55 protein-coding genes and 2 pseudogenes (1 of these 57 only partly in view) are annotated in these 57,671 nt (G+C 37.7%); 25 read left to right on the plus strand and 32 right to left on the minus strand.

Annotated features, from left to right (window positions below):
* Positions 1 to 28 precede the first annotated feature (28 nt).
* The 3 genes from CWS20_RS13690 to CWS20_RS13700 all read left to right on the plus strand — a co-directional run bounded on the left by CWS20_RS13690 (position 29) and on the right by CWS20_RS13700 (position 2,963).
* On the plus strand, positions 29 to 277 hold the full coding sequence (locus CWS20_RS13690; protein ID WP_066189599.1) for a YkuS family protein: 249 nt from the start codon (positions 29 to 31) through the stop codon (positions 275 to 277).
* A gap of 191 nt (positions 278 to 468) precedes the next feature.
* The gene (locus CWS20_RS13695; protein ID WP_066189597.1) at positions 469 to 1,716 is read left to right on the plus strand and encodes a cysteine desulfurase-like protein; all 1,248 of its coding nucleotides are present in this window, start codon (positions 469 to 471) and stop codon (positions 1,714 to 1,716) included.
* Between the two features lie 32 nt (positions 1,717 to 1,748).
* Positions 1,749 to 2,963: a M20 metallopeptidase family protein gene (locus CWS20_RS13700; RefSeq protein WP_066189594.1), complete on the plus strand. Its 1,215-nt coding sequence runs from the start codon at positions 1,749 to 1,751 to the stop codon at positions 2,961 to 2,963.
* A 44-nt stretch (positions 2,964 to 3,007) separates the two neighbouring features.
* On the opposite strand, the gene CWS20_RS13705 is transcribed toward CWS20_RS13700, so the two are convergent.
* The 5 genes from CWS20_RS13705 to CWS20_RS13725 form a co-directional block, all read right to left on the minus strand.
* Entirely contained in the window at positions 3,008 to 3,802 is a 795-nt protein-coding gene (locus CWS20_RS13705) for a DUF4097 family beta strand repeat-containing protein (RefSeq protein ID WP_066189592.1), read from the minus strand.
* A complete protein-coding gene (locus tag CWS20_RS13710) occupies positions 3,795 to 4,352 on the minus strand; it encodes a DUF1700 domain-containing protein (protein ID WP_066189591.1) in 558 nt (185 codons plus the stop codon). Before CWS20_RS13710 ends, CWS20_RS13705 begins: the two co-directional genes overlap by 8 nt.
* Complete coding sequence (locus tag CWS20_RS13715) at positions 4,345 to 4,668, minus strand: PadR family transcriptional regulator (protein WP_066189588.1); 324 nt, start codon at positions 4,666 to 4,668, stop codon at positions 4,345 to 4,347. Before CWS20_RS13715 ends, CWS20_RS13710 begins: the two co-directional genes overlap by 8 nt.
* Before the next feature lie 188 nt (positions 4,669 to 4,856).
* Complete coding sequence (locus CWS20_RS13720; protein WP_101226326.1) at positions 4,857 to 5,273, minus strand: hypothetical protein; 417 nt, start codon at positions 5,271 to 5,273, stop codon at positions 4,857 to 4,859.
* Positions 5,274 to 5,382: 109 nt separating this feature from the next.
* Positions 5,383 to 6,219: an SGNH/GDSL hydrolase family protein gene (locus CWS20_RS13725; protein WP_066189583.1), complete on the minus strand. Its 837-nt coding sequence runs from the start codon at positions 6,217 to 6,219 to the stop codon at positions 5,383 to 5,385.
* 269 nt (positions 6,220 to 6,488) lie between these two features.
* Between CWS20_RS13725 and CWS20_RS13730 the strand changes: the two genes are divergently transcribed.
* The 8 genes from CWS20_RS13730 (at position 6,489) to CWS20_RS13765 (ending at position 14,615) form a co-directional block, all read left to right on the plus strand.
* Positions 6,489 to 6,926 (plus strand): MarR family winged helix-turn-helix transcriptional regulator, encoded by a 438-nt coding sequence (locus tag CWS20_RS13730; protein WP_066189581.1) that lies wholly within the window; start codon positions 6,489 to 6,491, stop codon positions 6,924 to 6,926.
* Between the two features lie 156 nt (positions 6,927 to 7,082).
* On the plus strand, positions 7,083 to 8,639 hold the full coding sequence (locus CWS20_RS13735) for an ABC transporter substrate-binding protein (RefSeq protein WP_066189575.1): 1,557 nt from the start codon (positions 7,083 to 7,085) through the stop codon (positions 8,637 to 8,639).
* A gap of 69 nt (positions 8,640 to 8,708) precedes the next feature.
* Complete coding sequence (locus CWS20_RS13740; RefSeq protein WP_066189573.1) at positions 8,709 to 9,626, plus strand: ABC transporter permease; 918 nt, start codon at positions 8,709 to 8,711, stop codon at positions 9,624 to 9,626.
* A gap of 10 nt (positions 9,627 to 9,636) precedes the next feature.
* A complete protein-coding gene (locus CWS20_RS13745) occupies positions 9,637 to 10,545 on the plus strand; it encodes an ABC transporter permease (RefSeq protein WP_066189571.1) in 909 nt (302 codons plus the stop codon).
* Positions 10,546 to 10,548: 3 nt separating this feature from the next.
* On the plus strand, positions 10,549 to 11,565 hold the full coding sequence (locus CWS20_RS13750; protein ID WP_083957127.1) for an ABC transporter ATP-binding protein: 1,017 nt from the start codon (positions 10,549 to 10,551) through the stop codon (positions 11,563 to 11,565).
* A complete protein-coding gene (locus tag CWS20_RS13755; RefSeq protein WP_066189566.1) occupies positions 11,534 to 12,544 on the plus strand; it encodes an ABC transporter ATP-binding protein in 1,011 nt (336 codons plus the stop codon). The genes CWS20_RS13750 and CWS20_RS13755 overlap by 32 nt, the downstream gene beginning before the upstream one ends.
* Entirely contained in the window at positions 12,525 to 13,703 is a 1,179-nt protein-coding gene (locus CWS20_RS13760) for a M24 family metallopeptidase (RefSeq protein WP_066189563.1), read from the plus strand. The genes CWS20_RS13755 and CWS20_RS13760 overlap by 20 nt, the downstream gene beginning before the upstream one ends.
* A gap of 66 nt (positions 13,704 to 13,769) precedes the next feature.
* A complete protein-coding gene (locus tag CWS20_RS13765) occupies positions 13,770 to 14,615 on the plus strand; it encodes a M55 family metallopeptidase (protein ID WP_066189560.1) in 846 nt (281 codons plus the stop codon).
* Positions 14,616 to 15,131: 516 nt separating this feature from the next.
* Here CWS20_RS13765 and menC read toward each other — a convergent pair.
* The 6 genes from menC to CWS20_RS13795 all read right to left on the minus strand — a co-directional run bounded on the left by menC (position 15,132) and on the right by CWS20_RS13795 (position 21,865).
* Positions 15,132 to 16,256, minus strand: a complete 1,125-nt coding sequence (gene menC / locus CWS20_RS13770; protein ID WP_066189558.1) for an o-succinylbenzoate synthase — start codon at positions 16,254 to 16,256, stop codon at positions 15,132 to 15,134.
* Positions 16,257 to 16,286: 30 nt separating this feature from the next.
* Positions 16,287 to 17,288, minus strand: coding sequence for an ABC transporter ATP-binding protein (locus CWS20_RS13775; RefSeq protein WP_066189555.1), 1,002 nt, complete (start codon positions 17,286 to 17,288; stop codon positions 16,287 to 16,289).
* On the minus strand, positions 17,269 to 18,285 hold the full coding sequence (locus CWS20_RS13780; RefSeq protein WP_066189551.1) for an ABC transporter ATP-binding protein: 1,017 nt from the start codon (positions 18,283 to 18,285) through the stop codon (positions 17,269 to 17,271). The genes CWS20_RS13775 and CWS20_RS13780 overlap by 20 nt, the downstream gene beginning before the upstream one ends.
* Before the next feature lie 86 nt (positions 18,286 to 18,371).
* Positions 18,372 to 19,280, minus strand: coding sequence for an ABC transporter permease (locus CWS20_RS13785; RefSeq protein WP_066189548.1), 909 nt, complete (start codon positions 19,278 to 19,280; stop codon positions 18,372 to 18,374).
* Between the two features lie 11 nt (positions 19,281 to 19,291).
* The gene (locus CWS20_RS13790; protein ID WP_066189545.1) at positions 19,292 to 20,242 is read right to left on the minus strand and encodes an ABC transporter permease; all 951 of its coding nucleotides are present in this window, start codon (positions 20,240 to 20,242) and stop codon (positions 19,292 to 19,294) included.
* 60 nt (positions 20,243 to 20,302) lie between these two features.
* Positions 20,303 to 21,865 (minus strand): ABC transporter substrate-binding protein, encoded by a 1,563-nt coding sequence (locus CWS20_RS13795; protein ID WP_066189543.1) that lies wholly within the window; start codon positions 21,863 to 21,865, stop codon positions 20,303 to 20,305.
* A 147-nt stretch (positions 21,866 to 22,012) separates the two neighbouring features.
* Between CWS20_RS13795 and CWS20_RS28690 the strand changes: the two are divergent.
* From CWS20_RS28690 to CWS20_RS13805, 3 genes and pseudogenes are all read left to right on the plus strand, one after another.
* A pseudogene (locus CWS20_RS28690) lies at positions 22,013 to 22,207 on the plus strand (MurR/RpiR family transcriptional regulator); the annotation flags it as partial.
* 18 nt (positions 22,208 to 22,225) lie between these two features.
* Positions 22,226 to 22,843: a MurR/RpiR family transcriptional regulator gene (locus CWS20_RS13800; protein WP_241504184.1), complete on the plus strand. Its 618-nt coding sequence runs from the start codon at positions 22,226 to 22,228 to the stop codon at positions 22,841 to 22,843.
* On the plus strand, positions 22,821 to 23,969 hold the full coding sequence (locus tag CWS20_RS13805; protein WP_066189538.1) for a M20 peptidase aminoacylase family protein: 1,149 nt from the start codon (positions 22,821 to 22,823) through the stop codon (positions 23,967 to 23,969). The genes CWS20_RS13800 and CWS20_RS13805 overlap by 23 nt, the downstream gene beginning before the upstream one ends.
* 317 nt (positions 23,970 to 24,286) lie before the next feature.
* Here the strand turns inward: CWS20_RS13805 and CWS20_RS13810 are convergent, their stop codons facing one another.
* The 18 genes from CWS20_RS13810 to CWS20_RS13895 all read right to left on the minus strand — a co-directional run bounded on the left by CWS20_RS13810 (position 24,287) and on the right by CWS20_RS13895 (position 40,744).
* The gene (locus tag CWS20_RS13810) at positions 24,287 to 25,321 is read right to left on the minus strand and encodes a PAS domain-containing sensor histidine kinase (protein ID WP_101226327.1); all 1,035 of its coding nucleotides are present in this window, start codon (positions 25,319 to 25,321) and stop codon (positions 24,287 to 24,289) included.
* Positions 25,322 to 25,334: 13 nt separating this feature from the next.
* Positions 25,335 to 25,799, minus strand: a complete 465-nt coding sequence (locus tag CWS20_RS13815; protein ID WP_066189536.1) for a GAF domain-containing protein — start codon at positions 25,797 to 25,799, stop codon at positions 25,335 to 25,337.
* The gene (locus tag CWS20_RS13820; RefSeq protein ID WP_066189530.1) at positions 25,789 to 26,442 is read right to left on the minus strand and encodes a response regulator transcription factor; all 654 of its coding nucleotides are present in this window, start codon (positions 26,440 to 26,442) and stop codon (positions 25,789 to 25,791) included. Before CWS20_RS13820 ends, CWS20_RS13815 begins: the two co-directional genes overlap by 11 nt.
* Before the next feature lie 79 nt (positions 26,443 to 26,521).
* On the minus strand, positions 26,522 to 27,169 hold the full coding sequence (locus CWS20_RS13825; RefSeq protein ID WP_066189528.1) for a sensor histidine kinase: 648 nt from the start codon (positions 27,167 to 27,169) through the stop codon (positions 26,522 to 26,524).
* Between the two features lie 18 nt (positions 27,170 to 27,187).
* Positions 27,188 to 28,693, minus strand: coding sequence for an MFS transporter (locus CWS20_RS13830; protein WP_066189526.1), 1,506 nt, complete (start codon positions 28,691 to 28,693; stop codon positions 27,188 to 27,190).
* The gene (locus CWS20_RS13835; RefSeq protein WP_066189523.1) at positions 28,686 to 28,973 is read right to left on the minus strand and encodes a hypothetical protein; all 288 of its coding nucleotides are present in this window, start codon (positions 28,971 to 28,973) and stop codon (positions 28,686 to 28,688) included. Before CWS20_RS13835 ends, CWS20_RS13830 begins: the two co-directional genes overlap by 8 nt.
* Positions 28,960 to 29,271, minus strand: coding sequence for a hypothetical protein (locus CWS20_RS13840; RefSeq protein WP_066189520.1), 312 nt, complete (start codon positions 29,269 to 29,271; stop codon positions 28,960 to 28,962). Before CWS20_RS13840 ends, CWS20_RS13835 begins: the two co-directional genes overlap by 14 nt.
* A gap of 5 nt (positions 29,272 to 29,276) precedes the next feature.
* Positions 29,277 to 29,468: a hypothetical protein gene (locus CWS20_RS13845; RefSeq protein WP_066189513.1), complete on the minus strand. Its 192-nt coding sequence runs from the start codon at positions 29,466 to 29,468 to the stop codon at positions 29,277 to 29,279.
* The gene (locus CWS20_RS13850) at positions 29,458 to 29,982 is read right to left on the minus strand and encodes a Rieske 2Fe-2S domain-containing protein (RefSeq protein WP_066189510.1); all 525 of its coding nucleotides are present in this window, start codon (positions 29,980 to 29,982) and stop codon (positions 29,458 to 29,460) included. Before CWS20_RS13850 ends, CWS20_RS13845 begins: the two co-directional genes overlap by 11 nt.
* 12 nt (positions 29,983 to 29,994) lie before the next feature.
* Positions 29,995 to 30,555 (minus strand): 4Fe-4S dicluster domain-containing protein, encoded by a 561-nt coding sequence (locus tag CWS20_RS13855; protein WP_066191984.1) that lies wholly within the window; start codon positions 30,553 to 30,555, stop codon positions 29,995 to 29,997.
* Positions 30,556 to 30,575: 20 nt separating this feature from the next.
* Entirely contained in the window at positions 30,576 to 32,726 is a 2,151-nt protein-coding gene (locus CWS20_RS13860; RefSeq protein WP_066189509.1) for a molybdopterin oxidoreductase family protein, read from the minus strand.
* Positions 32,713 to 33,753 carry a hypothetical protein gene (locus CWS20_RS13865; protein ID WP_066191985.1) on the minus strand — a complete coding sequence of 347 codons (1,041 nt, stop codon included), beginning with the start codon at positions 33,751 to 33,753 and terminating at the stop codon, positions 32,713 to 32,715. The genes CWS20_RS13860 and CWS20_RS13865 overlap by 14 nt, the downstream gene beginning before the upstream one ends.
* Before the next feature lie 246 nt (positions 33,754 to 33,999).
* The gene (locus tag CWS20_RS13870) at positions 34,000 to 35,319 is read right to left on the minus strand and encodes a short-chain fatty acid transporter (RefSeq protein ID WP_066189506.1); all 1,320 of its coding nucleotides are present in this window, start codon (positions 35,317 to 35,319) and stop codon (positions 34,000 to 34,002) included.
* Between the two features lie 464 nt (positions 35,320 to 35,783).
* On the minus strand, positions 35,784 to 37,529 hold the full coding sequence (locus CWS20_RS13875; RefSeq protein ID WP_066189503.1) for an ABC transporter ATP-binding protein: 1,746 nt from the start codon (positions 37,527 to 37,529) through the stop codon (positions 35,784 to 35,786).
* Between the two features lie 15 nt (positions 37,530 to 37,544).
* Positions 37,545 to 38,354, minus strand: a complete 810-nt coding sequence (locus tag CWS20_RS13880; RefSeq protein WP_066189500.1) for an energy-coupling factor transporter transmembrane component T family protein — start codon at positions 38,352 to 38,354, stop codon at positions 37,545 to 37,547.
* 35 nt (positions 38,355 to 38,389) lie between these two features.
* Positions 38,390 to 38,968 (minus strand): hypothetical protein, encoded by a 579-nt coding sequence (locus CWS20_RS13885; RefSeq protein ID WP_066189497.1) that lies wholly within the window; start codon positions 38,966 to 38,968, stop codon positions 38,390 to 38,392.
* A gap of 39 nt (positions 38,969 to 39,007) precedes the next feature.
* Entirely contained in the window at positions 39,008 to 40,060 is a 1,053-nt protein-coding gene (locus CWS20_RS13890; RefSeq protein ID WP_066189494.1) for an NAD/NADP-dependent octopine/nopaline dehydrogenase family protein, read from the minus strand.
* A gap of 15 nt (positions 40,061 to 40,075) precedes the next feature.
* Positions 40,076 to 40,744, minus strand: coding sequence for a GntR family transcriptional regulator (locus tag CWS20_RS13895; RefSeq protein WP_066189492.1), 669 nt, complete (start codon positions 40,742 to 40,744; stop codon positions 40,076 to 40,078).
* A 518-nt stretch (positions 40,745 to 41,262) separates the two neighbouring features.
* Between CWS20_RS13895 and CWS20_RS13905 the strand changes: the two genes are divergently transcribed.
* The 4 genes from CWS20_RS13905 (at position 41,263) to CWS20_RS13920 (ending at position 46,471) form a co-directional block, all read left to right on the plus strand.
* Positions 41,263 to 42,258: a LacI family DNA-binding transcriptional regulator gene (locus CWS20_RS13905; protein ID WP_066189490.1), complete on the plus strand. Its 996-nt coding sequence runs from the start codon at positions 41,263 to 41,265 to the stop codon at positions 42,256 to 42,258.
* Between the two features lie 186 nt (positions 42,259 to 42,444).
* Complete coding sequence (locus tag CWS20_RS13910; protein WP_066189486.1) at positions 42,445 to 43,845, plus strand: hypothetical protein; 1,401 nt, start codon at positions 42,445 to 42,447, stop codon at positions 43,843 to 43,845.
* The gene (locus tag CWS20_RS13915; RefSeq protein ID WP_066189483.1) at positions 43,845 to 45,266 is read left to right on the plus strand and encodes an aldehyde dehydrogenase family protein; all 1,422 of its coding nucleotides are present in this window, start codon (positions 43,845 to 43,847) and stop codon (positions 45,264 to 45,266) included. Before CWS20_RS13910 ends, CWS20_RS13915 begins: the two co-directional genes overlap by 1 nt.
* Before the next feature lie 11 nt (positions 45,267 to 45,277).
* Positions 45,278 to 46,471 (plus strand): iron-containing alcohol dehydrogenase, encoded by a 1,194-nt coding sequence (locus tag CWS20_RS13920; protein ID WP_066189480.1) that lies wholly within the window; start codon positions 45,278 to 45,280, stop codon positions 46,469 to 46,471.
* Between the two features lie 73 nt (positions 46,472 to 46,544).
* Here CWS20_RS13920 and pcaC read toward each other — a convergent pair whose 3' ends face one another.
* From pcaC to CWS20_RS13935, 3 genes are all read right to left on the minus strand, one after another.
* Positions 46,545 to 46,928 (minus strand): 4-carboxymuconolactone decarboxylase, encoded by a 384-nt coding sequence (gene pcaC, locus CWS20_RS13925; RefSeq protein WP_241504185.1) that lies wholly within the window; start codon positions 46,926 to 46,928, stop codon positions 46,545 to 46,547.
* Between the two features lie 237 nt (positions 46,929 to 47,165).
* Entirely contained in the window at positions 47,166 to 48,074 is a 909-nt protein-coding gene (locus CWS20_RS13930; RefSeq protein ID WP_066189474.1) for an NAD(P)-dependent oxidoreductase, read from the minus strand.
* 38 nt (positions 48,075 to 48,112) lie between these two features.
* Entirely contained in the window at positions 48,113 to 48,688 is a 576-nt protein-coding gene (locus tag CWS20_RS13935; protein WP_083957124.1) for a GntR family transcriptional regulator, read from the minus strand.
* Here CWS20_RS13935 and CWS20_RS28335 point away from each other — a divergent pair.
* The 7 genes and pseudogenes from CWS20_RS28335 to CWS20_RS13970 form a co-directional block, all read left to right on the plus strand.
* Positions 48,636 to 48,791, plus strand: coding sequence for a hypothetical protein (locus CWS20_RS28335; protein WP_157090476.1), 156 nt, complete (start codon positions 48,636 to 48,638; stop codon positions 48,789 to 48,791). The genes CWS20_RS13935 and CWS20_RS28335 overlap by 53 nt on opposite strands.
* A 230-nt stretch (positions 48,792 to 49,021) precedes the next feature.
* A complete protein-coding gene (galE, locus tag CWS20_RS13940; RefSeq protein WP_066189471.1) occupies positions 49,022 to 50,023 on the plus strand; it encodes a UDP-glucose 4-epimerase GalE in 1,002 nt (333 codons plus the stop codon).
* Between the two features lie 441 nt (positions 50,024 to 50,464).
* Positions 50,465 to 52,144 (plus strand): DUF6044 family protein, encoded by a 1,680-nt coding sequence (locus CWS20_RS13950; RefSeq protein WP_066189464.1) that lies wholly within the window; start codon positions 50,465 to 50,467, stop codon positions 52,142 to 52,144.
* Between the two features lie 20 nt (positions 52,145 to 52,164).
* Positions 52,165 to 53,073 (plus strand): annotated as a pseudogene (locus CWS20_RS13955) (glycosyltransferase family 2 protein); the annotation flags it as partial.
* 79 nt (positions 53,074 to 53,152) lie between these two features.
* Positions 53,153 to 53,587, plus strand: a complete 435-nt coding sequence (locus CWS20_RS13960; RefSeq protein ID WP_241504186.1) for a GtrA family protein — start codon at positions 53,153 to 53,155, stop codon at positions 53,585 to 53,587.
* Between the two features lie 1,160 nt (positions 53,588 to 54,747).
* On the plus strand, positions 54,748 to 56,313 hold the full coding sequence (locus tag CWS20_RS13965) for a helix-turn-helix domain-containing protein (RefSeq protein WP_066189457.1): 1,566 nt from the start codon (positions 54,748 to 54,750) through the stop codon (positions 56,311 to 56,313).
* A 335-nt stretch (positions 56,314 to 56,648) separates the two neighbouring features.
* Positions 56,649 to 57,671: the 5' portion of a M24 family metallopeptidase gene (locus tag CWS20_RS13970; protein ID WP_066189451.1), read on the plus strand. It continues 111 nt past the right edge of the window; the window shows 1,023 of its 1,134 coding nt (coding positions 1-1,023); the start codon lies at positions 56,649 to 56,651; its stop codon lies beyond the right edge, outside the window.

The following is a 57,671-nucleotide window of genomic DNA, read 5'->3' on the forward strand; positions in this document are numbered from 1 at the left end:
TATTATCCATTTAGAGGAGGTGTGAATAATGACAAAAAGAATCGCAGTTGAAAAGTCTCTTTCTAATGTTTCAGATGCACTTAGAGAAAAAGGTTATGATGTTGTTGAACTTAACAGTGAAGCTGGTCAAAATGAGAACTATTCAGCGGTCGTTGTGACAGGATTGGACTCAAACGTAATGGGGATGCAGGATGCTCAGACTTCCTCTCCAGTTATTGAAGCAAGCGGTTTGTCTGCAGATGAAGTTTGCAAAGAAATCGAGGAAAGATTGCAATAAGAAATACTTATAGTAGCAAACTAACAATAAGAAAAGGGTCATTGAATGGGATTCACTCCATACAATGACCCTTTTTATTTAACTGAGTTTTTAAAAAGTTTAGTGTATAAAACAGGAATATAGTAATTGAGCATAGAATGAGTCTACATATAAGCTTGATGCAACAAATCCATTGCTAAGGAGCTGATCATTTGAATCACCATTTTCCTATAGAAGAAGTGAGACATCACTTCCCTGCTCTTAATAGAAAAGATGACGGAAAGCCAATCATTTATTTTGACGCACCAGGCGGAACCCAAATGGCCGATTATGCGATTGAAAACATGTATCACTATCTTAGAAATGGAGTAGCCAACCTTCATGGAACATTTCAGTCAAGTATTGATACTGATAATTTACTGGCAGAAGCGCGACAAGCAGCGGCTGATTTATTAGGGTGCAACGATAATGAAGTTGCTTTTGGAGCCAATATGACAACCATGGCTTTTTCTATTTCCAGAGCCCTTGTGAACTACATAAATGAAGGTGATGAAATTGTCGTTACAGAGCTCGATCATCATGCGAATGTAGATCCTTGGCTTTCAATTGCAAAGCAACAAGGAGCGGTCATTAAATTTATTCGCTTAAATCAGGAAACTCTTACATTAGATTTAGCAAGCTTAGATGAACTGATAACTTCAAAAACCAGGCTTGTTGCTGTTGGCATGTCCTCTAATGTAACCGGTACTGTAACAGATGTGAAAGCTGTGATTGAAAAGGCGAAAGAACATGGAGCACTCGTTGTGATTGATGCCGTCCATGCTGTGCCACACTTAAAAATGGATATGCATCAACTAGGCTGTGATATTCTTCTTTGCTCTGCCTATAAATTCTTTGGACCTCATGTCGGCATTGCCGCAATAAAAGCAGCTTTATTTGAAAAGCTTACGTTTCATAAGCTTCAGCCTGCACCCGGTTCAATCCCTTACAAGCTGGAAACCGGAACACAAAATCATGAAGGCATTGCTGGAATTTTAGGAGCCATTCAATTTATTCGAGAGCTCGGACAAGGCAAAAACAGCAGAGAGCAAATCCTTTCCGGGATGGAGCGGATCGATGAATATGAAAAGCTGCTTTCTGCCGACCTTGAGTCTTTCCTGCTGTCCCAGCCCGATTTCCGCCTATATCGGCCGACATCAGGACAAAAAACTTCTACATTTTCCTTCACTATAAAGAATCACGACTCAAGAGAAGTGACAAAATGGCTCGCACAATATTATAACCTTTGTGTAGCAGATGGAGATTTCTACGCTGCCAATCTAGCTGATATTCTTAGCGTCAGGCCATATGGCGGCTGGATTAGAGTTGGTCTGACGCCATACAATACATTGGAAGAAATAGAGACGTTAAAAGAAGCATTGCAAGCTTATATTAAGCAAACATCAAAGATTCCACTTTAATAAATTCTTTATAAACTGAGGAGAGATACATGATGCTAGAAAAACTTTATTCTTTACTAAAAGACAATTACCCTGAAATGGTAGAAATCCGCAGACATTTGCACCAATACCCGGAGCTATCCTTCCAAGAAGTGACAACACCTAAATTTATAGCAGAATATCACGAAAAACTTGGACATGAGGTGCGGACAGGTGTCGGCGGCAGAGGTGTAGTCGCTACTCTCCGTGGCGGCAAGCCAGGGAAAACGGTAGCTTTAAGAGCTGACTTTGACGCCCTTCCAATCCAAGAGCAAAATGATGTCCCTTACAAATCTAAAAATCCTGGCGTTATGCACGCTTGTGGCCATGATGCCCATACAGCTACACTGCTCGTACTAGCAAAAGCTTTAAACCAGCTGCAAGATGAAATCGCAGGAACGATTGTCTTTATTCATCAGCATGCGGAGGAATATATGCCAGGCGGCGCCATCGCAATGGTTGAGGACGGCTGCCTTGATGGCGTCGATGTTATTTTCGGCACGCATATTTGGGCAACAAGCCCTGTTGGCGAAATCGGCTACCGCTCCGGTCCATTGCTTGCTGCTGCCGACAGATTTCATATTAAAGTCCAAGGAACAGGCGGACATGGCGCACAGCCTCATTTGAGCAATGACAGCATTGTCATCGCCTCCCAGCTAATCGTTAACCTCCAGCAAATTGTCAGCCGAAGAGTTGATCCGCTTGAAACAGCCGTTTGCTCAATCGGTGAATTTGATGCCAAAAATGCCTTTAATGTCATTGCTGATTCAGTCCAATTATCTGGTACAGTTAGAACATTCAAGGAAGAAATCAGAAACAAAATGGATCGTGAAATTAGAAGAATTGTCGAAGGAACATGCCTTGCTGCGGATGCAGAATTCACTTATGAATATGTGAGAGGCTATCCGGCAACAGTCAATCATCCGGCTGAAACAGAATTCATTGCTAGTCTCTCTCCGCAAGTTCCCGGAGTGAAAAATACAGTTGAACTGCCACCGCAAATGGGTGGCGAGGATTTTGCATATTATCTCGAAAAAGTACCAGGCACCTTCTTTATGACCGGTGCAGAAATCGCTGATCGCGAAAAAACTTATCCTCATCATCACCCAAAATTTGATATTGATGAGAAAGGATTATTGGTCGCTGCAAATGTTTTAGGAACAGCTACAGTTAAATATTTAGAGGAACAAGGGGTTAAATCTAAAGAAATGGTAGGAAGCCAGGAATAACAATCACAAAAAAAAGGATGACCATTTACACGGTCATCCTTTTTTCAATTGCCTACTTCAATGCTTCCGTTGCTTGTTTTCAGGCGAATCATCGTTTCTCCATCTCCAATTACCTGATTGCCCTCGTTTTTACCGAAAATATTTATTGACCCATTATCTGTATTGGCTATAAAGGTTGCATTTTTGACCTGATTTCTTGTCTCAATACGTATTTTCCCATTTAAAGTTTTTAAATCGTTTGGGAAAACGATTGTCGGTACCTTGACATCGATTGCACCGTTGGCGGTTTGCGCTTTCAGCTCACCCTGTACATTCTCCAAAAGCAGTTTGCCGTTGCTTGTTTTGGCCGTAATCAGATCTCCCTTCGTTTCATTTAAGTGGATGTATCCGTTATCCGTCTCGACATTGATTCCCTTTATCTCCATATCTTGAATTTCTATTTTCCCATTGTTATTGTCAATATTTATTTGTTCATATTGCCTTTCTGGCATAGAAATAGTTAAGTTTATCTCTCTCGTTAAAAAATCAAAAGTAAACAGCTTAAATCTATCTTCTTTCAATTCTATTTCAAGCGTGTCATTCCTTACATCGGATGTAAAAGAAAACATCTCTTCGTTTTCTACAACGCCATCAACATTAATTTTAGCTGTCTTTTCTTTTGTTGGCAGCACTTTTATTTGAGCATTATCAGAAATGACATTGATATTATTAAACTCATCCGTCACTTCTGCATTTTTGCTTACGGTATCTGCACTCATTTTTTTATTAAACGTAAACAGAACCCCTGCTAATCCCACGACAATCAACAAAGAAGCAATGATAACAAAACGTTTATTCATTTTTTAAACCTCCCTTCACTAAGGAAACATTAAATGATAAATAGCGAATAAAACCTTGCAAAACCACCTTCGTTACCCATTTCATAAAAGCGAAAATAAAGAGCCCGATGCCGCATAGTAATAAGGATGCAAAAAACTCAAAAGCACGAAAACCAGAAAATACGGCAGCATCGATTGCAAATAATAAAGGTGAACCTATAAAGGCAATACTAGTAATCCATCCGGAAAAAACTAGCGCTACTAAAGCAATAAATGGAGCAAGAACAATGACCAAGTTAAAAAATCCAAGACCTATAACCGCCCAAGTTGCCCGAAAAACATTACCTGCATTCGCTTTGTCCTCCACGATTCCAATATGATAATTCGCGTTGATTTCCTTTGCAATGACTTGGGGAGAGCCTAACGAAGCAATGATTTCTTCATCTGTTTTTCCCTCTTCATTGCCAAACAAAAAATGGTCTCGATAATCCTGCAAAAGCTCGGTTTTCTCTGCCTTGCTCAGCCCTTTTAATTCAGCTTCAAGCGCAGATAGAAATGCCTCCTTACTCACGATGAACACCTTCTTTAATTAAATTATTTACACCTGCAGAAAACTGGTTCCACTCCTCCAGCAGCTCCTGCAAATAGCTTTTGCCTTTAGCCGTCAATTGGTAATACTTCCTTGGCGGCCCTTCCGTGGACTCCTGTAAATACGTTGTGAAATACTCTTCTTTCGTAAGCCTTCTTAACAGCGGATAAACAGACCCTTCTGAGATTTGAATCTGGTCAGAAATCTTTTGAACCAATTCATATCCATATCGGTCCTGTTTATCCAAAAGCACAAGAACACAAAGCTCCAGCACACCTTTTTTAAACTGTACGTTCATGTTTGAACGCCTCCCGCCCACTACTATATAATGTATAGTACTAATCAATAAACCTTAGATATCCATAATATAACATCTACTACTGTTCATTGCAAGGTACTAAACAATATTTTTTTCAAATGATTGTTTTACGCAAAAAAGAAAAAGCAATCAAACGTTTGATTGCCTTTTTCTTTAGAGCAAGATTTCTATACAATCTCAATCTTTGTCCCATCACTATCCTTCTGCACCTTCCAGTTAGGCGACAATATTTTTTCAACCTCATGCAATTGTGCATTATTCAGCTTCAGCCCCGATAATCCATTGCCAGTTAATGTATAGTCGCGCTCTTTCTCTAATTTAAATTTCATGCTCAAAATTCTTTGCAGACCAGGGTATGTAAGAAATTTAATTTGATAGCCCTTTTGAAGAATCGATTGAAACCTCTGCTCGTCTTCATTAGCAAGTACAGCAAGCTGTTGAAAATCGAAGTGTTCATTTATTTTTGACCAGGATTCCGTTTCGCCAGCTTTTGCTTTAGTTAGAATTTCTTGATTGGACAGGCCATTATTTCTTAAAGTTTCAATCATGTAGGCTTCCATTAACGTTAGTTGATTGCTTATCAAATGAATCGCTCCGTTCTTTTTTGTTTGTTTATATTATCTTAGATTGATTAAGGATAAGCTAGAGTAAAAAAACCTTGTATGCGTTCATACAAGGTTTTTCAGATGGATTCTATTGTTTATTAGACGATAGATCTTGTTTTTTATTAAAATATTCATTCATAACTTCAAACCATAGTCGATAGCCCAAATCATTCGGATGAACGCCATCATACAAGGTCTCGTTTAGTTCGAGGCCGCGACCTTGTATTTTCTCTTCCATTCCTTTGTAAACATCCACAAACTCCCAATCTTTAGATTCAATATATGATTTAGTTTCCTCCCGATAATCTTCATAAGTTAGACCTAAAGCATTCTCAACTTCACCTTGTTGCATTACAGAACATGGATTAGGGGAGATAAATATGACCATCGAATCTGGTGATTCCTTATTTATTTTCGAAACGACCGTATTGATGGCAGCAATCGTATCATCCATACTAACATTCTTTGCATAACTATTTACAACAGACGTCTCTATTATTACTAAATCCGGACGCTCGCTAACCAATTCATCTACTTGGCCATCCTCTACCAACATATTTAAGGTATAACCACTTTTAGCAAAGTTTGAAAAGTGTAACTCATTTGCTATGGACATATTCTCTTCCTTAATTTGCCTCTCTAATTGATTAAACCATGAAAACATAGGCAGGCTTGCTCCTTTCCCTCGAGCTACACTGCTGCCTATTAATGCCACATTCGCCTCATCGCTAGTTAATACTTTATAGCGCAGATATTCCTTCAGCGAGATTTCATTTCCTTTTTTAGGTGTGATCGTTTCTATGATTTGCTTTTCCGCATGCTTATCTGCAGGTACTTCAGTGCTTTTCGCACTTCCATTTACCCAATAAAAGACAGAAACAGCAATAATGATAATAATCACGAATGGAATAATGATCTTTTTCATAACCTTTCAATTTCCTTTCTGTAAAAGACAATTGATGCAATAATTTTTAAATACCCTCCAATAATTTAAATAATCATGCTGGCTTAATAAAATAGCAATTTGATCCAACTTTTTGCAGCTTCTCACGGAATTTTGGTTTCCTTCCTCTTTTTTATTCCACGATAACTATTACATTTATTAACAAAAATAATTACTTAAAATATAGTTGACAAAATCAACTATTAATCATAAAATTTATTTAATTTTATAAAAAGAGGTAATTTTCAGATATGTCAGATAAAAATATCCAAGAAATTAAAAAATTCAATAGGTTTTACACAAGAGTAATGGGCTTGTTTAATTTATATACCGATAAAAGTCCTTATTCCGCAACAGAGGCATTAATCTTATTTGAGATTAATAGCCGGGAGAATTGTACAGCGGCCTTTCTGTCAAATTATTTTAGTATCGATAAAAGTTATATGAGTAGAATAATTAAGCATTTTGAAAAAGAAGGTTTAATTACAAAAGAAATCTCTAAGGAAGATAGAAGAGTTCAGCATCTTCATTTAACTGAATTAGGGATTTCCACACTAAACTCACTCGCTAATAGAGCAAGCGGAAATGTTGAAACAATGATTGAAGGCATTCCGGAGGAGCAAATTGATATTTTAATTGATTCCATGGAGAGTATTCAAAAAATTTTATCCCGCATTAACGAGCAGTAAGACATCCTCTTCAAGTCTACCAAGGGAATCATAAAGGATAATTGCCGATAACCGGCCGTAAACGCCGAGTGGTCTAACTAACCACCAGTGAGGATTTAAGTCCCCGCTGGTGGAAGTTTCACTTATATAAATATATTTAATAGGGGGTTTTGAAAGATGAAAAAGAACATGTTTATGCTGTTAGCGTTTAGTTTAGTGCTCCTCCTCTCTGCTTGTACATCTGGAACAGCAGGGGACTCCAGCGAGTCTAGTGTAGATGGGAATGATCCAACTTCACCTAAAAAAGACAGTTTAGTCGTTGCATATGAAGCAGATGCAGCCACACTGATGGCAAATATCGATGTGAACTATGTGACTGACGCGCAAATTAGAAATATATATGACCCTCTAATTGACCGCGACGGAAAAACTGGAGATTTCGTCCCCGTTCTGGCTGAAAGCTGGGAAAATGTCGATGAACATACATGGAAGATTCAATTAAAGGAAGGTATCAAGTTCCATAACGGAGCTGACTTCAATGCCGAAGCTGCCAAATATAGCATTGACTTTATTTTAGATGAAGCGAATCAATCATTTTACAGATCACGCTGGGTAGACGTTAAAGAGGTGAAGGTGATTTCTCCAACTGAGATAGAAATCATTACTTCTAAACCCTTCCCTAGTTTAATTCAAAGAATTGCTGAAGATTTATTAGTCATTGAGCCAGGCTATGTAGAGGAAGTTGGGCTTGACGAAGCAGCTAAAAAGCCTGTTGGAACAGGTGCATATAAATTTGTCGAGTGGTCTAGAGACAACTACTTAAAGTTAGAAGCCTTTGATGAGTACTGGAAAGGCAAGCCTGCAATTAAATCATTAGAATTCCGATACATTCCTGAATTTAGCGCAAGATTATCTGCATTCCTTAGCGGAGAAGTGGATTTATTTAAAAACATTCCCGTTGATTCTGTTGATAGCATTACAAATGATGACCATTCTAAAGTGGCCGAAGTTGCTTCTGCTCGTATTAACTATTTAGCACTTAATAACTTCTATGAAGGTCCACTTCAAGACGAAAAAGTACGGCAAGCAATCAATTATGCTGTTGATGTTGACGAGCTATTAAATGGTGTACTAAATGGCCATGGCACAAAAATGACTGGTCCGCTTTCTCAAATCAATAATGATTACACTGAAACTGCCGAATATGGCTACGATGTAGAAAAAGCGAAAGCACTTTTAAAAGAAGCTGGTCATGAACCGGAATCGTTAACACTCACATTAGATACACCAAATGGCCGTTATCCGATGGATACTCAAATCGCTCAAGCCATTGCTTCACAACTGCAAAGAATAGGCATTACAGTAAACGTCCAGACAAATGAATGGGGCAATCATCTTGAAAAAATCCGCAATCGAGAGATGAAAGACATGTTCATTTTAGGTTGGGGACCAGCCTTTGATGCACAGTCAACAGTTGAAAATCTATTTACCAAAGTCGCACCGTACAGCGGTTTTTATGATGAAGAATTAGAAAAGGAAATCTATAGAGTAAACCAATTATTCGATGAACAAGAAAGATTTGACGGCTTTAGTGACCTTCAGCATAAATTAGTAGAAAAAGCGGCCTGGGTTCCACTTTGGCAGCAGTCTGATTTATATGCTGTTCGCAAAGATTTGAAGTTCACTCCGCGTGTTGATGAAAAAATCCAGGCATACGAAATGTCCTGGGAATAATAGCCGAAAAAGGGAGGGGATTTTCTCTCCCTTTTCATCTAAATTACTGGACCTAAAGGGGAGCTAGGCATGCTTGATTTTATTATAAAAAGACTTTTACAAGTAATCTTAGTCGTCTTTTTAGCATTAACAGCCGTTTTCTTTCTCATTCGTTTATCTGGTGACCCTACAGCATTATTCTTGCCGCCAGATGCACCTAGAGAACAAATTGAAGAATATAGAGAGCTTTTAGGATTTAACCGCCCCCTTCAAGATCAATATGCAGACTTTATGGTGAACGCTGTGCAAGGTGACTTTGGGGAATCACTTAGAAGCCAAGAAGATGCACTTCAGCTTGTAATCGATCGGCTGCCTGCAACCTTTCAGCTGGCGATTGCAGCATTAATTTTATCACTTGTTATCGCTATTCCATTAGGCGTCTTATCTGCATATAAAAGAAATTCCTTCTTTGATCGCATCGGAGTCGGGCTAACAGTCTTAGGGCAAGCAGTACCAAACTTTTGGCTAGGTTTAATCCTGATTTTCTTTTTTGCAGCACAATTAAAGCTCTTGCCTACTGGCGGGGGCGGAACATTGGTTCATTTAATACTGCCAACTATTACTCTCGCAACCTATAGTATCGCAAGATTCACCCGCTTCACTCGTTCATCGATGCTGGATATTCTGCGCAAGGACTATATCAGAACGGCAAAAGCGTCAGGTGTTCCTACTTTTCCATTGGTTGCTAGATTCGCATTAAAAAACTCATTAATTCCAATCATTACATTAATTGCACTTGATCTCGGCACTTTGCTTGGCGGAGCAGTCATTACGGAAGTTGTTTTTGCCTGGCCCGGCATCGGCAGATTGCTTATGCAGTCACTGATGAATAGAGACTTTCCAATTGTATTAGCAGCCGTTTTTATCATTGCCTTAATCTATGCCATCATTAATTTCATTGCGGATATCTTATATGCATATGTAAACCCGCAAATTAGAGTGAAGTAGGTGATTTTCTGTGTCAGCAAATTTAGAAAAAGCATTTCACAACGAACCTGCTGCAAAGATAAAAAGCAAAAAAGAATCTAGCATCTATCGCTTCTTTGCCAATCTTTTTAGAAGCTGGACTGGCACTCTGGGATTCATCATTATTCTAGGCCTATTATTTATTAGTATATTTGGTCCTTGGATTACACCATACGATCCACTTTATGCAGACTTTAGCAAGAAGCTTCTTCCACCAATGACAGACGGCCATCTGCTTGGAACTGATCAATTAGGAAGAGATATTCTTTCCAGAATTATTGTTGGTGCGAGAGTATCAGTCATTATCGGCGTTTTAACGGTTGTCATAGCTGGCATTTTCGGTACGGTTGTCGGCATCATATCCGGTTATTTTAGAGGATGGGTTGATGTTGTTTTAATGAGAATTGTTGACGTGCAATTAAGCTTCCCATTCATTTTATTAGTTCTTGTCATTAATGCTATCATCGGGGCTGGCCTAAGAAATATTATTATCTCTTTGGCGATTGGCGGCTGGGTAATCTTTGCCCGGATGATAAGGAGCGAAGTGCTTGCCCTTCGTGAAAAAGAATTTATTACAGCTTGTGTAGCAACTGGCGTATCGCGTTTTGAAATCTTATTTAGACATATCCTTCCTAATCTATTTACGCCGCTAATTATTCTGGCATCACTTCAAATCGGTACATTTATTATTGCTGAAGCGTCTGTTAGTTTTCTTGGCTTTGGCGTTCAGCCCCCTGAGCCAGCTTGGGGAAATATGCTGAATGAAGGAAAAGATTATATCTTTAGTTCATGGTGGCTCATTACATTCCCTGGGATTGCAATTATTATTGCCGCACTAGGTGTAAACCTTTTTGGCGACTGGCTTCGAGATACACTTGATCCAGAATTGAAGGGGGAATAGTCCATGTCAGAAAAAATACTAGAAATAAATGACCTCCGCGTGCAATTTAAAAATGGAAAAGAAAAGGTTCAACCGATCAGAGGGGTCAGCTTTCACATTAACAAGGGTGAAACACTTGGCATTGTCGGGGAGTCAGGATGCGGAAAAAGCGTTACATCACTTGCCATTATGGGGCTTCTCCCTGATAAAACGAGCGAAATTGCTTCTGGAAACATTTTATTTAACAATCAGGACCTTTCAAAATTGACTGATAAACAATTTCGCAAGCTTCGCGGCAATGATATCTCTATGATTTTTCAAGAGCCAATGACTTCATTAAATCCAGTTTTTACAATTGGAGAGCAATTAAAGGAACCATTAAGAAGACATAAAAACATGTCAAAATCTCAAGCAAGAAAAGAGATCATTTCTATGCTGCAACAGGTGGGTCTTCCTAGAGCTGAGCAGTTGATTGATGAATATCCACATCAGCTTTCTGGCGGTATGAGGCAAAGGGTCATGATTTCACTCGCACTGCTTTGCAAGCCGCAGTTAATGATTGCTGATGAGCCAACTACTGCACTTGATGTAACAATCCAAGCACAAATATTAGACTTGCTAAAGAAGCTAAAAGCTGAGAGTGATATGAGTTTAATGCTCATCACTCATGATTTAGGCGTTGTAGCAGAAATGTGCAACCGTGTAGTTGTGATGTATGCAGGTGAAGTCGTTGAAGAGGCTGAAGTAAATGATTTATTTGATTCACCTAAGCATCCATATACAAAAGGGCTGATGCAGTCATTACCATCTAACAATGACCGGAAAAGCAAGCTGTTTTCAATTAAAGGGCAGGTCCCGAGACCTTCAGAAATTACTGGCGGATGTGCTTTTGCCAACAGATGTCCACATGTTCTAGAACGCTGTGTAAAGGAAACGCCACCTTCTTTTACACATCAAAACCATTTAAGTAAGTGCTGGCTGCAAGATACCTCTTATAAGGAGGTGAATCATGATGAAACAAAAGGTACTGCTATCCGTTAACAACTTAAAAAAATATTATGATATCCCGCAAGGACTTTTCAAGGAAAAAATAATTGTTAAGGCCGTTGATGATATCAGCTTTACGATCACCAAGGGGGAAACTTTTGCTCTAGTTGGCGAATCAGGGTGTGGAAAGTCAACTACTGGAAGAACGATACTTAAATTAACTGAACCAACTGGTGGAAGGATTATTTTTGATGGAAATGATATTGCTGCTCTCCCTTATAAAAAAATGAGAACATTAAGAAATCGAATGCAGATGGTTTTCCAGGACCCCTATGCATCTTTAAACCCGAAGAAAACGGTTAGAGAAATTCTCACAGAACCGCTTAGAGTCCATAAAAAATTCGATCATGACACACGACTAAAAAAGGTAAAATCGATGCTTGAGATTGTGGGCTTATCTGAATATCATTTAGACCGCTATCCGCATGAATTCTCCGGCGGGCAAAGACAAAGAATAGGCATTGCCCGGGCAGTCATTCTTCAGCCGGATTTTATTATCGCAGATGAGCCTGTTTCTGCACTCGATGTTTCAGTTCAATCACAAGTCATTAACCTTATGCTTGAATTACAAAAAGAATTTGAATTAACTTATCTATTTATCTCACATGATTTAAGCGTCATCCAGCATATGACTGATCGAGTAGCCGTCATGTATTTAGGCAAAATCGTAGAAATAGCTAAAACTGAAGATTTATTTACTAATCCGAAGCATCCTTACACAAAGGCGTTGTTATCCGCAGTCCCAATTACTCATCCAAAAGAGAAAAAGGAAAGAATCATATTAAAAGGCGATGTCCCGAGCCCAGCAAACCCACCTTCCGGCTGTACCTTTCATCCCAGATGCCCAGCTGCTTTGGACATATGCAAGACGCAAGCACCAAAGACATCGGAACATGGAAATTCCCATTCAGTTAGCTGCCATTTATATAACAAAATTGAGGAGGAAATACCCCATGCTATTAGCCATTCCTAAAAATGAATTTCAACAAAGGCAAGAAAGATTTATTGAAAGTTTAAACGAAAACAAATGTGAATCTGCTGTTTTATTTGCTGTGACAGATATCTTTTATTTAACAGGCTTTCACTTCCATCCAACAGAAAGACCAATTGGACTGTTTGTAGACCCTCAGCATAAGTTCCACTTATTTTTGCCAGAATTAGAACGTGAACACGCGGAGGAATACAGTGTAATAGACTTTGTTCATTCATACAAAGAATATCCTGGAACGACTCACCCAATGGAATCATTAAAAGAGTTATTACTAGAATACCAATTTGAAAATAAAACCGTTGGCTATGATTCGATTGGATACGGTTCTTCTATGGGCTATCGTGGATCTTCCATCGACCAGCTAATCAATGTGAAAGCATTCGTTTCTTTAAAAGGAATGATTGAAGAAATGCGATTTGTTAAATCTGATAATGAAATTGAATTGATTAAGGAGTCCTGCCGCTGGGGGAATCTTGCCCACCGACTATTACAAAAGTATACAAAGGCTGGTTTAAGCGAAATCGAAATTACCAGTAAAGCATCAATGGAAGCCACTATGGCAATGATTGAAACTTTAGGACAAGATTACAAGCCACACGGAAGCACTGCTTTTGCTATTTTCAGAGGACAAATAGGACCAGAATCTGCATTCCCCCACGCCGTAACACAAAACATCATATTATCAAAAGGAGATACGCTCGTAACTGGTGCCGCAGCAAGTGTGTTTGGCTACACGAGTGAACTTGAGAGAGTCATGTTTGTTGATGAATATACGAAAGAACAAGAGAGATATTTTAATCATATGTATGAAGCGCAAGAAGTTGCCTTCTCTGCTATTAAGCCTGGCATCCCTTACTCCGCAGTTGAGGAAGAGGTGCAAAAATATTTTAAAGAAAATGGCCTCACAGAGCTAACGCGGCATCACACCGGACATAATATTGGTTTGCTAGGACATGAAGCCCCATTTTTCGATTTAGGAGACCATACGGAAATCAAACCGGGAATGGTCGTAACTGTCGAGCCTGGCATTTACGTACAAGGATTAGGCGGGTTCAGACACTCCGATACAGTGCTAGTAACAGAAAACGGCATCGAAATGCTTACTTATTATCCAAGAGATTTGGCATCCCTTATTTGTTAAAATTACATGCACTTGGATCAACTTAGATCCAAGTGTTTCTATTACATCGAAAGGAAGTCCTTACTTATGAAAATATTTATCTCTGCAGATATTGAAGGAATTTCAGGCGTAGCAACCATCCAGCAGCTTGTAAACAACGGAGAATACCAGCGTTTTCGCAAATTAATGACCGCTGAAGTGAATGCCGCGATTCGAGGGGCTTTTAAAGGTGGTGCAAATGAAGTCGTCGTTGCTGACGGTCACGGAAACATGTCCAATATTATTATCGAAGAATTGGATCAGCGCGCACGATTAGTATCAGGAAATAACCGGGTGATGTGCCAGCTAGAGGGGCTCGATGAAACATTTGACGGCATTATTTTCATCGGCCATCACGGACGTGAAAGTGCCACGAATGCTGTAATAAGCCATACATTAGCAGGCATCTGTGTAAAAGAAATGAAAATCAATAACCGGATAATTGGAGAAACAGAAATGAATGCCTTCGTAGCAGGAAGCATGAATGTCCCAGCTTTATTCATCAGCGGTGATGACCAATACATAGAAGAAGTGAAAGAAACCTTACCCGATGTCGAATCTGTCGTTGTAAAATACGCAAAAGACCGACTAGCCGCCGAACTGATTCATCCAGAAGTTGTCCGAAATGAAATTGAAGAAAAAGTAGCCTCTTCTCTCAAATTAGCAAACACGATGAAGCCATTAAAGCTTTCCGGACCTATCACTTACGAAATAGAATTTAAAGGTCCGCAGCAAGCACATATGACATCTACTATTCCGAGCGTAACCATGCTAAGCCCTACAAGAATTACGTTCACCTGTAAAGATATGGTTACAGCATACAAGCATATGTGGGGCTGTGTCATCATAGCCATGGCTGCTACGAATGGGGTTTTGGGAAGTGCCAATGCTTAAAATGACGCTAATTAAGTAAATCATCAAAAAGGTAAAGAAGATATGAGTATTTTGACAAACTCTTCATATCTTCTTTTTTTTGACTATTGAAAGTCTAACTTAAATAACAATATCCAAACCAATCTCAAAAAACACACTCATTGACCAATGCGTCATGATCACTAATAAGAAATTCACATAAATCCATTACTGCCTTATCAACTGAATCCGTTCATATCCAATTTAAATGAAGAGCAAGTATTAGATATAGATTACTTGCCGCTTGAACTGTATAAATTCAGTGTATTAAGTCCTCCGGCTTCATTGTCATATTAATGAGAGTACTAAAAAATCAAAGGCTTCACATCTATTCAAACAAGGTGTACATATTGTTTTATGTACAGAACATTAGAGTGAATATAGATTAGAATTAGAAAGTGGCCAATTGACACTGTTAGATGTTGAGGATGAAGGTATATTAAACTCTATCAGAGCTGCCGTTCAAACATGTCAGAGTTAAATTTTTTTCGCATATTTCTATACTACATATTGATCCCTAAACAGTTCCTTTCTCTCCAGTGTATATTTATCTAATAGACTTTCTTGAGGAGAATATCCTATCCCTGGTAAATGTGGTATTTTTATTAATCCTTTTTCTACTATGACTTCTGGAGAAATAATATCTTCATACCAATATCTTGATGAACTGGCTGTATCCCCTGGTAATATGAAATTTGATAAACTTGTAATAGCTATATTATGTGCTCTCCCTACACCTGATTCAAGCATTCCTCCACACCAAACTGGTATACCATGAATTTCACAATAATCATGTATCTTCTTAGATTCGGTTAATCCACCGACTCTACCAATCTTTATATTTATGATTTTACAACTGCCAAGTTCAATAGCTTTTCTTGCATCGTCTAAAGAGTGAATACTCTCGTCTAAACATATCGGTGTGTTAATTACTGATTGTAGCTTTGCATGATCAACAATGTCATCATGCGAAAGAGGTTGCTCTATCATCATTAAGTTTAGTTTATCTAACTCCTTAAATACTTCTACATCATCAAGTGTGTATGCAGAATTTGCATCAGCCATCATCCTAATATGTGGAAAAACCTCTCTAACTTTCCTTAGAGTAGATACATCTTGTCCGGGTTTAATTTTTATTTTAATTCTCTTATACCCTTTATTTACATATTTTCCGACCACGCTTATTAGTTCATCTGTTGTTTCTTGAATACCAATACTAATTCCAACCTCAATAACATCTTTATTTCCTCCGAGGGCTCTTGATAAAGTGATGTTTTTTTCTTTAGCATATAGGTCCCATATTGCGCCTTCCAATGCTGCCTTTGCCATGTTATTTCTTCGGATAGGCTTAAAAAGTTCTCTAACTTTGTCTGGATGATGTATCTCATTATGATCGTATAAAATAGGGATTAAAAAATCCTCCATAATATGCCAAGCAGTTTTTACTGTTTCTTCATTATATAATGGTTTGGATGTAACTACACATTCTCCATATCCAACATGATGATCTCCATAAACCTCCACTAGAATAAACTCCCGTTCAGTTTGAGTACCGAAACTGGTTTGAAAGGGGTCTTTTAACTCTAATTGCATTCTTCTTAATTTAATTTTTTGAATTTTCACTTTTACCAACTCCCACTTATAATATTTTTACTAGTGATAAAGATGACATGCTACTTGATGTCCAGTATTTTTTTCCTTTAATTCTGGTTTAACACTTTGGCATTCCTCAATTGCATATGGACAACGAGTATGAAACACACATCCAGATGGGGGGGATATAGGCGAAGGTATATCTCCCTTAATAATTATTCTCTCTTTTTTTATACTTCTATCTGGAATAGGAATTGCTGATAACAACGCCTTTGTATATGGATGTAGAGTATTAGTAAATAACTCATCCGTTGTAGTTATCTCCACCATATTTCCTAAGTACATTACACCAATTTCATCTGCTATATGACGTACTACGCTTAAGTCATGTGATATAAATAAGTAAGCTAAATTGAATTCATCTTGTATTTCTTCAAGCAAATTTATAACTTGAGACTGTATAGAAACATCTAATGCAGACACTGGTTCATCAAGAACAATAATGGATGGATTTACTGCTAATGCTCTTGCAATTCCAATCCTCTGCCGTTGACCACCCGAGAATTCATGCGGAAACCTAAAATATTGATCTTCTCTTATTCCCGTTTTCTTTAGTAAATCCATTGCGCGATCCATTCTTTCAGATTTAGAACCAATACGATGTATTTCCATAGGTTCTTCAATGATAGCGCCTATCCTTTTCTTTGGATTTAAGGAGGAATGTGGATCTTGAAAAACCATTTGCATTTCTCTTCTTATACTTTTTAATTCCTTACCTTTTAGCTTAAAAATGTCTTTTCCTTTATACATTGCTGTTCCATTTGTAGGTTCAGTTAGACGTAACATTGTTCTACCTGTAGTTGATTTACCACAACCAGATTCACCTACTATGCCCAGTGTCTTTTTCTGATAAAGATTAAATTCTATATTCTCAACTGCCTTTACATATCCCTTTGTTCTACCAAAGGGTGATTGAATTGGAAAGTATTTTTGTAATTGATTCACTTCTAATAGAGGAGTTGTATGTAATTCTTCTTTTCCTTTAGATAATTGTGGTTGCATTATTCTGAACCTCCTCTTTTAGTAATTGTCGATAATTCCAACATCTTACCTTTTGATTATCTTTAATCACTTGAAGAAGGGGTGCTTCATTAAGACATTCTTCTGTTGCATAGGTACATCTTGGGGCAAATCTACATCCATTTGGAATATTATTTAAAGATGGAACAACGCCATTAATTGTATGTAGCTTTTTATTTCTATCTCCATCAATTTTTGGAATTGATTTTAATAATCCTTTTGTATAAGGGTGCAGAGGACTTGAAAAAAGCGTATCCACATCTGCTTCTTCTATTACTTGACCCAAATACATAACAACTACACGTGTACATACCTCTGCTACGACCCCCAGATCATGTGTAATCATTATTACACCCATGTTTAATTCTTCTTTTAGTTCATTAATTACATCTAATATTTGTGCTTGAATAGTGACATCTAATGCAGTAGTCGGCTCATCAGCTATTAATAAACTTGGTTTACAAGAAAGTGCCATAGCTATCATTACCCTTTGCCGCATTCCACCTGATATTTCATGGGGATATTCATGAATTCTCTTTTCAGGTGAGGGAATTCCGGTAAGTTTAAGCATATCTATTGCCTTGTTATACGCTTCTTTTTTCTTCATTTTCTGGTGAATCATAATAGTTTCAGCAATTTGATCTCCTATAGTATACACAGGATTAAGTGATGTCATAGCATCCTGAAAAATCATCGATATTTTATTTCCCCTTATTCCCAACATTTCCTCATTAGTTAGTGACAAGAGATTTCGTCCATTAAAATTAATTTCCCCGTCATATTTTGTATGCTTTTCATTTAATAGTCTCATGATGGATTCTGCAGTAACACTTTTCCCACATCCAGATTCACCGACTAATCCTAAAACCTCTCCATGTTTAACATTAAATGTTACACCATCCACTGCAGTTACGGGGCCACTTTCAGAAGAAAAGACCGTTTTCAATTCATTCACTTCTAATAAGTATTGATTTCCCATTATCCATTCACCCCAATTGCTTGATATTCTCACAAATTATTAAGTTTCATTATTCCTTTTATCTACCTCAAAACATTTGGGATATATCACTTTATCGATTTATTTGAGTGAGGATCTAATAAATCACGTAGCCCATCACCAAAGAGGTTCAATCCTAATACAGCAAATACAATAAACATTCCTGGGAAAATCGTCATCCAAGACGCATTAAAAATTACTATTTTTCCATCCAGTAAAATATTTCCCCAACTTGGATTAGGTGCAGGTATTCCAGCTCCAAGAAAACTTAAAGATGCTTCTAAAATTATTGCGATAGCAAAGATATACGTTACCTGAACAATTAAAGGCGACAAAATATTTGGTAGTATATGTTTCCAGATGATTCTCCACGAACTTGCACCTTGAGACTTTAAAGCCTCTATATACGTTTGTTCTTTAACCACTAACGAAGAAGAACGAACAACCCTTGCAACTACTGGTATTTTCGCTAGAGTCACAGCTATAACAACATTAACTGGCTGCGGACCAAGAACGGCCATAATTGCTACAGCAAGCAAAATATCTGGAAATGCCATTAGCGCATCACAAACTCTCATTAAGATATGATCTAATAAAGAGTAGTATGAAGCGTATAATCCGATAATCAAGCCTACGATTGCAGTAATAACTGCTACGGATAAGCCTACTGTTAGAGAAACTTGTGCTCCATTAGCAACCCTGCTAAATAAATCTCTACCAAAATTATCTGTACCAAACCAGTGCTCTGAACTTGGAGGTTGCAATCTATTTGCATTCTCCATTGCTAGAGGTGAGTGCGGAGTAATTAATGGTGCAAAGAGTGCAAAAAGAGTTAAAAATAGTAAAATAATTGTTCCTATCAATACTGATTTATTAAATAAAAACCGCTTAACTAGCAGTCTTCTTCTTTCCAACTTTGTTTTATTCTTTAATTTAGAAATATTAACATTATCGATTGCTGTCGTCTTCAGTTCCATTCTAATCCCACCTATTTCCGATTTAGCCTAACCCTTGGATCAACAACTCCATATAATAAATCTATCAATAGATTTAATGTTAAATAGGTTAATGCAATAATTAATATTGTGCCTTGAATGACTGCATAATCTCTTCTAGTAATAGCATTCATTACTAACTGGCCAATTCCAGGCAAATTAAAAACAGTCTCAGTAACAACAGCACCAGTAATTAAGGAACCAAATGTTTCCCCCAGGATGGTTAATATCGGAATAAAGGCATTCCTAAATGCATGTTTATAGATTACAACTCTCTCTCTTAATCCCTTTGCTCTTGCAGTTTTAATATAATTTGTGGATAGAATATCTATCATTGATGTCCTTGTCATTCTTGTAATTACCGCAGCTTGAATAGCTCCTAATGATAAGGCAGGTAAGATTAAATACTTTAAATGGTTCAGTATACCGCTACTTAAAGATTCATAACCAGCTACAGGTAATATTTGAAGTTTCACTCCAAACACAAGCATTAATATTAGTGCCAGTAGAAAGCTTGGTATCGACATACCTAACATTGCTATCAACATAAAAGTACTATCAACACTAGTGCCTCTTTTCCTAGCAGCTAAAACTCCAATAGGAATTGCTATAAGAACAGATACACCTTGTGCTAATAAAGCTAATGATAAGGTAGGACCAATATGACTTATAAAAGCTTCTAATACTGGCATATTCATATATAATGAAGTACCCAAATTACCTTGTAGAATATTTGCTGTCCATTGGAAAAATTGTTGATAGATAGGAAGGTTTAGTCCTAGCTCACTGCGGAGATTATCAATTTCCTCCGGGGTAGCATCCGGTCCCAACATTACTGAGGCTGGATCTCCCGGAATAAAATGAATTAGGAAAAACACAAAAATAGCCACTAAAAATAGTACGGGAATCATCGATAGTACCCTTTTAATGATGTATGCCTTCACATTTGAGCCCCCTTCCCTTTACCCCTATAACTTTTATAGGGGTAAATTAAATAGATTCTATTAGTTTTTAGTTACATTCCAAAAATTCGGGCCTAAAAAGTTGGTAAAGCCATTCAATTTTTCTGCATATCCCGATACTCGAGAGTTTTTCCCTAAATTAATAACCGGTAAATACTCCCACAACTCTTGATGTAATTCGTTATTTAACTTCTCTATTTCATTTTCATCTGCATTCTTTATTTTCTCTAACAATTGATCCAACTCTGGGCTATTTGTCCATCCTGCCCATTCAGTTTCTGAATTCAAAAAAACATATTGATTAGGTGTTGTTGTTGTTGAGAATCCGGTAAAGAATATATCATAATTAGAAGGATTGTCTCTACGTTCTAATAAAGTAGGCCAATCGTATACATCCAGCTTTACATTCATTCCTAGCTTTTGTAATTCTTGTTGAGTTGCAACTGCAGCATTATAATGATGCTCATAATCACGGCTTGTCAATATTACTATTTCTTGGCCATTGTAACCTGCTTCCTTCAATAAATCTTTTGCCTTATTGATATTTTTTTGGTTGTAATTTTCTTTACCTGTTTCGCTATACCAAGTTGCTTGACTAGGTAAGAATAAGGCAGAATCCAACTCATAATAATCAGAACTAACAAATGCTGCACCCATTATTTCTTCCATATCTAAAGCATAATTGACTGCTTGACGGGCTTTTATATCTGAAAAAAGGCCTTCCTTTTTATTAAAAATTAACGCTTCAATTCCATAAGACCAAACATCAACTACTACCCCATTTGAATTTTCTAGTTGCGGTATAGAATCATAGTTAATCATATGTGCAAAATCATATTGACCACTCATAAGTCCATTTACACGTGTTGACGAATCAGGAACAAAGTTCCAATTAATAGCATCAACTAACGCTTCTTTCTTACCGCCTAATCCACTTGTTGGTGTAGTTACCGTTTGATATTCATCGAACTTTTCATATTTAATTACTTCATCTTGTTTCCATTCAACAAATTTAAATGGACCAGTACCAATATATTCTGTTACCCCGGTTGCCCCAGCACTCTTAGCTATTTCCTTAGGCATAATAGCCGCAATACGACTTATATCTGCAAGAAAGTACATTGTAAGTGAAGAAGGCTCTGATAAATGTAGCTCAACAGTATTATCATCAACAGAAATCCATTCATGCTCGCCTAATTCAGGCATTTTAGTTCCCCACTTATTCATAGATGCGATTACATCATCAGCATCCATTGTTTCACCATTATGAAATTTAATATCTTTTCTTAAATTAATTGTAATAACCGAACCATCATCATTTTGTTCATATGATTCTGCGAGTTGGGGAATTACTTCATAGTTTTCATCTAAAGTTACTAGGGCTTCATAAATCACTTTAGCTGCATCACGAGTAGCTTCTGCCGTTGTTTCGTGGGGATCAAGTGTTTGTGGCTGGGTAGGATATGCAATGTTTAAAGTCCCTCCAGACTGTGGCTCTTTATTGCCTTCACCAGAGGAAGAACTCGCATCGTCAGAGTTACAACCTCCCAAGAGTAAAACAACTAATAACAAACAAAAATAAAAATACCTTCTCTTGAAAAACATTTATTCAACCTCCTATTCTAAAAATTAAAAATTTTTATTATTTTTTGAAAATTATAACTTGTTTCCTTTTCATAGTAAAGTGTATAATTCAAATTAATAAAAAATAATGTAAAAACTTCAAAAGGTGATGATACTATTCCAAGTTATATTAAAAAGACTGAAGAACAATTCTCTCAATTAACAAAGGGGCTTAAAAAAGTAGCAAACCATCTATTACAAGATCCGACCATATTCGCTATACATCCAGCAAAAAAAATTGGTGATATTATCGGTGTAAGTGAAACCATGGTCATTCGATTTTGCATCTCAATTGGATATGATGGTTTCAGTTCACTGCAAGATGATATAAGGAAAAGCCTAATGACCTTAAGTAGTGATGCATCAGATATATGGACTAGTCAGGATAATGATTCAAATTTTATCGTTGAGGAGATTAAGGAAGATATTAAGCTTTTAACAAAGAACGCAAAAAAAATAAATATCGAGAACGCACAAGAAGTTGTTGATACCATAATAAACAGCGAAAAAATTATTATATCTGGATACTACCAGTCATATAGCTTTGCCCATTGGTTATTCTTTAATCTCAATTACATTTTAGGAAACACATCCTTATATCGACCTGAAATCGATGCTCGGGTACTAGAATTCCTACCAAAAAAATCTAGTGTCATTCTATTTTCGTTTTATAGATATGCTCTGGATACTATTAGATTGGCAAAGGATGCAAAAATGAAGGGTATTAAAATTATTGCTTTTACTGACTCAAGGGTTTCTCCAATAGTGGAATATGCAGATCATATTATTTTAGTAAGTCTCGAGAACGCATCTATATTTAGAAAAGGACCTGTCACCTTATCAATTATTAATTCACTGTTATATGAAATTATTAGAAGAATTGATGGAGTTGAAGAAATATCTCCCACATTTAAATACTTTATAAAGGAGAATCAATATGATAAAAAAAGCGGAGACTAATATATTAAAAGTAGTTGAACAAAAAGTAATGGATAGCTTTGTTCACTTACATAATCATCCCGAAATTAGCTGGGAAGAAACTGAGACTACGAAATACATAAAAGAAATCTTAGTAAACAGTGGATGTAAAGTGATAGAATTCGATGATTGTACGGGGATTGTTGGTGAATACGGGAACTTTAATAATAATCTTCCCATCGTAGGTATTCGTGCAGACATGGATGCCTTATGGCAGGAAGTTAATGGCGTTTTCCAACCTAACCACTCTTGTGGCCATGATGCTCATATGGCTGTTGTATTAGGCGTTCTTTGGAGGCTTAAGGAAACCCCAGAGTTAGCAAAAAGAGTAGCAATAAAATTTATCTTTCAACCGGCAGAAGAAAAGGGTTCCGGTGCCTTAAAAATGGTAGAAAAAAATATAATTGAAAACGTAGATTATCTATATGGAATTCATTTGCGCCCAGTTCAAGAAACAAAACCAGGCAGAGCAACTCCAGTAATTATTCACGGTGCAACCAAAATGTATAATGTAGAAATAATTGGGGATGATGCACACGGAGCACGTCCACACCTTAACCATAATTCTATTGAAATTGCTGCACAAATTGTTAATATGATAAGTCAAATACATCTAGATCCTCGAATCCCTCACTCTGTTAAAATGACTAAACTGCATGCTGGTGGTAAAAACACTAATATTATTCCTGGAAATGCTTTGTTCTCCCTAGACCTCAGAGCTCAAAACAATGAACTTATGGATAAATTAGAGATAAAAGTTAATGATATTTTTCAATCTATGCGTAATCTATATGATTTAGATATTAAAATAACAAATATAGACGGGATAGTTGCTGCTGTAACAAATGATGAAGCAATCAATATTATGAGAAAATCCATTATTGAAACGCTTGGTGAAGAAAAACTCGATATACCGTTAGTTACACCTGGCGGAGACGATTTCCATTTTTACACAGTGAAAAAACCTGATTTAAAAGCAACTATGCTAGGATTAGGATGTAACCTAAAACCCGGTTTGCATCACCCAAAAATGAAGTTTGAAGAGAAATATCTTATAGATGGGGTTAATATTTTGTTTAAAGCATTGTTAAACACTTATAAAGTGTAGTTATAGCATATTAGGTATACACAATATTAAAAATTGTATCCACGGTAAAATTACCAATTATTAAGTAGATTAAAATACCTTATTGCATTCATGATTCTCGTTTTTTCTCTTTGGCAGATGCTATCCTATAAAAAATATAAAACATGAAAAATAAGAAAAAAGGTATCAAAGCTAAGCAGGAAGGCTGTAATCCTCCTGCTTTTTTAACATAATTATTCTAATTACTCAAACAAAATGGCAATGTTGGTTGCTTTAGATCCATCTCCAATTATCTAGAAGAGTCTGCAATAATATTAAGCTTAATAAATTCAGTCAGTTTATAATGGAATAGATAAAGCCACTTTCGTTCCTTTGCCTAGAACTGAATGGATTGTAAGCTTTCCATTTGTTGATCTTGCCCTTTCCTCCATACTAAACAACCCTACGCCACGGGTGATTTTCTGACTATCAAACCCTTTTCCGTGATCTACAATGACCACACTGATTTCTGCTTCTTTTTCACTGATGGTAACCGAGGCTTCTTCCGTTTCTGCGTATTTTCTTATGTTTGTTAAACCTTCTTGAATAACTCGATAGATGGCAATCTCTTTATCAGAGCTGAGCCTGCTGCTTACATCCGAAGCAAACTGAACCTTGATGTTAAAATGATCTGAAAAGCGGACTAAGTAGGAACGAATAGCCGGTATCAAACCAAGATCATCGAGAACTGACGGACGAAGCTGCCAGGAAAGGTCCCTTAATTCTTCAATAATTTCACTTGTTTCATCCCGCATCTGATCCAAAAGCGGGTGGTTGATTTCGGACTGAAGTCTGCTAATTGTGATTAAATGGCTGTATAAATTTTGTCCGATTCCATCGTGAAGCTCCCTTGATAAATGCTTTCGTTCGTTTTCCTGGACATCAATAATTTTTGACATCATTTTCTTAAGTTCTTCTTCCGCCTTTTTTCGCTGTGTGATTTCGTGGCGAATCGCTAGGTATTGATAAGGTTTGCCCTTTTCATCAAGGAATGGAACAATCGTTGTATCCACCCAATAGATGCATCCGTCCTTGGCCCGATTTCTTATTTCTCCCTTCCACACTGTACCTGAAGAGATTGTTTTCCATAACTCCCGAAAGAATTCCTTTGAATGGTAGCTAGAATTAATAATTCGGTGATCGTTTCCTAAAAGTTCCTCCTGCGAATATTTCGATATTCGGCAAAATTCATTGTTTACATAATGAATGATTCCTTTTCGGTCAGTGATCGCTACGATTGAGGATGCATCTAAGGCGAACTTCAAATCTGACAGTTCATTCACCGATTTTTCCAGCCTTTCGACTACATTCATCCGTTCATTATTTTCATCCATATTAACCTCCTGCTCAAACGCTTTTTTTATTTGAGCTTCCAAATTCCCGCTCTAACATATGTGCAGCTTTTTGTATAATGTCTTTGTCCATTTCTGCAACAGGTTTCTCAGTTCTATTTCCAATTAGGAATACCCCTTTCGGCATTTCATTTATATGAATGGGGACCGCAAATGCGTAGCGGAGGTTTTCAGCAAGCATAATCGGGTATTCCAAAGCCCTTCCTGTTATATGATGAGGGAAATCCATTATCGTCATCGGTCTGCCAGTAGAAATCACTTTACCAGCTATTCCTTTTCCATAACGGACAGAAATGCGTTTATATTTTTCATTTTGGTTTCCTGCTGCATAGCGCCACGATACATCTGGCCCATCATCATTTTGCAAGGCTAGTCCAATGAAATCACTGCTAAGCTTTGGAAAAAGGTTTAAACAATGTTCCTCGAAAAGGCTCGTTTCCCATTCTTTTTTAAATCCCATAGCCTAACAGTCCTTTTTTTAAGGCATAGGCAACAAGCTCTGGCCTTGTTTTCATTTGCAGTTTTTCCATTAAGTTGCTTTTATGGGTTTCAACCGTTTTGACGCTAATAATCAGCTTTTCGGCAATTTCCTTATTGGAATAGCCTTTGGCAATCAATGCAAGCACTTCCTTCTCCCGATCAGAAAGAAGATTAAACAAATCCGCATCCCCTTTGTTCACATTGCCAATGTATTCTTCCATCAGCCTTTTGGTAGCAGAGGGATGCAGATAGGCATTTCCGCCAGCAACTGAACGAATCGCTGATAATAATTCATCATGAGGCGCACTTTTCAAAATACTGCCAGATGCTCCAGCCTGGATTGCCCTAAACAAATATTCATCATCATCATGCATTGTCAGAATTAAAATAGCTGTCTCAGGCAATAACTTTTTCAATTCTGAAGTGGCTGACAGACCGTCTTTCCCATGGGGCATGCTTAAATCCATAACGACCACATCGGGCTTAAGTTCCATTGCCTGCCTGATGCCTTCATCTCCTTCAGATGCTTCTCCTATCACTTCCATCTCTTCATCAGTGTTTAAAAGCATCTTTAAGCCCATTCTAACAACAGCATGATCATCACAAAGCAAAATTTTAATCAATGCAGTTCCCTCCTTGACTGTTTATTTTATAAGTAATTATACACAATAGAGGATTGCAGTATCGCAATCCTCCGCTGAATTATAATGGAAGCAAAACCTCTATAGCTGTCCCTTCTCCTGTATTAGAAGCAATAGAACATTTGCCGCCAATTAATTTCATTCTTTCCTTCATCGCAGCAAGACCGCAAGATTTTTCCATTCCGGCTTCCACATCAAAGCCCTTGCCTGAGTCTTTAATTGTGATAGATAACAAATCTTTATCCCATATAAATATAACACTAGCGCTTGAGGTATCTGCATATCTTGCAATATTCACTAGCGCCTCTTGACACACTCTGAACAAGGCAATATTTTCACGTTCAGTTAGCGGAACCTCATCGCCGCAATGATCAACAGTTACTTCAATGCCATAGGTTGACGTATATAGTTTCAAATAGCTCTTCACTGCAGGCACAATGCCTAAAGTAGTTAAAGTAGGAGGGTGCAATTCTACGGACAGCAGCCTGATTTCCTGGATTGTTTTTTCCATAATATTCGTCATATTGCCCATATAGCTCTTCATCTCCGGTTCTTTGACTGCCTTCTCAATAAACTGCAAACCGGTAAACAGACTATAGAGCGACTGCCCTACCCCTTCATGCAGTTCAAGTGCGATGCGTTTAATCTCTTGCTCCTGTGACTGTATAATATAGGAGCTGACTTTTTGATTCTCTGGCTGTGTTGTCATGTCCACCCTCCTTTCAAGCTAAGCCTTTTTTATTTCCCTGCCGGAAATATCGCTGAACATTCCTGCGTATTGGATGACTTCACCTGCGTCATTCTTGATGGTGCTTATCGTCAGCCATTGAAGATACTGTTGGCCATCTTTGCGTTTATTCCATATCTCACCTTGCCAGAATCCGTTATTTTCTATAGATTGCCATAAATCTTCATAAAAGGCTTGTGATTGCTTCCCGGATTTAAGAATGCTAGGATTTTGGCCAATCACTTCATTTTTCTGATAGCCAGTAATTTCAGTAAAAGCAGGATTAACTGTAATAATCTGCCCTTTTTTATTTGTTACAAGAATTCCTTCGACTGTATGATCAATCACCTCTTTGGCGATCCCCATTTTCCCTTGGTAATACATCCATATCACAAGAATCAAACTTGCTAATGCGACCTCTGATAATGCCATAAAACCGATTGCATAGTGGCCTGTCATATCGAATAGCACAGAAAGAATGATTGGCGGGAAGAAGCCCCCCAAGCCACCCATTGCGGACACGATCCCATTCACAATTCCGGCCTGCTTCTGGAAATACATCGGCACTAGCTTAAATATAACACCATTGCCTATACCGGCACACAGAGCAATTGTCAGACAGCCAATTGTATACCAGGAAATTGTTGGGGCGAAAGATAGTACTAGTGCTGCTATCGTAAATCCGCCAAACACAAACATTAAAATAATTAATGAATGATACCTGTCTGCGAGCCAGCCTCCAATCGGCCTCATAGCTGTTGCTAAAACAATAAAGCCTGCTGTTCTCATTCCCGCATCTACTTTATCTAAAGTAAAATTGGAGACTAGGAAATTAGGCAGATAAATTGTGAAGGCAACAAAGGAGCCATAGGTTATAAAATAAAATAAACTCAAAAGCCATAGCTTTTCATTTTTATAGACGCCTTTGATTTGCTCTAGCAGAGGTGTCTTTACTTTTGGTTCTTTTTTATCTCCTAATAAGAAGTTTGCTGCAATAAAAAGAGCAAGAATGACAAGGTAGATTTGGATTGTTGCTGACCAGCCGAATTTCACAGCCAGTACTGGAGCTGCGAAGGTTGTAACGGCAGTCCCCAAATTACCGGCACCATAAATGCCATTTACAAAGCCATGCCGCTCTTTAGGGTAATACTTTGGCAATGAAGTAACCCCAACAGAAAATACAGCACCGCCAATTCCAAGGAACAGCCCACCTATAATAAGATCAATCAGCGAGTCGGCAATACTAATATAGTAAACTGGAAATAAAAGCAGTATAAAACTCACCAGAAAAATTTTACGTGCGCCAAACTGGTTTGCATAATAGCCAAGCGGAATCCGAAGAATGGATCCTAATATTACAGGGACAGCAGTCACTAGTGCCAGCTTCCCTTCTGGTATTGCTATGTCCTCCCTTATAAATGGCAATAAGGATGATATGAGCACCCAAACCATAAAACCGATGACTAGATTCATTGTTTGCAGCGGAAGTTGAACTCTTTTAATCATAGCTTTCAGCCTCTTTTCTAAGGACATATTGTAAGCCTGAATTCTCATCAAAAGCTGTCCACCAATTATCACCGGTGGTTATATTTGAAGTAAGAGGAACAGCTAAAAAATGAATATGGTCAAAATAAATGCGTATATGAGTGCGGTCAGGGCAAAGATCCACTTTCGTAATTATTTTTGAAATAAATGGCGCCTGTTCATCACCAGCTTCATCGCGAATGGATATTTTCGTTTTTTGTAGAACAAAGCATAGCAAGTCTTTCATTTTATTGATTTCCACAACTGCCGCATCCTCTCTTTGGAGGATAGACAATGAATTGAAAGCCTTGCAAGTAATCCCAGAAGGATTGTGTAGCATGCTCTTCGATAAAATCAATTGTCTCCTCTTCAGATTGCCACTTGCTCATTCCTTTCACTTCGGCAACCACTACATCCATTCCATCGTCTGATTTTTCATCTAAATACCAATGAAGACGGATCCCGTCAAAAAGGGTTGAAAGAATTTGGTTTATTTCAGATGAAAAGTCTCCGGAAGCCTCCCTTATAAAACAAAAATCAAGATAAGTTTCACTATTCATTCTTATCACTCCAATACATCAATTGTCTTTTTATAAGCAATGACCGCCGTTGGAAATAGCAAAAGATTCAACCCCATAAAAATAAGGGTATTTACATAGTTCTCATAAAAAAATTGATGAACCATAGATTGCGTAAAAATGATATTAAGGAACAAGATGAAACAAAGAATGACTATACCTATATAGCTACGCTTCATATCGCTTCACCTTCACAGCATATATTGCGCTGTCCTTTACTTTTATCTCGATTTCTGGCAACGGTCTTCTTGGCGGGCCGGCAGTAGGAGAACCTGTCTCCACATCGAACTTCCCATGATGGCAAGGACATATCATTTCTCCTTGGTCTTTTACCCAATACACCGGACAGCGCAAATGTGTACATGCATTTTGATAAGCGACATATTTATTTTCAGATAATCTGATGAGTATGGCATCATCATGAGCGCCTGGAAACTTAAATTCAACTGCATCGCCAATCGGCAATTCGTCGACATCTGCTATTTTTTTATGCGGATATTCTTTCTCACCTAATCCCATTAGTTCTTTAGCAGCGACTGCACCCCATGGAATCGAGGATATTGCGAATACGCCCGCAGCCCCAGCCAAAGTTTTCATAAATCCTCTTCTGTCCAGTTTCCTCTCATTCAGCCGGTTAATATTATGGGTATAATTATCTTCACTAAAGGGAATTTTGTTATTTTTATTAGACATTTTTCATCCCTCCTAAAACAGCTTTGTAATGCCTTGTAGTATTCCAGGGAGATTTACTTTTACATTTGTTTCCCCCTCAAGGTACGGCATGCTTGAAATCCATTTGCCATTATCCATATTGAATTGCTTCTTTCGATTTGCAATTTCTTCATCTGTAAGCCATTGAAGCGTATTAGTCGGACAGACACTCGCACACATGGGCGGTATGCCATCTTTTGTCCTATCAATGCATAAATCACATTTGTACATCAGGTTTTGTTCCGTATCAAATTTCGGTATGCCATACGGACAAGCAATTGTACAGTTTTGACAGCCGATGCATTTTTCTACGAGGGCAGATAAAACAGCACCGGTTTCATGAACCTGTATCGCCTGGGCAGGGCAGCTTCGGGCACATGCAGGATTCACACAATGTAGACACATAAGCGGCATTGTCTGCCTATTGACTAACGGATTTACATCATAAACATAATTCCTATTCCGCTCCTCATGTCCGCCACATTGGGTGCATGCTGCAAGGCAAGAGCGGCATCCAATGCAATTTTCGAGCTCTATATATAGCCTCTTTTTCAATTTAAATGCACCTTCTTCAGTTAGAGTTTTTCCATCTGAGCGGCGCATGCCTTAAATTCCGGCATGCGAGAAATGGGGTCGAGTGCAGCTATCGTTAATAGATTGATAGATTCATCGTGACCAAAATGATACGGAACAAATACAGTATCCTTCCGAATCGCTTCTGTTATTTTCACTTTAAATTTCCCTTCGCCTCTTCGCGTAAAGAGACGAACCTCTTCTTCATGAGCGATATTATATATTTTCGCTGTTTGCGGATGCACTTCCACAAAAGGCTCAGGGCACATGTCTCTAAGAAACTCAATTCTTCTCGTTTGATTCCCTGAAAGATAATGGTAGACGACACGTCCAGTAGTTAAGCGGAGCGGGTATGCATCATCCGGCTCTTCCGCTGGAGGGCGATAAGGCAAGGCACAAATTTTTGCTCTGCCATCAGGATGATAAAACTTTTTATCAAGAAACATATGAGGGGTCCCTTGATCATTTTCATCCTTACATGGCCAAAACACACCGTCCTGCCTGTCGATCTTATCCCAAGTTGCCCCAAAGTAATCTGCGTTTCCGCCTTTGCTTGCAAGCCTGAATTCCTCAGCCACGGCCTTTGCGGTTTTCAAATGAGAAAAATATTTTCCCTTGCCTAATCTTTCGGCAAGCTCAACCTGCATTTGCCAGTCTGGCTTTGAATCCCCAAGCGGCTCCTGGGCTTTGTTAATTTTAATAATCCGTCCTTCCAAATTTGTAACTGTCCCTTCGTCTTCAGCCCAAGTAACTGCCGGCAAGACAACATCTGCAAATTCTGCAGATTCAGAAAGGTAGAAGTCTGAGCACACCATGAAATCCAGCTTTTTCATCGCTTGTCTGACAAAATTCAAATTTGGTGCAGATACAGCCGGATTAGAGCAAAGCAAATATAAGCCGCGAATAACCTTTTGATCCATTAATTCAAACATTTCATACGCGGATACACCAGGTCCAGGCATCTCCTCTTGTTTGATCCCCCAAACGTGACATACCTCTTCTACATGCTTCGGGTTTGTTATTTTTCTATATCCAGGGAGAAGATCTGATTTCTGGCCATGCTCCCTGCCGCCCTGCCCATTTCCTTGGCCGGTAAAAGTAGCGACGCCAGATTTCGGTCTGCCAATCTTTCCTGTAATAAGAGCCATATTCGTATAAGCCGAAACATTATCGACCCCTTTATGCTGCTGTTCAATCCCCCTGGCAAACATGACAACTGCATTTGGAGATTTTCCATAAATCTCAGCAGCCCGGATGATTTTCTCTTGATTCACTCCTGTTACCTCGCTTGTATATGCAAGCGTAAATTCCTTCACAAGTTCTTTTGTTTCTTCAAACCCATTCGTATGCTTCTTAATAAAGTCCTCATCGGCATATCCATTTTGAATAAGAAGGTTCGTGATTCCATTTGCAAGTGCAAGGTCTGTACCGGGTTTCAAATCCAAGTGAAGATCGGCTCTCCTTGCAATCGGTGTTTCTCGAGGATCAACAACTATAATATAGCCTCCTCTTTCCTGCACATTCCAAATTCTGAACATGGAAGTTGGATGGCATTCTGCCGTGTTGCTTCCTGCAATAAAAAGACAGTCCGTCTCATGTATATCTGTCCAGGGCAATGTAGACCCGCGATCCACACCAAAGGAGCGAAGAAACCCTCCAGCAGCACTTGACATACAGAATCGACCATTATAATCTATGTATCTCGTTCCCAGTGCCACCCTGGCGAATTTCCCTGTCAGATAGCATTTCTCATTCGTCATTGATACTCCGCTAAAAACGGCCAATGAATCCTTTCCATACTTTTCTTGTTGTTGCTTAAAATTTTTAGCAATCACATCATATGCTTCATCCCAGCTAGCCTCACGGAAACCTTTTTTTGTTCCTTTTAAAGAAGCATCATCACGGATTAGCGGTTTTAAAAGACGGTCCTTATGATTGGTCTGCTGATAAGCAGTCACCCCTTTTGGACACATCTTCCCTGCCGTAACCGGCCAGTCATAGCGGGGTTCAACCCCGATAATTTTATTTGTCGCAGTATTGACGCGCAAATGCATGCCGCATTGCATGCCGCAATAGCTGCAATGTGTCTTGATTAATTTTTCATTTGGATGAGTGCGATTTTCAATTTCCTGATAAAACTTATCCCTTTGCATTCTGATTCGCCTCCTTAACCTTCACATCATGTGTAGGGAAACCTGAAAATTGTGCAATCCGATATTTTCTGCGACAAGGGAGACAAAGCTCTGCAAGGTGATGGCCTTCCTTCGTCTGAAATTCTATTTGATTTATGCCAAGCACTGCGACGACATCTTTAGATTGTTCATCTGAAACAAATTCGTTTCCGCAAACATTGCATTTTTTCATCGATTGTTCAGCATAATGCTCTCTATAATTTCTTGCAAAAATGCTTAATGGACGGAAAGGGATATGTGCAAGTTTTCCGAAAGGCAGATAGATCAAAGTGATAATGACGGACCATTGATGAATCAATGACATAATCGGCTGCCCGACTCCATGTAAAAAAACATTCATAAAGGTTAGCGCCAAACCAGTGATGCTTATTAACAAAAGCATGTATAAGGGAAGAAAATCATACAAGATTGTCTGTTCAGCCCTTGCTTGCATGTTTTTAATTCGCCGGTACAACGCCATTGAAACCCCTGCAATCACCATTAAAGCGGTAATATTCAAAGCATTATAGGAAAGGTTTGCAATAATACCATCCGCCGGAACTGTCATAATCTCCATTCCCATCAAGATGATGTTGTAATAGCCAGTGTCATCCATCGTGAAGTACATCCAGCCGAATACGAGTGGAAATGTAACAAGACAAGCAAGTATACATCCCCAGCCGATCAGAATATGCTGAGTCCACCGATAAATTCCCCTGTTCCAAATAAATTCGTATACTGCTAAATGATTAACCGTTGTTTTAGGTGTCGATTTTCGGAAAAGAAGCTTCATGCCTTTTTTTATCAGCAACTTTGTCGGAGGCCTTTCTCCCCACGAAATAAACCGATAAAAGAACCCTCCTAAAAAGATAATTGTCCCTACCATGTATCCATATAAATTTAAATCCACATGTGTAAACATCCTCGTACCTATAAAGGTTAATATGGCAAGTCCACTGACTGCCAAAAACATGGATTTTGCAAAATGCGAAGCAAAAGCGTTATTAATGGAGCGTTGATGCTTTTGATTATTTACTGTTTTTGTCTGCAAAAGTCGTCCCTCCCTTGTACAATAAATGACCTTTTCTTTATTGTAGATTTACGGAGGTAATTTCCATATCGGGGAACTTCCCTATCATGTCGGAAAAATCCCCTGATTTTAATTTCCTCCATTAATATGAGGCTAGTTGGCACATTAAAAAGAGCTGATTTCCGTAAACAGAAATCAGCTCTTTTTAATATAGTGACATATAGGCTAATAAACAAAAAATAAAAGAACGGTCGTAAGAATACCCACCCATATGCTTAATAGAATACAGTAACCCATAATATGGCGAATATGAAGGCCGACAACACTTAAAATCGGCAAAGCCCAAAATGGCTGAATCAAGTTTGTCCATCCATCCCCCCAGCCAACGGCCATTGCAGTGACTGCATGGTCGACGCCAAGCTTTGCGCCGGCTGCAACTTGAAGAGGACCTTGCAGCGCCCATTGCCCTCCTCCTGAAGGTGCAAGAAGGTTGACGATGCCAGCCGCCCAATAGGTGAAAACATCAAAAGTATCTTTATTTGCAATTGATGCCATCCAATTAATGATTGATTCAGCTAATCCTGAGCTGCCTAATACAGCAATAATCCCAGCATAAAAAGGGAACTGCAAGATAATTGGCGAGATGGATGTAGCCGCCTCCTTAAAGGCTTGGGCATATTGAAATAATGATTGATGAAAAATCAGCCCTAAAGATAAAAAGGTAATATTAATGATATTTAAATCAAGATCTCTGCCATTAATAAATTCTGAAATGATATAAATGAATCCAATGAGTCCTGTTAACACACCAAGAATTGGTGATTTTTCTAGCCTAATAGCTGGATATTTAGATTGAGCAGCATCCTCAATGTCACTTTTCGCTTTTTCATTTACCTTAGGAGTAAACGGAATAATATCCTTTTTTGGTGCCATGAATATGATAAAAATCGGCATGGTAATAACGAGAGCAATTAAAATAATGATTGTTCCGGGATGGAAAATTGTTTCAGATGTAGGGATGATTCCTATCGCTTCTTCAAGAAAATGCCCTTTTGTTGCTACAGACAGGCCAATTGAACTTGATAATCCTGCAGTATAAGTCACTGTCGGTGCATAAGCGGCTGCAACTAATAATGGAAAATGCGCTTTTTTATTTCTTTTTCCAACCTCTCGGGCAATGATTGCTCCTACTACAACCGCTAGCCCCCAGTTAATGTAATACGCTGCAGATGAAACTAGAAAAGTAAGAATATAGGCTTGATTAGCCGTCTTTGCCAAAGAGGCAACAGCCGTTAGAAATCGCTGGATAAAAGGAACTGCCGCCAATGTCATTCCAGTCATTAAAAGCAAAACCATTTGCATCGTAAAGGTCAAATACATCCAGAAGCCATCGCCAAACGACTTAAACGTTGATATAGGCTCTGCTGGTTTCATAAAAAAAGCAACAATAAAAACAAATAAAGTCAAAAGGACAGCAATAACAAAAGCATCCGGAAGATATTTCTCAACCATCTTGGAGAAACGATCAGCTATTCGATTTAACACTTTATCCACTCCTTTTAACAGAAAGTCAACCTAGTGGCTGCCAGTACATGCTATGGAGTGGACAAGGTGAATATGACAAGAAAAACAAGATGGTGTTATGTTTTTGCAGATTCGGCAGAGATTGTGAGGGTTTTTGTGAAGAGACTTACTTTGGTTGTCTTTACGGAGATATTTTGAGTTTATCTCAGTGAACGAATCTTTTTTTGGGGTCTTCACGGAGATATATTGAGAACAGTCGGGCTTTCTATGGAAATGCAAATTACCGTCATAAATTGTCTAGACTTCCTTAATGTATTAACTTTAATATTTAGACAAAAGAAAAGCACCTCCTGATTTTAGATAATATCTAAAATTGTGGTGCATTTCATTTTATTTCTTTGTCAATAAAAAGGAATAGTTTTTTTCTTCTGTTTCAGTGGCTAGTTTATTATTGTACCTTAACAATTTTTTAATTGCATGATTGTTTAAGGAGCCACCATTCTATCATTTTCTTTATTTATAAAAATACTACTAAACATAGTCCAACTTGATACATGTGGAAATCCGTATTCGTTTAATTCTGCAGAAAACTGTGAAATAATTGGTGGCTTTAATTTTAATGAACGTAATTTTTGATAATTAGTAAAAAAGACTTCATTTGGGCTACCTTCAAGTACAATCCTTCCTGCATCTATTACAACGACTCTACTAGCATATTGTGCTACTACTTCCATATCATGAGTGATCATCACAATAGTTGCTTCTTGATCAGTGATTAATTTTTCCATTAAGGTTAAAAGTGCTCTTAAACTTTGCTCATCTTGACCAGTCGTAGGTTCATCTAATAAAATAATTTTTGGATTTGAAACTAACATTGTTGCTACGGCTAATCTTTGTCGCTCACCTCTGCTTAAAGAAAAAGGATGCTCTTTTCTTTTTTCTTGTAATCCGACTGTATTGAGTGCTAATTCGACTTTTTCATTAATTATATTTTCGCGATAGCCTCTATTTTTTAAGCCAAACTGTACTTCCTCTTCAACAGAATTACAGAATAGTTGATTATCAGGATTTTGAAAAACGTATCCAATATCTAAAATAATGTCTTGAACTTTATAATCTTTTGTATTTTTATTATTGATAGTAACAGAACCTTGAGAGGGCTTTAACAATCCAATTAGGTTTTTCATTAATGTGGATTTTCCACAGCCATTATGGCCAACAATGGCCAAAAGTTCCCCTTGTTTAACATCTAAATTTATATCATGTAAAATTTGTCTGCCTTTTTGATAACTAAAGTTTACATCCTTTAATTTAGCAACAGTTTCTTGCGGATTCCTCTTTAATTGATTTTTAGCCATTGGTAACATTAATTTGTTTGATGTAAATAGTTGTTTTACCCATTCTGAAACTTCTTTTTTTGATATTGGGTTAGACTCATATTTAAAACCTTTATCAAAAAGATATTTACATAACCTTATATGATCTGGGATCCGAATTCCTAGCTTGTCTAATTCATTAAAATGGTTATATAAGACTTCACTTGGACTTCCATTGTAAATAATTTCACCGTCGTGCATAATAATCATTCTATCAATAAACTCAATCAAATCATTTAAGTCATGTTCTATGATAAGGAAGGTTGTATCAAGTTCTTCTTTTAATTCTGCTATTATATCCATTACTTCTTGTTTGCTAACTGGATCTAGATCAGTAGTTGGGTCATCTAGTATTAAAATGGAGGGTAGCATGGCTAAGTTACTTGCAATAGATACCTTTTGCTTTTGTCCGCCGGATAAAGAAAATGTAATTTGCTTTTTTATATTTTCTAACCTTAACTTTTTTAGCCCGTATTCAACACGGTCCTTAATTTCTTTTTTTGTATATCCTTGGCACTCCACTCCAAAAGCAACTTCATCCTCTACCCGTATTGAGAAAATCTGGTCTTCAGGATTTTGGAACACCATTCCAATTTCAGAGGAAAGTTCATGCATTGGTACACTTTGAGTATCCTTCCCATTAATAATTATGTCTCCAACTAGGTTGCCCTCAGATAGATGAGGGATTATTCCGTTTAGACATTTTGCAAGTGTCGTCTTTCCACTGCCGCTAGTGCCTGTTATGAGGACAAATTCTCCTTTTTTAATCTCTAAGTCAATGTTTTTCAAAGTTTTTGTTTCTACACCCGGATATGAAAAACTAACCCCTCTTACCTCGACAATGTTATCACTCATAAGTTTACTCCTTTTTTATGCAATTATCGTATTATTTCCACCCAGTCCCAGTACATATCTTACATATAGTGCAACAGCAAAGAATAGAATCGTTAAAATAATAACTATAATATCTATTTTTCCAAGTTTCATATCCTGATAGTATTCACGCCACGCCATTTTACTAAATCCTTTACTCTCAACTGCTAACCCCATCGTTCTACTCCTTCTCAAAGAATTTACTAAAAGTGGAAAAGCAGCTAATTTAAAACTACTCCAACTTCCCTTTATTCCTTTTTTATTTACCCCCCGAATTGTTTGGGCATTGGAAATATTAGTGAGTTCTTCGAATACTAAAGGAAAAAAACGTAATGTTCCTAAAAACATAAAAGCTATGCTCATTGGGACTTTCATTTTCATTAAGCCTTTTGCTAACAACGCAGGGTCTGTTGTTGAAATGATGATAATTGTCATAAAACAGGGTATAGCAATTCTATATCCAAGCACTAATCCCGAAAGCAGCCCAATATCGGTAGCTTGCAGAGATCCAATGGATAAAAGCACTACTGCATCAGCCTGTTCATAGTTATAAAATGTCGAAAAAATAACCGCGGATAGAGCAAGAATAACAATTGTTCCTAGCAATGGAGCGATTGACTTAATTTTAATCTTGGCAGAAAACCACACTGGAAGACCTAACAGTAAAACCAATGTTAAATAGAGAGGATCCATAAACAATAGGGGAATGATTACGAATGCTAATATTAAAAAAAGTTTGGCTCTAGGGTCCAGTTTATGAACCCATGTACCTGTATCTAGATTAGAAACAAAATCTATTGCTGCCATAGGTCAATCTACACCTCCATATTAATAAATAGATATTACCCTAAGAGATTTTTTAGTTTAAGTCCAAGTGGTTTAGCAATCACAGTACCAATAATCATTCCAATAAGGGAAATCCCAAATACAATTGCCATCAAATTAAAAGGTACTGGAATCTGATATGGATAAATAATACTCCACCATACAAACGCTTCGTAAACAATGTTGTAAAGCAGTGCGGCGACTATTAAATCTTTTGTACTTGAGTAAACTTCATCAGGATTGCTAAAAGATTTGCTTCTTTTCTGTAAGTAAAGTTCTGGTAACAATGGCGCAGTAACTACTAGAATCCAATAAATTGGAAGTTCGCCTTGAAGAAAAAAGTTTATTGCACACCAAGCTGCAGTAAAATAAACCGAAGCATAAGGCCTCCGTACCACCACCCAACAAAGAACTAAGCAAAACGCACAGAAGAGATAAACAAAAGTATGGTTGAAAGGGAAAACAACTCCTGCAAATTTGAAAAAATACCATAGTACTCGATACAATACGGCAAATATAACAATAGTAATTAAATCAACAGCTGTTATCTTTTTTTGCATGAAATTAATTCTGTTATTCATTCCAATTTCGGCCATTCCATTTCCTCCTACTTGAAAAAATAGATTCAAAGACTATTAACTATATTGTGTCAGTCCTCCTAGAGAGGCAATGCCCTCCTTGGTTATTCCATTAAAATTGACCCCCTCTGTCCTAAAGTCTCTATTTATTAGTAGTGAAGCGGTTTCAATAATTGAATCAGTATAAGGGGTTTTTATCCCGACTTTCCTCCCTAATTCCGATATAGGGACAAGGCCATAAGGTATATCCTCAGTAATATATCTTTGATTTAATGTAGTCGGAGCCATAGCATCTGGGAATAACCCTGGTAATGCGTCATATAAGCTTGAATAATTTGTTCCATAGAACTCATTCAAAATAGTTAAAATATCTTTCGTTTGAACTTTGAACAAATCTGCAATATCTTTCCTTTCTTTATCTAGCTTTTCGATATAGGTAACCGTTAATGGTGAAACACCATGACCATAAAATTTGAATTCTTCAGAAGCATCTATCCTGCTGGCGTTAAATAAAGTTATTGGGGTATGGATAACAACATTCGTATTGTTTAAGGAAGTTTCAAAGATATTATTTGCTGGTATTAATTGTGGGAATGCTTCTAAAAACGTTTTCGAGATGGAAAGATTCATTGGAGTGGGCATAACACTAATTTGGACATTATTCTTAATTTTATTTATATAAACTGTTCCTACATTATCTGCTTTACTAACAAATGGCATTGCACTCGTTTCTGCAATAGTAATATTTTTTTCATCAATTATCGGACCCAAAATCTCTTTACATTCTACTGCCCCCCAATAACCGGGAAAGATAGCGATGGTTTGATTACTTTGTAAAAACGGTTTAAGTTGTTTAAAAATTGGTTTGTGTCCAAAGGAAGTAGTCGTGATTATAATAAATTCAGCATCTTTAATCACTTCTTCAATATTAATCGATGCTTCTATAGATAACCTAGCTGAATACATCCCCTTAAGTTCAAGACCTCTATGTGAAAGTACTTCTACCTTTTTAGGACACCCGCTGTATAATTTCACCTTTTTCCCTTGGAGTGTGAGGTAGCATGCGATTGCTTGACCTGTGTTACCTGCTCCGATAACTGCAAATGACATAATATCCCCCTTTACCTACACATTATTAATTGATTCTTCATACTGTTCAACGGCTTTTATAGCTTGCTCCATCGAATCTAAAACATGGTTTTTTATAGCGATTTCTGCATTTAATTTATCCTTTTTAATAATGTAATCAAGAATAATTTCATGCTCCTCTGACGTTTTTTTTGTATCAACAAAATAGGCTAACCTTTTATATCTGGCAATACGATCATTAAGCTGCATTAAGATTTTTACAGCTGTATTGTTATGACAAAGGTGATAGAGTGCCGTATGAAATTGGCTTCCAAAATGGTCAACATCTTCAAAGTTTGTTTCACCTGAGTTTTTAACCATTATTACTAAATAGGAAAGATGCTGTATTTCCTTTTCTGTAATATTTTCAATTGCTTCTAAAACAACAATTCCTTCTAGCATGCTACGGACTAAAAATAATTCCTTTACTTCTTTCACAGATACGGGGGCTACTTTTAAACGTCCATTTTGTTGCCGAATAACTAATTCCTCTAGTTCTAATCTTTGTAGAGCTTCTCTAAGGGGCGTTCTACTCACCTCTAATTCACTTGCTAAGTCATCTTCAATAATTGCTTGACCTGGTTTGAACTCACATGAAATAATCCCTTTTTTTAACTTGGTATATACAATGTCCTTTGCTGAAACCCTAGATACCCTTTTTCTCATTTGCGTAATTTTCACCCCCTTCAGTATAACTTTATATTTGTATACAATTATATTAATTCATAATATTCTTAATGTAAATAAAATTCTGATAAAAATAATGATTAGAAATTGATTAATTCTAATCAAGCTTGGTTCTCCCCTTAAGAAATAAGGGTTTTTTTAGGGTAAAGCCTGAATGCTGACTATAAATCTTATCAGGAGTTAATTGTGCTATATCTGACTTGGTTACAACAGGGGAAATGTGATGGGTTTTTTTCAAAAAAGCCTTGCCGTTCTCGCCTGGTGTCGGGTAATTCAGATAAATCAGCAGCCGCACGCGTCCGGCCAACAAACCAGCTTTTCAAAGTAAGAATTCGCCCTTCAGAATTCTTGCCTATTAATATAATCTGAGATTAAAGCCTCCCTATTCTATTGCTGTTTTTCCAAACCACATCCCCCCTTCTCCCTCTTAGCTATTTCTGGTAAAATAAATAATACCCACAATGAACGAAATCCATAACGCAAGGAGGAAGAAGCCATTGGTATCATCTAAAGATGTTGCAAAACATGCCGGCGTTTCGCAAACGACTGTTTCGCGTGTATTGAATACACCACATCTCGTAAAAAAGCCTACCGTAGATAAAGTAATGGCTTCCATTGATGAGCTAAACTATATCCCAAATGGGCATGCGAGGTCGCTTGTGCAAAATAAAACGAATACGATTGCGCTTTTATCAGGACCATTGCACAATCCTTTTTTTGTTGATACGACACAGGCGATTGTGAAATATGCCAATGATAAAGGGTATCGGGTGAATGTTCAGTTTGTGAATGATCAAAAGCTGAATGAAGCCTATGCATCAGCGGTTGAAAATAAAGTAGACGGCATTATTATGTCTTGTATTTTGATTGATGATCCGATTTTTGAGAAGTTTGAACGAATGGATTTGCCTTTCATTACTTACAACCGTAAGCATAAAATGAATAAACACTTTGTTGAGATTGATAATTTTGAAGCTGGTTATATGTCTGCCAAGCATATGATTGAACTTGGCCATAAGGAAATTGCCTGGATAGGCGGCCCGTTAACTGTCAGCACATTCAACAATCGTTATGATGGTTTTTTGCAAGCAATGAAGGACTATAAGCATCCATTATCAGAAGACTATGTGATTCAAACTGACACATCCAAGCAGGACATCACTAAAGCATTTAATGAAATGTTGACATTAAGACAACCCCCTACTGCTTTTTGTGCAGCAACAGATTCGATTGCAATGAATTTAATTGATGATGCGTCTAAAGCAAATTTATCGGTGCCAAATGATTTAAGTGTAATTGGGATTGATAATGTTGATATAACCAGCCACAGCTTGATTCAACTGACTACTATCGGCAGTATTTCTGAGCAAAATTTAGGCTATTTGGCGATTCGTGAATTAATCGAAATGATTGAAAATAAAAAAAATAGTTGCGTAAAAATCACTGAATCTGTTAAAGTATTCAATAGAAATACAACAAAGGCATTTCAGTAATTTTTTATTACCACAAAATGAATACGTAACCATTAAAAAGTTTACCCCATTCTCTCGCCTCGTGAATGATTAAAATCTTCACGAGGTTATAAAACTCGTAAAATGGTTACGTATTCATTTAAAGGTTATTTTTTCAAAATTTAAACTTGTAAGGGTTTACACTCACAATTAGGAGGAGCATTGTTCATGAAATGGAAGAATCGTCAATATGGAGAAGAATCTCCATACATACCAGCTGGACCCTTTAAAATTCGTATACCTTTTATTCATTATCGTTTTGAATGGCCTGATTATGTCCAAGGGTTACTAATGTGTGCCGTTGATTTATCTGCCATTCCCATTTTAATCGAGCTGTTAGGGATGCCTTTTGAGGTCGCATTAGCGATTGTTGTATTAAACGGACTTTTTTATTTATTGCATCATTTACTTGGTGATCCAGCGGTACCGGGCTGGATTACACCTGCAATTCCATTGATTATGCTTTATTGCCAGCAATTCCCTGAAGGGCCTGAGCGGGTTCACGCTTTAATTGCCTTTCAAATGACGCTCGGGATACTATCTTTAGTATTAGGAGCAACCGGTTTAGCTTCAAAGGTTGTGCGCTTGATTCCTTCTGCATTAAAATCAGGAGTTATTCTTGGCGCAGGGTTTGCCGCGGTTATTTCTGTCTTCCAAATTGGCGGAAGATTCGAAGCTTTCCCTTGGACGATAACGATTGCAATTGGCCTTGGTTTCTATCTATTATTTTCAAAGCATTTTGCCACTTTTCAAAATCGCAACCGCTTTTTGGGCACCATTGCCAAATTAGGTGTTTTTCCAGTCATTCTGTTAGCTGTTTTTATCGCACCGCTCTTTGGCGAGGCAGCCTGGCCAAAAATTGAATGGGGCTTTTCATCCCCCGATTTCATTACTTTATGGAATGAATACACAATTTTCGGTTTAGGCTTTCCGCCTTTAATGATGTTCCTTACAGGATTGCCTACTGTATTAGCAGCCTATATTGTTCTATTCGGTGATGTACTGCAAACGAAAGCGTTAGTTGAAGAAGGCGCAGCCTCACGTCCTGATGAAAAAGTTGAGTATAGCCCTAGCCGCGCACACTTAATTTTCGGAATGCGCAATAGTGCAATGAGCGTCATCGGTCCCGATGTGACAATGGCTGGTCCATTATGGTCTGCTATGCAAGTAGTCATGGTTGAACGGTTTAAAAAAGGCCGTAAAGCGATGGATTCATTCTTTGGCGGTGTCGGCTCATTCCGTTGGGGCACCAATACTGGTTTATTCCTATTACCTATTGTTAGTTTAGTCGAGCCGATTTTAGGTGTAGCAATGGCGCTAACAATGCTGGTGCAAGGATATGTCAGTGTAAAAGTAGGTATTTTAGAAGCAAGAAGTCAACGTGATTTAGGCATCGCAGGCATTATTGGGGCTGTCCTTTCCATAAAAGGCGCTGCCTGGGGATTTGCCGTCGGTATCATCCTTTGCTTCCTTATTTATGGAAAAGACTTCTTTAAAGGTGAAGTAGATGATACATTCACAAAAGACGCAGACACTCACGATGAAAATCAAGAGAAAAAGGTGATTTGATGAAGAAACAACTATATGTCAATGGAGAATGGAAGGATACAGCGAACTTCGCTGACCTCCTCTCCCCGTATACAAAAGAAGTCATTGCACAAATTCCGCAAGCAACTGAGGAAGAAGTGAATCAAGCCATTTCTGTGGCGTATCGCACGAAAGAAGCGATGGCGCAGTTAACAGCTTATGAACGTGCAGCCATTCTTGAACAGCTTACACAATTATTTATCGAAAACAGGCAAAAGGCTGCTGAAATCATCTCATTGGAATCAGCAAAGCCATTGAAATATGCGCTTGGTGAGATTGACCGCACGATTGAAACATATAAATTTGCAGCCGAAGAAGCAAAGCGCCATACTGGTGAAATGATCCCGATGGACGCGGCTAAAAATGGCACAAATCGCTTCGGTTATACAATTGAACAGCCAGTTGGCGTGATCGGTGCGATCACACCGTTTAACTTCCCGCAAAATCTGGTTGCACATAAAGTAGGGCCGGCGATCGCTGCCGGCAACCCCATCGTCTTAAAGCCAGCTTCACAGACACCGCTTTCTGCGTTATTTTTAGCAGAATTATTGGATCAAACAGCACTGCCGAAGGGCGCTTTCAATGTCGTCACCGGCAGCGGGAAAACGGTAGGAGATGCGCTAGTAAACAGCGATCTTGTAAAAATGATTACCTTCACAGGCAGCCCTGCAGTCGGCATCGGCATCAGAAACAAAGCCGGATTAAAGAAGGTCGCACTCGAACTGGGCTCTAACGCTGGTTTATTGATTGATAGAAATGTAGATTTAGAGGAAATTATCCCAAAATGCGTTATGGGAGCCTTCTCAAATCAAGGCCAAGTGTGCATTTCACTACAGAGAGCCTATGTAATGGAAGATTTATATGATGAATTTATTTCAGCTTTCAAAGAGGCAACGATAAAGTTAGTTGTTGGCAGTCCAATGGACGAGGCAACTGATTTATCTGCGATGATCCATCCGGCTGAACAGGTCCGTGCACTTAATTGGGTAGAGGAAGCCGTTGAAAAAGGCGCTGAAGTGATTACTGGCGGAAAGATAGAAAACGGCATTTTCATGCCAACCATTTTAACGAATGTCGACGCGGCTGCCAAAGTTTCATGCCAGGAAGTATTTGCCCCTATCGTCATTGTGAACCGGATTTCTTCGATTGATGATGGGATCACAGCAATCAATGATTCCTCCTATGGCCTGCAGGCAGGAATTTTCACGAATGATATCAAAACAGCATTCAAGGCATCGGAACAGCTTGAAGTAGGCGGCGTCATGATTAACGATATCCCAACCTATCGAGTGGACCAAATGCCATACGGCGGCGTGAAAGAAAGCGGAACGGGTAAAGAAGGATTAAAATACGCCATCCAAGAAATGACCGAAACGAAATTAATTGTCTGGAATAATAACTAGGAGTGATCAATATGTCTGAAAAACTCACATTTGCACCGATCAGCTATACAGGCTGGGATTCACTTTCCCATCTAGTAGAGGAAGTAAACCGCTTTAATGTCAATAAAATTCTCGTCATCACTGACCCATTTTTACAAGACATTGGTTTGACCGATAAAGTGACAGCACCGCTGAAGGAAGCAGGATATGCAACAGATGTATACACTGAAGTCGTGCCGGAGCCTCCTCTCGTAGTTGGAGAAAAGCTCGTTGCCTACACACGCGACCACCAATTCGATATGGTCATTGGTGTCGGCGGCGGCAGTGCGCTCGACCTTACGAAGCTGGCAGGTACAATCGCCGCCCATGAAGGCGACGTTGCCGACTATTTAAACTTAACAGGCACGAGACAAATTACTAAAAAAGGCTTGCCAAAAATTCTCATCCCAACTACATCCGGAACAGGATCAGAAGTCACGAATATTTCTGTACTATCGCTCGAAACAACAAAAGACGTAGTCACTCATGATTTTTTACTAGCTGACGTTGCAATTGTTGACCCGGCATTAACGATGTCCCTGCCGCCTAAAGTAACTGCAGCTACAGGGGTTGATGCACTTACACATGCCATTGAAGGCTATGTTTCCAAAAATGCCAGCCCAGTAACAGATGCACTGGCACTGCAAGCAATTCGCCTAATCAGCCAATCCATTCGCACAGCCGTTTCCAACGGTAACGATAAACAGGCACGCATCGACTTAAGCTATGGAAGCTACTTAGCAGGCCTTGCTTTCTTCAATGCAGGTGTTGCAGGTGTTCATGCATTAGCATATCCACTAGGCGGCCAATTCCATATTGCTCATGGTGATTCTAATGCCGTCTTGCTCCCATATGTAATGGGCTATATTCGCCAAGACTGCGAAAAGTGCATGAAGGATATTTACGATGCAATGGGATTCAGTTCGACTAACCTTTCTCAAGAGGAAGCAGCTTATCGATGTGTCGATGAGTTAAAGCGATTAGTTGAAGATGTCGGAATTCCTTCTTCACTAAAAGGGTTTGATATTGGGGAAAATGCACTTACTTCATTAACTAAGGATGCTATCAAGCAAACTCGTTTACTTGCTCGCAGCCCGATGCCGCTTCATGAAGAAGATATCTATACTATTTATCATGCTGCTTATGAAGGAAAGGTTGTTGAAAAGCGCAGTGTTTCAATGAGTTAGTTTGTAACTGGAAAACTTCCATTATCAACCGATAAGCCAGCTATAAGGAGCTGGCTTATCAAATTTATCCTTTTTATACATTCTCCATTTCATCAAAAACCTCTTTAGCCATTCTAAAACTGTCAATTGCAGCAGGGACACCGCAATATATGGCCGTCTGTAAAAATACTTCCTGAATCTCCTCCTTAGTCAATCCATTATTAATTGCACCTCTTACATGAAGCTTTAACTCATGAGGTCTATTTAAAGCAGTAATCATAGCCAGATTAATTATACTTCTTGTTTTTCTTGGCAAACCAGGCCTAGCCCACACCTCGCCCCAGCAGTATTCAGTAACCAGCTCCTGCATGGGCATATTAAAATCATCTGCATTTTGAATGGATTTGTTCACATACTCTGAACCTAGTACACTTTTTCTGATTTCTAAACCTCTTTCAAACTTTTCTTTATTCATCATTATTCTCCTCTCACTTATATGAAAAGTGCAGGGTGGATTCTTTATGGAATGAGCGACGCTTTTGCGTTTTGATACCACTTTTTGCGCGATTCTCGGAAAAACTGGTTTCTTTCTTTACTAAAAAAAATAGACTCTGCTTTCACTCAATTTATGCGATTTGAACAACGATACCTGTCAACTCTTCGTTTAGAACCCTTTATATCGTGCTCTAGGAATGCCTAATTTATGAGATCATTCTCACGTGAAAGCCTCCTTACTTTGAAGTCTGTCATTTGAAATTCTTTCTAAGAACTTTATTATCTCGGTGTGATCTTGTTCAAGGTTCCCACTTATGCTGGCGCCTTCATAAATTTGTTCAACAAGGGAAGCTAAAAGCACAGGGACCTTCATATCCTTCGCTATATTCGTAACCATCCCTACGTCTTTAAGCAATAAATCCAGTGAAAAGCCCGAGTTAAAGCTTCTTGGCAAAATAAACGAAGGGAACTTGTAATGTGTAGAAAAGCTTTGTCCTGAACTGCTATTAATTATCTCTAGTGCTACCTTTTGATCAATTCCCAGTTTTTTTATTAACATCATCGCCTCGGTTGTCGCATATAAAGACGTGGCAGACAGGTAATTGTTAATCGCTTTCAGCGCATGCCCTGAGCCCGTTGAACCGACATGATTTACTTTTTTTCCCATAACCCTTAATATAGGAATCGCTTTCAAAAAATCCTCTTCCTTATCAGCTCCCACCATAATTGTCAGCGACCCTTCTTTTGCCCCTTTCACACCGCCAGAAACAGGGGCATCTATCAAGGTGATGCCTGAAGCCCTCCCCTTTTGAGCAAGCTCTTTCGTACTAAGCACATAGGCGCTGCTCATATCGATAATTGTCCCGCCTGTTTTCATCGAATGAAGCAAACCACCATCGCCTAATACCACCGACTCAACAATCGAAGAATTAGGTACCATCGTAATCACCACTTCATGCTGCATACCTAGCTCCTGTATAGAGGCAGCAACCACCGCTCCCCTTTCGCTGAGCGGTTTGGCTGCCTCTGAATTTGAATCGTACACAGTTAATTCATACCCTGAGTCCAACAAATTTTCTGCCATGTACCTTCCCATTTTACCGACACCAATAAAACCAACCTTTTTCATTGATTCAGCTCCTTTGTCACTCGACCCTTTTCTCATCATCATTCCGGAAATAAAATATCCAACGAGGCGATTGAACGAATCTCCTGTTCATGGATGGCCCGCTTTCCAGATGTCATATCCTTTTCCATTAAGGCTTTTGCCTGTTTCTTATGTTCAGCTAGAGAAGATTGTAAATTATCTCCCTGTGCCATGGATATCATTCTAAACGGACGAGCAGACCTCCTTAACGATGAATACATTTCACTCAAAACTTTGTTACTGGCGATTAAAAATATGAAGCTATGAAACTTTTCATTTAAATCATAGTAAACTTCAATATTCTTCTCTTCGACTGCCTGCTCTTGCGCTTGGATAACATTCTCAAGATTTGCAATAGCTTCTGCAGTTACGTTCACCATCGCTTTTTCCATTGCGATTTCTTCCAAGCGATAAATGACATCATACAGTTCATGAATATCCGACTTTGAAAATCGCCGAACTACCACACCTTGATAAGGAATTCTTTGTACCAGCCGATCCCTTTCCAGCATTAGCAGCGCTTCCCTCACAGGAGAATGACTCGTGTTAAACTCCTCTGCAATTGCTGATTCGACAAGACGTTCACCTGGGTTCAATATTCTTTTGCCAATCCTATTTGAAATTTCTTCTGCAATGATAATTGCTGTTGTTTTCTTCGTTGATGTAATGGGATTTCACTCCTTTCATTATTTAAAATAAGATTATCGATAATATTATATATTAAAATATATATTATTCTGAAAATTTAGTCAAACATATTCTAAAAAAACAATGTCTCTCTATGATATAAAAACAAACCCCTAGTTCTTGAACTTGGAGGCATGAGATTCAAACTTCATTTAATTGATTTACGAAATTCCCACTCGAATCCTGTCTGAATATTTCATGATTTCCTAGCATATAAAACTGTCAGGATAGGAGTGATGGATATGACGGTTTTAGTTATTGGAGGAGCAGGCTATATTGGATCACATACAGTGGATCTGCTAATAAATAAAGGCTATGAAGTAATCGTTTTAGACAACTTGCTTACCGGTCACAGAGAGGCTGTTCATGAGGAAGCGACACTTTATGTAGGAGATATCCGCTCTCTTGAGGATTTAAATGCTGTTTTTTCAAACAAGCGAATTGAGGCAGTATTCCATTTTGCTGCTCAATCAACTGTTAATGAATCTGTGAAAAATCCAATGCAATACTATGAAAATAATGTATATGGAACAATGAACTTATTAAAGACGATGGAAAGCTCTCATACTAAATATTTGATTTTTTCTTCTTCTGCGGCTGTATATGGGAATGCCGGAAAAGCACCTATTCCAGAAACCGCTCCGCTTGCTCCATTAAACCCTTATGGAGAGACAAAGCTTGCGATGGAAAGAATGATTACATGGTGGGCAGCATCATCGAAAAGCAAATACATCTCTCTGCGCTATTTCAACGCAGCTGGAGCAAAGAGCAGTGGTGAAATTGGCGAAGACCATGCAATTGAAACGCATCTAATCCCCATTGTATTGCAAACCGCACTAGGCAGAAGAAAAAAGATGTATATTTACGGTGAAGATTATCCAACTAGTGACGGAACATGCATCCGTGACTACATTCATGTGGAAGACTTAGCCGAGGCTCATCTGCTAGCCCTAACCTATTTGCGAAATGGCGGCGAAAGCAATGTTTTTAATTTAGGCAATGGTTCGGGGTATTCAGTGAAAGAAGTGATTGCAGAAGCTGAAAAAGTCACTCATGCCAATATTCCAATATCAATAGCGCCTAAAAGAGCAGGAGATCCGGTTTGTTTAGTAGCAGCTGCTGAAAAAGCACAAAAGGAACTTCTTTGGCTACCAAAAAAATCGTCACTCCGTCAGATAATAAATGATGCATGGAAGTGGCATAAATATAACCCTGACGGATTTAAAACGATTGCTAAAATGTAAAATACCTTAAATAAGCGCCATTTTTCGAATCTGGTCTCTTTAAAGCAAAAGGACCCTGCAAAAAGCAAACTTTCGTAGTTCACAAGTCATCAATAAGCTGGAATGCAGAATGCCTTCTCGCGGGAAATTCCTCTTGAACGCCCAAAAACGGCTGGAGTCAAAATATATTCCTTTATGGATAGCCGGAGCAACTTCTGAATCCGGCTTTTCTTTCGATTTTCCACCCATTTTTTCGATTTCTAACTTAGAGCATACTCCCCGCAAGCCTCCATCTCTTCTCCCCTAATAGAACAGCATACAGCTAAACTAATCTAGGCAAATTTATACCTATGGATAAAAAAGCCTATCCCGAAAATTGGGCAGTACAACAGAATATTATCCTTTAAGAAGAGCACCTTATAAATAACTTGAAAATAACTTCATTTATTTATTGAGGTGTAAATGTTGCGTGTGAAGATAACAAAAGAAAAAAGACTTATTTTTTTTGCCTTTATTTTATTGGCTGTTTTTGTCTCCCCCTTGTTTATTTTAGGAGAGAATGCGCATATTCGTGTACATGACAATTTAGATTCGAATCTAGCATGGTATAAAGTATTGGCTGAAAGCGGCCAAATGACAGGTCCGGTTGATGCCACTATACCTCAAGTTATGAATGGAAACCTATCGCGGAATGCCTTTGGGACGGAACTAAGCTTAATTGTTTGGCTGCATGCGTTTTTTCCAACAATGATTGCCTATGCACTCAGTCAAACGATTACAAGGATTTTTGCATTTATCGGCATGTATTTGCTGTTGAAAGATCATTTTTTACGTGAAGAAAAATGGCTTGCAATTAATGTATGTATCGCCTTGGCATTTTCCTTTACACCATTTTGGCCGTCGGGTATGTTAAGCACGCTCGGCATGCCACTCGCCTTGTGGGCATTCTTAAATATTCGCAATGGAAGGATATCATGGAAAGATTACCTTGTGTTAACGCTTCTCCCCTTCTATTCGAGTATTGTTCTTGGATTTTTCTTTTTCTTAACTGCCATGGGATTTTTTTGGCTCACGGATGTAATTAGAGGAAAGGGATGGAATTGGCGTTTTCTGTTTTCAATCGTCTACATGACGCTTGTTTATGGAATTACAGAATATCGGCTTGTCTACTCTTTTTTATTTGACCATGTGCCAAATAGCAGGGACGACTACTTTCATGCACGGCTCACCTTTTGGCATTCATTCAAGCTTACATTCAAAAATTTTGCTTTAGGCCATACACATGTGATGACGGTGCATACGCTAGTCATCCTGCCTGTCATGCTTATCGCTTTATTCATTGTTATAAAAAATAAACAATGGGTTCGAGAAAAGGTATTTATATTTTTATTCATTTTGAATTTTGCTTTATCAGCTTGGTATGCATTTTGGTTTTACAAAGGTTGGCTGCCTTTGACAGAACGCTTTCATTTTTTGGACACCTTCAATTTTGCCAGATATCATTTTCTCAGACCGCTAATCATTTATGTGCTCTTCGCAGTATCCTTGAAGATTCTTTTTTACCAAGGTCGGGCGTGGAGAAAAGCAGCAATTGCCTTGGCAATCGCACAGGTTTTCGTTGTGTCTTTTTTTAATGAGGAAATTATCTTTCATGATAAACCAACGGTTAAACAATTTTATGCGGTTGAACAGTTTACTAAAATAAAGAACTATATAGCACTTCCCCAAACAGATTATAGAGTAGCAAGTATTGGGCTTCATCCGGCCATTGCACAGTATAATGGCTTCTATACTTTAGATACCTATAACAATTTCTATCCTATCAGTTATAAACAGCAATTCAGAAAAATTATTGAGAAGGAACTAGAAAAAAACAAACGAATCCGCATCTATTTTGACGAATGGGGCGGACGTTGCTATTTATTTACTGACGAACTCGGCAAGCATTATATGTTCAAGAAAAAATCTAAAAAAAGAATTCAAGATCTTGAACTTAATATTGACGCCTTTAAAGATATGGGCGGCAAGTACATTTTTTCATCCGTCCCGATTGACAACGCTTCTGAAAATAAGCTGATTTTAGAAAAAGTTTTTGAATCAAAAAGCTCTATATGGAAAATCTACCTTTATAAAGCAACATAAGAGTCAGGGGGGCAAATTAAATGGAAAATCCTGTGCTGACAATCGTCGTTCCTTGTTTTAACGAACAGGAGGTTCTGCCGGAGACGATGAAACAGCTCAATCAATTTTTAACTCAGCTTATCGTCGAAGAATTAGTATCGGAAAAAAGCAAAGTTTTATTTATTGATGACGGCAGCAAGGATGACACATGGACAATCATTTATAAATACAGTTTAAATCATCGGCATATACGGGGATTAAAGCTATCACGAAACGCAGGACACCAAAACGCGCTTCTTGCCGGACTTTTCACAGCTGTAGAAACGTCTGATTGCCTCATCTCCATTGATGCAGACTTACAAGACGATATACACGTTATGAAGGAATTTATCATGAAATATCACGAGGGCAATGAGATAGTATACGGAGTGAGAAAAAAACGCGACAGTGACACATTTTTTAAACGCAGCACTGCCCAGGCATTTTACAAGCTTATGAAAATAATGGGGACAGACCTTATATATAATCACGCTGATTTTCGACTTATGAGCAAAAGGGCGGTTCACGAATTAAAGCATTTTAGCGAAATCAATATGTTTTTAAGAGGAATTGTGCCACTCATCGGCTTTAAATCTGCCAATGTCTATTATGATCGCAAAGAACGGCTTGCCGGTGAAACAAAGTATCCGATAAATAAAATGCTCGCGTTCTCTCTTGAAGGCATTACCTCATTCTCCGTCACACCCATCCGCCTTGTTGTATTAATTGGGTTTTTAACGTTTTTTATCAGTATTATGTTTGGCGTTTACTTTCTCAGTCTTAAGTTTTCCGGAAGAACTGAATTGGGCTGGACATCACTCATCGCATCAATTTGGCTAATTGGCGGTTTGCAGCTCATTGCGATTGGCTTAATCGGTGAGTATATCGGAAAAATATATAAGGAGTCTAAATGAAGACCAAAATATATCATTGATATCGATACCTTAAGCATGCCAATCCCCCACCACTTAATCAATGATGAAGGAAAATATGATGAACACGCTAACGCTCATTTTAGAAATCTTCCAGAAACGAACTAATTCATTTATCCGCTTTTTAATGGTTGGTCTAGTGAATACCGCAGCTGGGCTCTCCATCATGCTCTTACTCATGAATGCTGCAGGATTTTCTTATCGGATATCCACTTTTTTTGGAAATAGTGCCGGTGCATTCCTTAGCTTTTATTTAAACCGCAGCTTTACTTTCCAAAGCAACGCAAGCTCCAAAAAAAGTGGCATCCGATTTATTGCAGCCATTCTTGTTTGTTATTTATTTTCCTTTTCAGTCAGTCATCTGCTCACCACTCAGTACAACCAATTCTTTAGCAGTCTACCTATTAATGGAAAAAACGCAGCAATACTCATTGGTACAGGCATTTATTCCATTTCGAATTATTTTGTTCAGAAGCTTTATGTGTTTAAATGAGCTAGGACATAACTAAATGAACCATTCCTAACACTGAAAATAAAGCATGTAAATAAATAGACCGATCTATTACGAAACTCTAAATCAGAATTTCCCGCATGATAGTTCGGTTTTTTCGTTGGCTGAAATACATTTGTCCCAGCCTCTTGTGTATGTTCTCAATTAACCTAATTATTATTAGCTATTGTTTCAGCATTATTCTTATCAACTGCTTTAGTTACTACTGTAAGTGCATCGTCTGAAGGTGATTTACATAAAGACGAATTAACAGAATGCTATAACATAAAAAGTGTAGACTCAAACGTGTTATTTACAAACAAACAGCCAATGGAAATTGGGGGGCTACTGGTAGAAGGTGTAGCAATGGTTCTGCCGTTACTCAAAATAGTGCATTTAATTATCCTTCTTCAAACACTGGAGTTATAACGTATCTACTACATGGGTTCCGGTTGATTTAGTAGCAGATACTACGCATGTAGGGAATGTTTCCAGAGTTGATTTAACTCGTGGTTCTAGTAAATGGGTATTACAATTTAATAACTATGTCCGTTAGTTTTTTATCAAGGACTATTAAAAGGATTGACAAAGGTGTACTACCTTTGTCAATCCTTTATTTTGGTTAGATTATTAATTGACCTCCCAAAATGTCCCCTTGGAACATGGGCCCTGGGGCCTCGATCCAAAAGGAAACGGAAGCGCTAACTGGAGGCGGAGGAGACGGGAACGGGCTTCTGTGCAAAACCATGCTCCCTTTAACGAACTTTAACTACCAAGGTACACTTCTCTCACAGTGTTAACAAACTGTTTTAATGCAAATGATTGATATGAATTCTTACCAAGAATAATTCCGATATTCCATTCATTTTCGATATCAGTTATGGGAAGGGATACGATATCAATCCCATTTAATTTTTTTCCGTTGTTAGCTTGATAGGCATGCAGCAGGACCCCAAGCTACATTTTTATTGGTTTTCAAGGTGCGAAACTTAAGTTATAAGGTTTAATTAGTAAAAAATGGCATTCGGAATTTGTCTCTAACTTCCCATATCAAAATCAATAGTATAATACTTGAGAGTGACTAGTTTTTATGGCATTATACTCTAATTTATCTTTTACTGACTATATAGTTGATAAAAAATCTACATTTCAACATAAACGGGGTGAAAAAAATAATCACGGTTAAATATTTACTAAAAAGATTAGAAAATATTAATGTAAAACTTATATCCGGTCAGAATGGAAGTGACAAAAATATAGAATATATTAATATTCAAGAATTTGCATTGAAAAGCGATAGGATCAAAAAGCATGGTGTATTATTGACAACATTTGCCTCGTTTTCTGATTCACAGAAAATCATTGAACATTTGCAATGGTTATTATCGAAAGAAATTCATTCGGTCGGAATTCATAGTGTATTTATTAAGAAAATACCTGAAGAAGTCATCCTGTTTTCAAATGCTAATAATTTGCCATTATTTTTAATACCTGAGGAAGTTTCGTATCAGCAAATCATGCAAGTCTATTTCCAATTACTAGTAGAAGATACAAATAATAAACGTGTACATTTGGAACAGATAAATATAAAAATGCTACGATCCGTTGCTTTAGATAGGGGGTCGCAGTATATCGTTTCAATATTGGGGAAACATTTGAATCAACAAATTATCCATTTAGACAAACTGCTTCAACTGAAATCTCTCTGGACAGACAATGATTTTGATAAAGAGGAAATACAAAATATTGCACAAAAGTTAACTGCGGAGCAAAAAGCCTTTTCTTCAGAAGAATCAATTTTTGAGTATCGTTCAAGTTCGGGAAATCGTTCTATCTTTTCATTTCGAGTGATACCAATAATGGATAATATGAATTTTTATGGAGTGCTCCTTATTGGCTGTAATAATGATTTTTCAGTTTCGGATGAATCTTTAATAAATCATGGTAAAACTGCATTGCTATTAGACTCTATTAAACGAAATACAATGGAAAAATATTTAAAAAATAATGATATGAAGATTATCGAATCAATACTCGAATCACCATCGAAGAAGAAAACTAGAGATTTCTTTGATTTATCACTTTATATGAAAGACGTAAATTTAATTTATTTAATCGATTTTGATGATACTTCTAATCTACATAAATCCTTTGAATACATTCATCAAAAAATTAGTAAATGGAATCCTCACTCCCTTATTTGGGTGTTCAACAGCCAGATCATTTGTGTAGTCAATAATGATATACCTACGCATTTATTAAATAGAATTAGTGAACTATTTGAAGATATAATTATTGGTGTAAGTGACAAATCTAAAAATACCACAGCAGAGAGTATATTAGAAAAATATGAACAAGCACAACTTGGAGTGAAAATTGGCGGAACAAAAGGGAAAAAAATTAATTACTGGACAGATCTCGGTTACGATAAATTCCTCTATGCGCTGCATCAAAATGACATTCTAAAAAGCGCTGCCTTAAACTTGCTTCAGCCATTAATAGAACATGATGCTACATCTAATTCTGAATTACTAATTACATTATCTGTATATCTAGATAACTTCTTCAGCTTAAAGAAAAGTGCTGAAGATCTATACATTCATAAAAACACAGTGAAGTACAGGATAAATAAAACAAAAGAATTATATAAAGATATAAATTTTGAAGATCCAGAAACATTTTTACTCTTCTCATCTGCTCTAAGATTATATAGAATTTTAGAAACCTAAATGTAAATGCATGAATTCCCCGCAAAACAAATTATGAAATTATTCCCAGAGACAAAAGCTAGACTTATTTTTGTCTCTGGGAACTAATGAATTAATTATCAGAATCATATAAACTTTAAAAAAATCTAAAATTTAATCATCCAAAGAATTTGAAGGAGCGTTTCAATTACGGAATAACGCTATACATTGCTTACTTCCCAAATAATGATAACGCGTTACCAACCCTTACTCTTTAACTGAAAGGAGCTAGTGTTTAAACAAGTTATAGATCTATTAAAGGAAGATTATTAGATTTTACTTATTAATAAATCAATTAATAGAAGGAGAATATATAAATGAATACAGCAAAAAGAATAAATCAATTAAGAAGCATCATGTCAGATCAAGAAGTAGACTTCACTATCATTAATAATTTTGAAAACCAATTTTATTTTACTGGTTTTAAAGCTATTATTTATTCTAGACCGATCGTATTAATGGTTGATAATAATAATATTAATTTAATCGTTCCATCCTTAGAAGAAACACATGCAAGTGAAACATCGAATGCAGATAAACTTTATGTATACCATGAAACGCTTGTGGAGGACGGAAATGGAGCTTCTCACATTGAACACTTACAGTCTGTCATTTCTAAGTATCCAAAAAATTCTAAGGTTGGTGTTGAATTTTCATCGATGCCAGTTTTAATCGGGAATATTTTAAGAGATGCAGGATTTGAATTGGTAAATATTGAAAAGCAAATTGAAGAAATGAGATTCATAAAAGATCAAGATGAAATTGATTTAATTACCGAATCTGGTAGATTAGTTAGCTCAGCACTCGCAAAATCTCTGGAAAATGCAAAGGCTGGAATAACAGAAATGGAATTTGACCAATTCGGGAATAAAGCTTTATTTACGGAAGTATCACAAAAACATCCGAATTCGATGCTTGATTTCTTCGTTATGACACCTTCAGGATTGGAAAGAAGTATTTTACCTCATGCCTTTTCAAACACGAGAAATTTTGAAACAAATGACGTCGCGATTCATAGTAGACAAGTTGGATTAAATGGATACCGAGCAGAGTGTGAAAGAACATTCTTCATTGGAAATCCAAACGAAAAACAAAAGGATGCTTTCAAACTTGCTCAAGAAGCCCAATTAACTGCTTTAGACTTTATAAAGGCTGGCGTAACAGCGAAAGAAGTAAATGAGGTTGCCAGAAAAGTATTTAAAAAAGCAGGAATGGAACAGTATAGTCTCCACCGTACAGGACACGGAATCGGGATTGGTTTACACGAACAACCTTCCCTACGATATGATAATGACCTTGTACTTCAGGAAGGAATGGTATTTTGTGTTGAACCAGGTATT

It is taken from the genome of Cytobacillus horneckiae, from assembly GCF_002835735.1.
Lineage (GTDB): Bacteria > Bacillota > Bacilli > Bacillales > Cytobacillaceae > Cytobacillus > Cytobacillus horneckiae.

Excerpts from the sequence above, each read along its gene's own strand:
- CWS20_RS13690 (WP_066189599.1), top strand. The coding sequence starts at position 29 with ATGACAAAAAGAATCGCAGTTGAAAAGTCTCTTTCTAATGTTTCAGAT.
- CWS20_RS13700 (WP_066189594.1), top strand. The coding sequence starts at position 1,749 with ATGCTAGAAAAACTTTATTCTTTACTAAAAGACAATTACCCTGAAATG.
- CWS20_RS13705 (WP_066189592.1), bottom strand. The coding sequence starts at position 3,802 with ATGAATAAACGTTTTGTTATCATTGCTTCTTTGTTGATTGTCGTGGGA.
- CWS20_RS13715 (WP_066189588.1), bottom strand. The coding sequence starts at position 4,668 with ATGAACGTACAGTTTAAAAAAGGTGTGCTGGAGCTTTGTGTTCTTGTG.
- CWS20_RS13725 (WP_066189583.1), bottom strand. The coding sequence starts at position 6,219 with ATGAAAAAGATCATTATTCCATTCGTGATTATTATCATTATTGCTGTT.
- CWS20_RS13730 (WP_066189581.1), top strand. The coding sequence starts at position 6,489 with ATGTCAGATAAAAATATCCAAGAAATTAAAAAATTCAATAGGTTTTAC.
- CWS20_RS13735 (WP_066189575.1), top strand. The coding sequence starts at position 7,083 with ATGAAAAAGAACATGTTTATGCTGTTAGCGTTTAGTTTAGTGCTCCTC.
- CWS20_RS13740 (WP_066189573.1), top strand. The coding sequence starts at position 8,709 with ATGCTTGATTTTATTATAAAAAGACTTTTACAAGTAATCTTAGTCGTC.
- CWS20_RS13750 (WP_083957127.1), top strand. The coding sequence starts at position 10,549 with ATGTCAGAAAAAATACTAGAAATAAATGACCTCCGCGTGCAATTTAAA.
- CWS20_RS13755 (WP_066189566.1), top strand. The coding sequence starts at position 11,534 with ATGATGAAACAAAAGGTACTGCTATCCGTTAACAACTTAAAAAAATAT.
- CWS20_RS13760 (WP_066189563.1), top strand. The coding sequence starts at position 12,525 with ATGCTATTAGCCATTCCTAAAAATGAATTTCAACAAAGGCAAGAAAGA.
- CWS20_RS13765 (WP_066189560.1), top strand. The coding sequence starts at position 13,770 with ATGAAAATATTTATCTCTGCAGATATTGAAGGAATTTCAGGCGTAGCA.
- CWS20_RS13775 (WP_066189555.1), bottom strand. The coding sequence starts at position 17,288 with ATGCAACCACAATTATCTAAAGGAAAAGAAGAATTACATACAACTCCT.
- CWS20_RS13780 (WP_066189551.1), bottom strand. The coding sequence starts at position 18,285 with ATGGGAAATCAATACTTATTAGAAGTGAATGAATTGAAAACGGTCTTT.
- CWS20_RS13785 (WP_066189548.1), bottom strand. The coding sequence starts at position 19,280 with ATGGAACTGAAGACGACAGCAATCGATAATGTTAATATTTCTAAATTA.
- CWS20_RS13795 (WP_066189543.1), bottom strand. The coding sequence starts at position 21,865 with ATGTTTTTCAAGAGAAGGTATTTTTATTTTTGTTTGTTATTAGTTGTT.
- CWS20_RS13800 (WP_241504184.1), top strand. The coding sequence starts at position 22,226 with ATGACCTTAAGTAGTGATGCATCAGATATATGGACTAGTCAGGATAAT.
- CWS20_RS13805 (WP_066189538.1), top strand. The coding sequence starts at position 22,821 with ATGATAAAAAAAGCGGAGACTAATATATTAAAAGTAGTTGAACAAAAA.
- CWS20_RS13810 (WP_101226327.1), bottom strand. The coding sequence starts at position 25,321 with ATGGATGAAAATAATGAACGGATGAATGTAGTCGAAAGGCTGGAAAAA.
- CWS20_RS13815 (WP_066189536.1), bottom strand. The coding sequence starts at position 25,799 with ATGGGATTTAAAAAAGAATGGGAAACGAGCCTTTTCGAGGAACATTGT.
- CWS20_RS13825 (WP_066189528.1), bottom strand. The coding sequence starts at position 27,169 with ATGACAACACAGCCAGAGAATCAAAAAGTCAGCTCCTATATTATACAG.
- CWS20_RS13830 (WP_066189526.1), bottom strand. The coding sequence starts at position 28,693 with ATGATTAAAAGAGTTCAACTTCCGCTGCAAACAATGAATCTAGTCATC.
- CWS20_RS13840 (WP_066189520.1), bottom strand. The coding sequence starts at position 29,271 with ATGAATAGTGAAACTTATCTTGATTTTTGTTTTATAAGGGAGGCTTCC.
- CWS20_RS13845 (WP_066189513.1), bottom strand. The coding sequence starts at position 29,468 with ATGAAGCGTAGCTATATAGGTATAGTCATTCTTTGTTTCATCTTGTTC.
- CWS20_RS13850 (WP_066189510.1), bottom strand. The coding sequence starts at position 29,982 with ATGTCTAATAAAAATAACAAAATTCCCTTTAGTGAAGATAATTATACC.
- CWS20_RS13860 (WP_066189509.1), bottom strand. The coding sequence starts at position 32,726 with ATGCAAAGGGATAAGTTTTATCAGGAAATTGAAAATCGCACTCATCCA.
- CWS20_RS13875 (WP_066189503.1), bottom strand. The coding sequence starts at position 37,529 with ATGAGTGATAACATTGTCGAGGTAAGAGGGGTTAGTTTTTCATATCCG.
- CWS20_RS13880 (WP_066189500.1), bottom strand. The coding sequence starts at position 38,354 with ATGGCAGCAATAGATTTTGTTTCTAATCTAGATACAGGTACATGGGTT.
- CWS20_RS13885 (WP_066189497.1), bottom strand. The coding sequence starts at position 38,968 with ATGGCCGAAATTGGAATGAATAACAGAATTAATTTCATGCAAAAAAAG.
- CWS20_RS13890 (WP_066189494.1), bottom strand. The coding sequence starts at position 40,060 with ATGTCATTTGCAGTTATCGGAGCAGGTAACACAGGTCAAGCAATCGCA.
- CWS20_RS13895 (WP_066189492.1), bottom strand. The coding sequence starts at position 40,744 with ATGAGAAAAAGGGTATCTAGGGTTTCAGCAAAGGACATTGTATATACC.
- CWS20_RS13910 (WP_066189486.1), top strand. The coding sequence starts at position 42,445 with ATGAAATGGAAGAATCGTCAATATGGAGAAGAATCTCCATACATACCA.
- CWS20_RS13915 (WP_066189483.1), top strand. The coding sequence starts at position 43,845 with ATGAAGAAACAACTATATGTCAATGGAGAATGGAAGGATACAGCGAAC.
- CWS20_RS13920 (WP_066189480.1), top strand. The coding sequence starts at position 45,278 with ATGTCTGAAAAACTCACATTTGCACCGATCAGCTATACAGGCTGGGAT.
- pcaC (WP_241504185.1), bottom strand. The coding sequence starts at position 46,928 with ATGATGAATAAAGAAAAGTTTGAAAGAGGTTTAGAAATCAGAAAAAGT.
- CWS20_RS13930 (WP_066189474.1), bottom strand. The coding sequence starts at position 48,074 with ATGAAAAAGGTTGGTTTTATTGGTGTCGGTAAAATGGGAAGGTACATG.
- galE (WP_066189471.1), top strand. The coding sequence starts at position 49,022 with ATGACGGTTTTAGTTATTGGAGGAGCAGGCTATATTGGATCACATACA.
- CWS20_RS13950 (WP_066189464.1), top strand. The coding sequence starts at position 50,465 with ATGTTGCGTGTGAAGATAACAAAAGAAAAAAGACTTATTTTTTTTGCC.
- CWS20_RS13960 (WP_241504186.1), top strand. The coding sequence starts at position 53,153 with ATGATGAACACGCTAACGCTCATTTTAGAAATCTTCCAGAAACGAACT.